51 protein-coding genes and 4 pseudogenes are annotated in these 53,656 nt (G+C 71.2%); 30 read left to right on the top strand and 25 right to left on the bottom strand.

The genetic code is table 11. The annotated features are described in order from the left end of the window. Nucleotides 1-136: 136 nt before the first annotated feature. Nucleotides 137-1,288, bottom strand: coding sequence for an isochorismate synthase (locus tag GEV28_RS14630; protein WP_291412609.1), 1,152 nt, complete (start codon nt 1,286-1,288; stop codon nt 137-139). A 139-nt stretch (nt 1,289-1,427) separates the two neighbouring features. Beyond that, nucleotides 1,428-1,739, bottom strand: coding sequence for an integration host factor, actinobacterial type (gene mihF, locus GEV28_RS14635; protein ID WP_291412610.1), 312 nt, complete (start codon nt 1,737-1,739; stop codon nt 1,428-1,430). Nucleotides 1,740-2,010: 271 nt separating this feature from the next. Here mihF and GEV28_RS14640 point away from each other — a divergent pair, with 271 nt between their 5' ends. The 8 genes from GEV28_RS14640 to GEV28_RS14675 all read left to right on the top strand — a co-directional run bounded on the left by GEV28_RS14640 (nt 2,011) and on the right by GEV28_RS14675 (nt 9,040). Further along, the gene (locus GEV28_RS14640; RefSeq protein ID WP_291412611.1) at nt 2,011-3,645 is read left to right on the top strand and encodes a long-chain fatty acid--CoA ligase; all 1,635 of its coding nucleotides are present in this window, start codon (nt 2,011-2,013) and stop codon (nt 3,643-3,645) included. Between the two features lie 35 nt (nt 3,646-3,680). Then, complete coding sequence (locus GEV28_RS14645; RefSeq protein ID WP_291412656.1) at nt 3,681-4,046, top strand: PaaI family thioesterase; 366 nt, start codon at nt 3,681-3,683, stop codon at nt 4,044-4,046. A gap of 108 nt (nt 4,047-4,154) precedes the next feature. After that, nucleotides 4,155-4,715: a PadR family transcriptional regulator gene (locus GEV28_RS14650; protein WP_291412612.1), complete on the top strand. Its 561-nt coding sequence runs from the start codon at nt 4,155-4,157 to the stop codon at nt 4,713-4,715. Nucleotides 4,716-4,755: 40 nt separating this feature from the next. Beyond that, entirely contained in the window at nt 4,756-6,054 is a 1,299-nt protein-coding gene (locus GEV28_RS14655) for a C39 family peptidase (RefSeq protein WP_291412613.1), read from the top strand. A 10-nt stretch (nt 6,055-6,064) separates the two neighbouring features. Next, the gene (locus GEV28_RS14660; RefSeq protein WP_291412614.1) at nt 6,065-7,153 is read left to right on the top strand and encodes a gamma-glutamylcyclotransferase; all 1,089 of its coding nucleotides are present in this window, start codon (nt 6,065-6,067) and stop codon (nt 7,151-7,153) included. A 31-nt stretch (nt 7,154-7,184) separates the two neighbouring features. Further along, complete coding sequence (locus GEV28_RS14665) at nt 7,185-7,802, top strand: DUF4232 domain-containing protein (protein ID WP_291412615.1); 618 nt, start codon at nt 7,185-7,187, stop codon at nt 7,800-7,802. 13 nt (nt 7,803-7,815) lie between these two features. Beyond that, nucleotides 7,816-8,526 (top strand): dienelactone hydrolase family protein, encoded by a 711-nt coding sequence (locus tag GEV28_RS14670; RefSeq protein ID WP_291412616.1) that lies wholly within the window; start codon nt 7,816-7,818, stop codon nt 8,524-8,526. 58 nt (nt 8,527-8,584) lie between these two features. Beyond that, entirely contained in the window at nt 8,585-9,040 is a 456-nt protein-coding gene (locus tag GEV28_RS14675; protein WP_291412617.1) for a hypothetical protein, read from the top strand. Here the strand turns inward: GEV28_RS14675 and GEV28_RS14680 are convergent. Continuing rightward, nucleotides 9,026-10,492 (bottom strand): FAD-binding oxidoreductase, encoded by a 1,467-nt coding sequence (locus GEV28_RS14680; RefSeq protein ID WP_291412618.1) that lies wholly within the window; start codon nt 10,490-10,492, stop codon nt 9,026-9,028. The genes GEV28_RS14675 and GEV28_RS14680 overlap by 15 nt on opposite strands. Before the next feature lie 217 nt (nt 10,493-10,709). On the opposite strand from GEV28_RS14680, the gene GEV28_RS14685 reads away from it, so the two are divergent. Both GEV28_RS14685 and GEV28_RS14690 read left to right on the top strand, forming a co-directional pair. Beyond that, nucleotides 10,710-11,309 (top strand): TetR/AcrR family transcriptional regulator, encoded by a 600-nt coding sequence (locus tag GEV28_RS14685; RefSeq protein WP_291412619.1) that lies wholly within the window; start codon nt 10,710-10,712, stop codon nt 11,307-11,309. Next, on the top strand, nt 11,306-12,865 hold the full coding sequence (locus tag GEV28_RS14690) for a glycerol-3-phosphate dehydrogenase/oxidase (RefSeq protein WP_291412620.1): 1,560 nt from the start codon (nt 11,306-11,308) through the stop codon (nt 12,863-12,865). The genes GEV28_RS14685 and GEV28_RS14690 overlap by 4 nt, the downstream gene beginning before the upstream one ends. Before the next feature lie 122 nt (nt 12,866-12,987). On the opposite strand, the gene GEV28_RS14695 is transcribed toward GEV28_RS14690, so the two are convergent. The 3 genes from GEV28_RS14695 to GEV28_RS14705 all read right to left on the bottom strand — a co-directional run bounded on the left by GEV28_RS14695 (nt 12,988) and on the right by GEV28_RS14705 (nt 15,441). Then, on the bottom strand, nt 12,988-14,427 hold the full coding sequence (locus GEV28_RS14695; protein WP_291412621.1) for a M15 family metallopeptidase: 1,440 nt from the start codon (nt 14,425-14,427) through the stop codon (nt 12,988-12,990). A 156-nt stretch (nt 14,428-14,583) separates the two neighbouring features. After that, nucleotides 14,584-14,907 carry a type VII secretion target gene (locus GEV28_RS14700; RefSeq protein WP_291412622.1) on the bottom strand — a complete coding sequence of 108 codons (324 nt, stop codon included), beginning with the start codon at nt 14,905-14,907 and terminating at the stop codon, nt 14,584-14,586. A gap of 63 nt (nt 14,908-14,970) precedes the next feature. Beyond that, nucleotides 14,971-15,441 carry a YbaB/EbfC family nucleoid-associated protein gene (locus tag GEV28_RS14705; RefSeq protein ID WP_291412623.1) on the bottom strand — a complete coding sequence of 157 codons (471 nt, stop codon included), beginning with the start codon at nt 15,439-15,441 and terminating at the stop codon, nt 14,971-14,973. A 156-nt stretch (nt 15,442-15,597) separates the two neighbouring features. Here GEV28_RS14705 and GEV28_RS14710 point away from each other — a divergent pair, with 156 nt between their 5' ends. Next, entirely contained in the window at nt 15,598-16,503 is a 906-nt protein-coding gene (locus tag GEV28_RS14710; RefSeq protein WP_291412624.1) for an ABC transporter ATP-binding protein, read from the top strand. Continuing rightward, a complete protein-coding gene (locus GEV28_RS14715; protein ID WP_291412625.1) occupies nt 16,493-17,707 on the top strand; it encodes an ABC transporter permease in 1,215 nt (404 codons plus the stop codon). Before GEV28_RS14710 ends, GEV28_RS14715 begins: the two co-directional genes overlap by 11 nt. A gap of 59 nt (nt 17,708-17,766) precedes the next feature. On the opposite strand, the gene GEV28_RS14720 is transcribed toward GEV28_RS14715, so the two are convergent. Further along, nucleotides 17,767-19,128 carry a citrate synthase gene (locus GEV28_RS14720; RefSeq protein ID WP_291412626.1) on the bottom strand — a complete coding sequence of 454 codons (1,362 nt, stop codon included), beginning with the start codon at nt 19,126-19,128 and terminating at the stop codon, nt 17,767-17,769. A 92-nt stretch (nt 19,129-19,220) separates the two neighbouring features. Next, nucleotides 19,221-20,171 (bottom strand): carbohydrate kinase, encoded by a 951-nt coding sequence (locus GEV28_RS14725; RefSeq protein ID WP_291412627.1) that lies wholly within the window; start codon nt 20,169-20,171, stop codon nt 19,221-19,223. Nucleotides 20,172-20,262: 91 nt separating this feature from the next. Here GEV28_RS14725 and GEV28_RS14730 point away from each other — a divergent pair, with 91 nt between their 5' ends. Beyond that, nucleotides 20,263-21,408, top strand: coding sequence for an acyl-CoA dehydrogenase family protein (locus tag GEV28_RS14730; protein ID WP_291412628.1), 1,146 nt, complete (start codon nt 20,263-20,265; stop codon nt 21,406-21,408). Nucleotides 21,409-21,485: 77 nt separating this feature from the next. On the opposite strand, the gene GEV28_RS14735 is transcribed toward GEV28_RS14730, so the two are convergent. The 6 genes and pseudogenes from GEV28_RS14735 to GEV28_RS14760 form a co-directional block, all read right to left on the bottom strand. After that, entirely contained in the window at nt 21,486-22,697 is a 1,212-nt protein-coding gene (locus GEV28_RS14735; RefSeq protein ID WP_291412629.1) for an amidohydrolase, read from the bottom strand. 11 nt (nt 22,698-22,708) lie between these two features. Continuing rightward, on the bottom strand, nt 22,709-23,623 hold the full coding sequence (locus GEV28_RS14740; protein WP_291412630.1) for an aldose 1-epimerase family protein: 915 nt from the start codon (nt 23,621-23,623) through the stop codon (nt 22,709-22,711). A 28-nt stretch (nt 23,624-23,651) separates the two neighbouring features. Further along, nucleotides 23,652-24,747 (bottom strand): annotated as a pseudogene (locus tag GEV28_RS14745) (APC family permease). 120 nt (nt 24,748-24,867) lie between these two features. Beyond that, the gene (locus GEV28_RS14750; protein WP_291412631.1) at nt 24,868-26,127 is read right to left on the bottom strand and encodes an MFS transporter; all 1,260 of its coding nucleotides are present in this window, start codon (nt 26,125-26,127) and stop codon (nt 24,868-24,870) included. Nucleotides 26,128-26,400: 273 nt separating this feature from the next. Then, nucleotides 26,401-27,075: a pyridoxamine 5'-phosphate oxidase gene (gene pdxH / locus GEV28_RS14755; RefSeq protein WP_291412632.1), complete on the bottom strand. Its 675-nt coding sequence runs from the start codon at nt 27,073-27,075 to the stop codon at nt 26,401-26,403. Between the two features lie 178 nt (nt 27,076-27,253). Then, a complete protein-coding gene (locus tag GEV28_RS14760; protein WP_291412633.1) occupies nt 27,254-27,889 on the bottom strand; it encodes a TetR/AcrR family transcriptional regulator in 636 nt (211 codons plus the stop codon). A 325-nt stretch (nt 27,890-28,214) separates the two neighbouring features. Between GEV28_RS14760 and GEV28_RS14765 the strand changes: the two genes are divergently transcribed. After that, entirely contained in the window at nt 28,215-29,249 is a 1,035-nt protein-coding gene (locus GEV28_RS14765) for a lipase family protein (protein ID WP_291412634.1), read from the top strand. Between the two features lie 14 nt (nt 29,250-29,263). Continuing rightward, on the top strand, nt 29,264-29,830 hold the full coding sequence (locus tag GEV28_RS14770; RefSeq protein WP_291412635.1) for a Uma2 family endonuclease: 567 nt from the start codon (nt 29,264-29,266) through the stop codon (nt 29,828-29,830). Here GEV28_RS14770 and GEV28_RS14775 read toward each other — a convergent pair. From GEV28_RS14775 to GEV28_RS14805, 7 genes and pseudogenes are all read right to left on the bottom strand, one after another. Continuing rightward, nucleotides 29,802-30,527 carry an urease accessory protein UreD gene (locus tag GEV28_RS14775; RefSeq protein ID WP_291412636.1) on the bottom strand — a complete coding sequence of 242 codons (726 nt, stop codon included), beginning with the start codon at nt 30,525-30,527 and terminating at the stop codon, nt 29,802-29,804. The genes GEV28_RS14770 and GEV28_RS14775 overlap by 29 nt on opposite strands. After that, a pseudogene (locus GEV28_RS14780) lies at nt 30,524-30,676 on the bottom strand (urease accessory protein UreG); the annotation flags it as partial. The gene GEV28_RS14775 and the pseudogene GEV28_RS14780, both read right to left, overlap by 4 nt. 162 nt (nt 30,677-30,838) lie before the next feature. Next, nucleotides 30,839-31,399: pseudogene (gene ureG, locus GEV28_RS14785) on the bottom strand (urease accessory protein UreG); the annotation flags it as partial. Beyond that, the gene (locus tag GEV28_RS14790) at nt 31,365-32,060 is read right to left on the bottom strand and encodes an urease accessory protein UreF (RefSeq protein ID WP_291412637.1); all 696 of its coding nucleotides are present in this window, start codon (nt 32,058-32,060) and stop codon (nt 31,365-31,367) included. The pseudogene ureG and the gene GEV28_RS14790, both read right to left, overlap by 35 nt. Then, entirely contained in the window at nt 32,060-33,775 is a 1,716-nt protein-coding gene (locus GEV28_RS14795) for an urease subunit alpha (RefSeq protein ID WP_291412638.1), read from the bottom strand. The genes GEV28_RS14790 and GEV28_RS14795 overlap by 1 nt, the downstream gene beginning before the upstream one ends. Then, nucleotides 33,772-34,077, bottom strand: coding sequence for an urease subunit beta (locus GEV28_RS14800; protein ID WP_291412639.1), 306 nt, complete (start codon nt 34,075-34,077; stop codon nt 33,772-33,774). The genes GEV28_RS14795 and GEV28_RS14800 overlap by 4 nt, the downstream gene beginning before the upstream one ends. Before the next feature lie 9 nt (nt 34,078-34,086). Next, complete coding sequence (locus tag GEV28_RS14805; RefSeq protein ID WP_291412640.1) at nt 34,087-34,389, bottom strand: urease subunit gamma; 303 nt, start codon at nt 34,387-34,389, stop codon at nt 34,087-34,089. A 242-nt stretch (nt 34,390-34,631) separates the two neighbouring features. On the opposite strand from GEV28_RS14805, the gene GEV28_RS14810 reads away from it, so the two are divergent. The 6 genes and pseudogenes from GEV28_RS14810 to GEV28_RS14835 all read left to right on the top strand — a co-directional run bounded on the left by GEV28_RS14810 (nt 34,632) and on the right by GEV28_RS14835 (nt 40,883). Next, nucleotides 34,632-35,786, top strand: coding sequence for a citrate synthase 2 (locus GEV28_RS14810; RefSeq protein WP_291412641.1), 1,155 nt, complete (start codon nt 34,632-34,634; stop codon nt 35,784-35,786). Nucleotides 35,787-35,982: 196 nt separating this feature from the next. Continuing rightward, nucleotides 35,983-36,819: pseudogene (locus tag GEV28_RS14815) on the top strand (ABC transporter ATP-binding protein). Continuing rightward, a complete protein-coding gene (locus GEV28_RS14820) occupies nt 36,816-37,640 on the top strand; it encodes an ABC transporter permease (RefSeq protein ID WP_291412642.1) in 825 nt (274 codons plus the stop codon). The pseudogene GEV28_RS14815 and the gene GEV28_RS14820 overlap by 4 nt, the downstream one beginning before the upstream one ends. Next, on the top strand, nt 37,637-38,827 hold the full coding sequence (locus GEV28_RS14825) for a sensor histidine kinase (protein WP_291412643.1): 1,191 nt from the start codon (nt 37,637-37,639) through the stop codon (nt 38,825-38,827). The genes GEV28_RS14820 and GEV28_RS14825 overlap by 4 nt, the downstream gene beginning before the upstream one ends. After that, complete coding sequence (locus GEV28_RS14830; protein ID WP_291412644.1) at nt 38,824-39,444, top strand: response regulator transcription factor; 621 nt, start codon at nt 38,824-38,826, stop codon at nt 39,442-39,444. The genes GEV28_RS14825 and GEV28_RS14830 overlap by 4 nt, the downstream gene beginning before the upstream one ends. 80 nt (nt 39,445-39,524) lie before the next feature. Beyond that, nucleotides 39,525-40,883: a serine hydrolase gene (locus GEV28_RS14835; protein ID WP_291412645.1), complete on the top strand. Its 1,359-nt coding sequence runs from the start codon at nt 39,525-39,527 to the stop codon at nt 40,881-40,883. 14 nt (nt 40,884-40,897) lie between these two features. Here the strand turns inward: GEV28_RS14835 and GEV28_RS14840 are convergent, their stop codons facing one another. Continuing rightward, nucleotides 40,898-41,488: a hypothetical protein gene (locus GEV28_RS14840; protein ID WP_291412646.1), complete on the bottom strand. Its 591-nt coding sequence runs from the start codon at nt 41,486-41,488 to the stop codon at nt 40,898-40,900. Then, nucleotides 41,485-41,829: a hypothetical protein gene (locus GEV28_RS14845; protein WP_291412658.1), complete on the bottom strand. Its 345-nt coding sequence runs from the start codon at nt 41,827-41,829 to the stop codon at nt 41,485-41,487. Before GEV28_RS14845 ends, GEV28_RS14840 begins: the two co-directional genes overlap by 4 nt. Before the next feature lie 102 nt (nt 41,830-41,931). Between GEV28_RS14845 and GEV28_RS14850 the strand changes: the two genes are divergently transcribed. The 6 genes from GEV28_RS14850 to sepH all read left to right on the top strand — a co-directional run bounded on the left by GEV28_RS14850 (nt 41,932) and on the right by sepH (nt 46,617). Continuing rightward, nucleotides 41,932-42,774, top strand: a complete 843-nt coding sequence (locus tag GEV28_RS14850) for a helix-turn-helix transcriptional regulator (RefSeq protein ID WP_291412657.1) — start codon at nt 41,932-41,934, stop codon at nt 42,772-42,774. Between the two features lies 1 nt (nt 42,775). Beyond that, nucleotides 42,776-42,949, top strand: coding sequence for a DUF397 domain-containing protein (locus GEV28_RS14855; protein ID WP_291412647.1), 174 nt, complete (start codon nt 42,776-42,778; stop codon nt 42,947-42,949). 20 nt (nt 42,950-42,969) lie between these two features. After that, nucleotides 42,970-43,143, top strand: coding sequence for a DUF397 domain-containing protein (locus GEV28_RS14860; protein WP_291412648.1), 174 nt, complete (start codon nt 42,970-42,972; stop codon nt 43,141-43,143). Between the two features lie 104 nt (nt 43,144-43,247). Beyond that, nucleotides 43,248-44,402: a phosphoserine transaminase gene (gene serC, locus GEV28_RS14865; protein WP_291412649.1), complete on the top strand. Its 1,155-nt coding sequence runs from the start codon at nt 43,248-43,250 to the stop codon at nt 44,400-44,402. Beyond that, nucleotides 44,403-45,260, top strand: a complete 858-nt coding sequence (locus GEV28_RS14870) for a phosphoribosylaminoimidazolesuccinocarboxamide synthase (RefSeq protein WP_291412650.1) — start codon at nt 44,403-44,405, stop codon at nt 45,258-45,260. Between the two features lie 130 nt (nt 45,261-45,390). Next, nucleotides 45,391-46,617, top strand: a complete 1,227-nt coding sequence (gene sepH, locus GEV28_RS14875; RefSeq protein ID WP_291412651.1) for a septation protein SepH — start codon at nt 45,391-45,393, stop codon at nt 46,615-46,617. Nucleotides 46,618-46,852: 235 nt separating this feature from the next. Here the strand turns inward: sepH and GEV28_RS14880 are convergent, their stop codons facing one another. Continuing rightward, nucleotides 46,853-47,092, bottom strand: a complete 240-nt coding sequence (locus GEV28_RS14880; RefSeq protein ID WP_291412652.1) for a hypothetical protein — start codon at nt 47,090-47,092, stop codon at nt 46,853-46,855. 122 nt (nt 47,093-47,214) lie between these two features. Here GEV28_RS14880 and GEV28_RS14885 point away from each other — a divergent pair, with 122 nt between their 5' ends. The 3 genes from GEV28_RS14885 (at nt 47,215) to GEV28_RS42300 (ending at nt 51,744) form a co-directional block, all read left to right on the top strand. Beyond that, nucleotides 47,215-49,020: an ABC transporter ATP-binding protein gene (locus GEV28_RS14885; protein ID WP_291412653.1), complete on the top strand. Its 1,806-nt coding sequence runs from the start codon at nt 47,215-47,217 to the stop codon at nt 49,018-49,020. After that, on the top strand, nt 49,017-50,864 hold the full coding sequence (locus GEV28_RS14890; RefSeq protein ID WP_291412654.1) for an ABC transporter ATP-binding protein: 1,848 nt from the start codon (nt 49,017-49,019) through the stop codon (nt 50,862-50,864). The genes GEV28_RS14885 and GEV28_RS14890 overlap by 4 nt, the downstream gene beginning before the upstream one ends. 283 nt (nt 50,865-51,147) lie before the next feature. Continuing rightward, nucleotides 51,148-51,744 (top strand): transposase domain-containing protein, encoded by a 597-nt coding sequence (locus tag GEV28_RS42300; protein ID WP_367115104.1) that lies wholly within the window; start codon nt 51,148-51,150, stop codon nt 51,742-51,744. Nucleotides 51,745-51,971: 227 nt separating this feature from the next. On the opposite strand, the gene GEV28_RS14895 is transcribed toward GEV28_RS42300, so the two are convergent. Beyond that, on the bottom strand, nt 51,972-53,135 hold the full coding sequence (locus GEV28_RS14895; RefSeq protein WP_291412655.1) for an HNH endonuclease signature motif containing protein: 1,164 nt from the start codon (nt 53,133-53,135) through the stop codon (nt 51,972-51,974). Nucleotides 53,136-53,656: the final 521 nt, after the last annotated feature.

Below are 53,656 nucleotides of genomic sequence, written 5' to 3' on the forward strand. Positions count from 1 at the left end.
ACAACCCCGAAAGGACCCCGAAGCAGCCGACACCACAGCAGGTCGGCGGCACACTCACGCCCATCCCCCGAAACACCCAAACCAAGATCGACAAAATCAAGACAAGATCAAATGGCTATTGCATGAAAGGCCGAGGCTAGTCCATGCCCATCGCGCGGAGGAGGGTGCGGAACTTCGCGCTCGTCTCGGCGAGCTCCAGGTGCGGTTGGGACGCGGGCATGATGCCGCCGCCCGCGTAGAGGGTGACCGTCGAGCGGGCGCCGGGGGCGGGCTCGGCGATCTCCGCACACCGGATGCCCACGACCCACTGGCCGTCGCCGTCGGCGTCGCACCAGCCGATCGCACCCGCGTAGAAACCGCGGTCGAACGGCTCGATCTCGGCGATCGTGGCCTTCGCCCGGTCGAACGGCCGCCCGCACACCGCCGGGGTGGGGTGCAGCGCGCACGCGAGCCGCAGCGAGGAGATGCCCGGGTCGATGAGCTCGCCGGTGAGCCGCGTGGACAGGTGCCACACGGCCGACGTGCTGATCAGCGACGGCCCGTCCGGCACGGTCAGCGTCCGGCAGAACGGGCGCAGCGCCTCGACGACCGTCTCGATGACCACCCGGTGCTCATCGATGTCCTTGGCGGACGCGGCGAGCTCCTCGGCGGCCAGGCGGTCCTGCTCGGGGTCGGGGTGGCGCGGGATCGTCCCGGCGAGCGGGTTGGCGACCACGACCGGGCCGGTGCGCGACAGCAGCATCTCCGGGGTGGCGCCGACCAGCGTGCGCCGGCCGCCGGCCGCGGGCAGGTCGACGGCGTAGGTGTAGCCGGTGGCGTTGTCGGCGGCGAGGTTGGCGAGCAGCGGGCCCACGGCGACCGGGCCGGCCAGGTGCAGCCGCAGCGCCCTGGCCAGCACGACCTTGTCCAGCTCGCCGGCCCGCAGCCGCTCGACGGCCTTGGCCACGCCGCGCTCGTGGTCGGCGGGCCCCGGCACCGGAACCGTCTCGACCACGGCGGGCACCGCGGGCCGGTCGATTCCCGTGGGGTGGATGGGGCCGGACCAGCGCACCGTTCGGGGCAGGACGACGTGCGGTGCGGACGCCGAGCCGACGGAGCAGTCGAAGGGCAGCGCGCCGACGGCGACCGGGGCGTCGGAGTCCACCAGGAGCTTCGTCACCTTGGCGGCCAGCTCGTCCGGGTCGGGCTCGGTGACGACGTTCTGCACCCCGGTCGCCAGCAGCGCGCGCGACGGGGACGCCAGGAGGAACGAGCCGGGTCTGTAGTCCGCGATCAGCCCAAGGGTCACGTCCCCATCATGCCCACGCGGATGGCCCGCAAACTCCCCGCGAGCGGGAGATTTTGAACACGTTCAGAGTCGATCGTGGATACAGAAGGGCCCGCCGGCAGCCACCAGGTGGCTGCCGACGGGCCCTGACCTCGAATTTCTAGTTCAGCGCGTCGATCAGCGCGGAACGCTGACGGTCGCCGAGACCGGCGGCACGCCGGTCCGGGTCGATGCCGGCCTGCTCCAGCAGGGCGGCGACCTTCACCGCGCCGAGGCCGGGTACGGCCTTGAGCAACGCTGCGACCTTGGTCTTGCCTACGGTCTTGTTGTCCTTGGCACGCCCGAGCACCGACGCGATGGTCTGCTTACCGGACTTGATCGACGCCAACAGCTCGGACCGCGCCTTGCGCGCCTCCGCAGCCTTGGCCAGCGCGTCAGCGCGCTGCTCTGGAGTCAACGTGGGCAGAGCCACCGTGGTGATCCTTCCTTGCTCGACTGCTTGGCTGGTCCGCGGCGTGGCCAACATCCCAGGTCGACCCTGGAACGTGCCCCGCGGTGCCGCGACCCAGTAAACACATCAACGCGCACGAACATACGCGCGACACGCGCATTCTTCTCGGCGAAACCGCAGGTGACCCACGTTCTGGGGGACTGACACGCTGCGTTACCCATGTCCAGATGTGCCATTTCGGCACTACTGTTCGGCTCGAGACGCCACCAGTCACCAGGGAGCTTGAACAGCGATGTTGGGCACCATGCAGGACGGTCAACTGTCCATCGCCAACCTGTTGCGCCACGGTAGCCGGGTCCACGCGACCGCCGAGGTCGTGACCTGGACCGGAACCGGTTCCCGCCGGGCCACCTACACCGAGGTGGCGCGCGAGGCGGCCAAGCTCGCGCACGCGCTGCGCGGCCTCGGCGTGACCTCCGACCAGCGCATCGGCACGTTCATGTGGAACAACAACGAGCACCTGGTGGCCTACCTCGCGGTGCCCGCGATGGGCGCGGTGCTGCACACGCTCAACATCCGGCTGTTCCCCGAGCAGCTCACCTACGTGGCCAACCACGCCGAGGACCACGTGGTGCTGGTCGACGGCACGCTGGTGCCGCTCCTGGCGAAGGTCCTGCCGACCTTCGACACGGTCAAGCACGTGGTGGTCGTCAACGGTGACGCGAGCACGGTGCAGGCACCCGACGGGGTGACCGTGCACTCGTACGCGGAGCTGCTCGCCGACCAGCCGGACGAGTTCGAGTGGCCGGCCGTGGACGAGAACTCGGCGGCGGCCATGTGCTACACGTCCGGCACCACGGGTGACCCGAAGGGCGTCGTCTACACCCACCGGTCGATCTGGCTGCACTCGATGCAGGTGTGCATGACCGACTCGATGGCGCTGGCCCAGTCCGACCGGGCGCTGGTGATCGTGCCGCAGTTCCACGCCATGTCGTGGGGCCTGCCCTACGCCGCGCTGATGGTCGGCGCGTCGCTGATCATGCCGGACCGGTTCCTGCAGCCCGAGCCGCTGGCCGCGATGATCGCGGCGGAGAGGCCGACGATGGCCGGCGCGGTGCCGACGATCTGGCAGGGCCTGCTCGCGTTGCTGAAGCAGCGGCCGCAGGACCTGGCGCCGCTCACCCGCGCGGTGGTCGGCGGGTCGGCGTGCCCGCCGGCGCTGATGGCGGCCTTCGACGAGCTCGGCGTGACGATCATCCATGCCTGGGGCATGACCGAGACGTCGCCGCTGGGCAGCGTGTCCCGGCCGCCGGCAGGGGTGTCGGGCGACGAGGAGTGGCAGTACCGGATCCTGCAGGGCCGGTTCCCGGGGTCGGTCCGCGCCCGCCTCATGGCCGACGACGGCACCCAGCTGCCGTGGGACAACGAGGCGGTCGGCGAGCTCGAAGTGGCCGGGCCGTGGGTGGCCGCGGCGTACTACCGGGTCGCCGAGGGCGAGGAGGGCTCGGAGAAGTTCCACGACGGCTGGCTGCGCACGGGTGACGTCGGTGCGATCACGCCGGACGGGTTCCTGCGGCTCACCGACCGGTCGAAGGACATCATCAAGTCCGGTGGCGAGTGGATCTCGTCGGTGGACCTGGAGAACCAGGTGATGGCGCACCCGGCGGTGGCGGAGGCCGCGGTGATCGGCGTGCCGGACGAGAAGTGGTCGGAGCGGCCGCTGGTGGCCGTCGTGCTGGCCGAGGGCCAGTCGGCCACACCGGACGAGCTGCGCTCGTTCCTCGCGGCGAAGGTCGCGAAGTGGCAGCTGCCGGAGAACTGGACCTTCATCGACGAGGTGCCGAAGACGAGCGTCGGCAAGTTCGACAAGAAGCGCCTGCGCGCGGCGGCGGCCGGGGGCGAGCTCGACATCGCGCACCTGTCGTGACGTCCTCTTCGGACGCGACCACGTCGCTGCACGAGATGGTCCCGTTCGCCGGGACGCTCGGGATCGAGATGCTCTCGTCGGGGCCGTCGGAGGTCCGCGGCCGGGTGGCGTGGGCGGAGCCGCTGTGCACGGTCGGCGGCGCGCTGAACGGCGGCGTGATCATGGCGCTGGCGGACAACACCGGGGCGCTGTGCGCGTTCCTCAACCTGCCCGACGGCTCCGGCGGGACGACCACGATCGAGTCGAAGACCAACTTCCTGCGTGCGATACGCGACGGCCACGCGACGGCGATCTCGAGACCCCTGCACACGGGACGCCGTTTCGTGGTGGTGGAGACGGACGTGGTCGACGACGAGGAACGCCTGGTGGCAAGGGTGACCCAGACCCAGGCGGTGCTGTAGCGGGGTGCCGCTTTCGCGGGGTAACCCCGGAGGGTGACGCCGTCAAGCCCCGAAGGGACTAGACCAAACGGGCGACAAGTGCCGGCCGGGGTAGGTATGGTCGCGTCCGTGCCGGACCCGAACTCGCGCGGCAGGAGGCGCAAGCTCAACGCCACGTCCTACGTCGTCCTTGGCATGCTCAGCCACTCACCGGCCACGAGCTACGACCTCAAACAGTGGGTGGCCAACACCATCGGCAACTTCTGGGCCTTCGCGCACTCGCAGCTCTACGACGAACCCGCGCGCCTCGTCGCCGACGGGCTGGTCAGCGAGACCGTCGAGGAGGGCGGTCGCCGCAAGCGCACCTACGAGATCCTCCCCGCCGGCCGCGACGCCCTGAGCGAGTGGCTCTCCGGCACGACGACCGAGCAGACCGAGGTCCGCGACCTCGGCCTGCTGAAGCTCTTCTTCGCCAACTTCGGCGACCGCGACGACCTGCTCAGGCTCGCGCGCGACCGGCACGAGTCGCACAGGTCGCGTGCCGACAGCTACACCGAGCAGCGCGCGGAGCTCGTCGACTACGCCGACCGCTGGCAGGTCAAGACGATCGAGCTCGGCATCCGTTACGAGCGCTGCGTCGAGCAGTTCTGGGCGGACTTCGTCGCCGAGCTGGAGGAAGAGCAGCCGTAAGCTGTTTACATACCGGCGCTCTCGGGTGAAAATTCTCACCATGCAGCTCAAGGCCCTCACCCTGCTGGCCGCGATCGCCCTGACGCTGTCCGCCATGCCGGCGGCCGCGGCCGAGCCCACAGACCACAACGCACCCGACAGCACCACCGACCCGGCACCGGTCGACTTCCACCAGTGGCGCTCCGCCCGCGACTTCCACAGCGGCCGCGCCGACGGCCTGCGCCCGGCACCCGGCGGCGGCCTGCGGATCGGCCGCCCGGCCGGCACGGTCGAGCACACCGAGCCCGACCTCGGCACCACCCGCACCTACGAGTACGGCAGCTGGACCTCGCCGTCCTACCGGCAAGGCTTCGGCGCGACGCAGCTCGTCGCGTCGTGGAACGCGCGGACACCAGACGACACCTGGCTACAGGTCGAGATGCGGGGCCGCACGGCCACCGGCGCCACGACCACCTGGTACGTCATGGGCCGCTGGGCGCTCGGCGACGAGGACGTCATCCGCACGACCGTCCCCGACCAGGAGGACGCGAGCGGCTTCGTCGACGTCGACACGTTCGTCGCCAACTCCGGCGTCACCCTGCGCTCCTACCAGTTGCGCGTCACGCTCTACCGCGAGGCCGGCACGAGCGTCTCCCCCCGGCTCGGCATGGTCGGCGCGATGACCTCGGCCATCCCGGACCGGTTCACCGTCCCGACCAGCCCGTCGGCCGGCGCGTGGGGCCGCGAGCTGCCCGTGCCGCGCTTCTCGCAGAACATCCACAGCGGCGAGTACCCGCAGTACGGCGGGGGCGGTGAGGCCTGGTGCAGCCCGACCTCCACCGCGATGGTCGTGAAGTACTGGGGCCGCGGACCCAGCGCGGAGGACATGTCCTGGGTCGATCCGTCCTATCAGGACCCACAGGTCGACCACGCGGCCCGGTTCATCTACGACAAGGACTACGACGGCACCGGCAACTGGCCGTTCAACACCGCCTACGCCGCGAGCTTCGGCCTGGCCGGGCACATCACCCGGCTCGGCTCGCTCGCCGACGTGGAGCGCTACATCCGGGCCGGCATCCCGGTGATCACCTCGCAGTCGTTCCTGGCGTCCGAGCTCGACGGCGCCGGCTACGGCACGGCCGGGCACATCATGGTGATCGTCGGCTTCACCGAGGACGGCGACGTCATCGCCAACGACCCGGCGTCGAGCAGCGACGACGCGGTGCGCAACGTCTACAAGCGCGAGCAGTTCGAGACGATCTGGCTGCGCACGAAGCGCGTCAACGCGAGCGGCGGCATCTCCAGCGGCTCGGGCGGCATCGCCTACATCATCGCGCCGCCCGGGAAACACCTGCCCTAGCCTCGACCGGGTGACGTTCACCGACCAGGACTACCCGGCCGTGCCCTATCCAGGGGCACGGCCGGGTTGTTCCTTCGTGCACGACGACGCCACCGGCCACCCGCTGCGGCCCGACCACGGCACGCCGTCCGGCTGGCGGCTCGAGGACGGCCGCGACCTCGACCAGTGGCTCGCCGAGCGGGGCGCGAAGCCGCTGACCGAGCGGGTTCCGCTGCTCTGCTACGGCTCGAACGCGTGCCCGTCGAAGCTCACCTGGCTGCGCGGCACGCTCGGTCTGCCCGGCCCCGCGGTGCTGCTCCGCGCCCGGTGCACGGGCCTCGCCGCGGTGTGGGCCGCGGGGTTGCGCGTCGTCGACGACCAGCGGCCGGCAACGCTCGCCGCCATGCCGGGTGTGGCCGAGGTGCACGCGGTCTGGCTCGCCACCCCCGAGCAGGTCCGGGTGCTCGACCGGTGCGAGGGCCGGAACAGCCGCTACCGGCTCGGCCACGTCACCACCGGCGAGGTGCGGCTCGACGACGGCGCGCTGCTGGACCGCCCGCTCGCCTACGTCGCCGCGCCGGGCGGCACCGGGCGGACCGTCCGCCACCCGCTGCTGGTCGGCGGCCGGCCGGTGCGTTGCGCGGAGGTCCCGCAGGCGGCCGCGGCGGCGCTGGCCGGCGAGCCGGCGCCGAGCGACGGCCTGTCGCTGCTCGTCGTCGACGGCGCGCCGGTGCCCGAGGACCATCCACCCCGGCTGTTCGTCTACGGCACGCTGCGGCCCGGCGCGTCGCACTGGCCGATGCTCGAGCCGCACGCCGCCGGCGAACCGCGCCGGGCGAGCCTGCGGGGCACGCTGTTCGACACCGGGCGCGGCTACCCCGCGCTGCGCCTGGGCGACGGACCGGGCGTCTCCGGCTGGGTGGTGGAGCTCGCCCGGCCGGCCGCCGCTTTGTCCACTGTGGACGAGTACGAGGGCGAGGAGTACCACCGGGTCCGGGTGACGCTCGCCGGCGGCGCGGTCGCCTGGACGTATGTCTGGATCGACCCGATCGACGGAATGCCCGCGCTCAGCACGCCGTGGGGCGCAACCCGACCGGCGCCCGGACGTCTCTTCTGGTAGGACCGGTAAGCGAAACCGGGAGGTGATCGCCGTGGTCCGGCGTATCCGGGTGGCCACCGTCGTGGTCGTGGGTCTGGTCGCGCTGCTGAGCGCGTGCGGCAACCAACCGGAGTCCACAGGAGACAGTCGGACGACGGCTCCGGTGCCCACCACCACACCGTCCCTGCCGTCGGCCACCACCGCGCCCGCGCCGGGCGCCAGCGGCACCGAGAGCGCGCCGCCCGGCCGGGGCACCAGGTGCACCGCGCAGGACCTGCGGGGCGTCGTACAGCCCGAGGACGCGGCGGCCGGCAACCGGTACGCCCGGCTCGTGGTCACCAACAAGAGCGACGCGGAGTGCACCCTCTACGGCTACGGCGGCCTGCAGTTCGTCGACGGCAACGGAAAGCCGACGCCGACCGACCTCACCCGCCGGCCCGACCCCGGCCCGAGCCTCGTCACGCTGAAGCCCGGTGCGACCGCGGCCAAGAAGCTGCACTGGGGCGTGGTGCCGAGCGGGAACGAGCCGGTGAGCGGCCCGTGCCAGCCGCCGTCGGCCGGCATCCGGATCATCCCGCCCGACGACACCGAGTCGTTTACGGTGAAGTTCGACTTCGGCTCCGTCTGTGCCGCCGGCCATATCGAGGGCAGCGCGTACTTCGAGAACTAGCTAACCTCGAACCGTGCGTACCACGATCGCGACCCAGGACGGAACGATCGACGGCTACCTCGCCGTCCCGCAGGTCGAGGTGTCCGGCCAGGGCCCGTGGCCCGGGGTGGTCGTGGTGCACGACATCACCGGCGTGTCCGACGACATCCGCGCGATCACCGACCGGTTCGCCACCGCCGGATACCTCGCGGTGGCGCCGAACCTCTTCGCCCGCGGCGGCTTCGTCCGCTGCGTGCGCGGGGTGTTCCGCGAGCTCGTGGCCGGCTCCGGCCGGACGCACGACGACCTGGACGCCGCGCGGCGGCACATCGCCGACCGGTCCGACTGCACCGGCAGGGTCGGCGTCGTCGGGTTCTGCATGGGCGGCGGGTTCGCCCTGCTCGCCGCCACCCGGGCGTTCGACGCCAGTGCGCCCTACTACGGGGAGCTGCCGGCCGATCTGTCCGTTCTGGACGGCGCGTGCCCGGTCGTGGCGAGCTTCGGCCGGCGCGACCCGGCGCCGGCGATGAAGGGCGCGGCCGGCCGGCTCACCCACGCGCTGCGCGAGTACGCCGTGCCGCACGACGTCAAGGAGTACCCCGAGGCGGGCCACTCGTTCGCCAACCGGTTCGCGCCCGGGCCGCTGAACGCGCTGCTCAGGGTGCCCGGTATCGCCTACCACCACGAGTCCAGCGAGGACGCTTGGCGGCGGGTGCTGGCGTTCTTCGCCACCCATCTCCGCTGACCGACGAATTTGCCCGATCCCCTGGTTTCCGGCGAGATCACCGTGCAGGCTGTGGCGCATGACTCCGGAGCACGAGATCGCGACGCAGCCGACGGTGCGCACGGCCACCGTGGGCCAGCCGATGACCCCGGTGCCCGGCGGCGCCCCCGTCGAGGAGCCGGAACCGGCCGACCCGCTGGCCAAGGTCACCCTGCGGCCGCGCACCTACGGCGCGGTGCTCGCCGCGGTCGGGCTGGTGCTGGGCCTCCTCCTCGCGATCCTGCCGGTGCACGTCGCGGGGCTCGACGCCTCTCAGCAGACCAGCGTGAGCTGCGGGAACACCATCGGCGGCGTGGAGACCCCGCTGGTCGGCGCGGACCTCGGCGATGTCGACCCGACCGTCCTCGCGACCTACGTCGGCACCTGCCAGGACGCGATCAGCACCCGGCTGATGTTCTCCTGGCCGATGTTCTTCGCCGGCATGCTCGCCATCCTCTGGCTCGGCGTCGTGCGCCGCCCGCTATCGGTCGAGTAGCTTCCCCGGGTTCAGCACGCCTTCTGGATCCAGCTCCCGCTTGACCGCGGCCAGCACGTCCACGCCGAGTGCGCCGATCTCCGCCGGCAGGTACGGCGCGTGGTCGACACCGACCGCGTGGTGGTGCGAGATCGTCCCGAGTGGACCGTTCGCGGAGATCGCCGCACAGGCCGCAGCCTTGGCCCGGGTCCACTGCCCGAACGGGTCGTCGGCGTCGCGCGGCACGATCGTGGTGAAGTACAGCGACGCGCCGGTCTCGTAGGCGTGCGAGATGTGGCAGGCCACGATCGGCGTGCGGCCGTGCTCGGTGAGCGAGTCGACGAGCGCCGCACGCACCGCCGACCGCAGTGTGTCCACAGTGGACCAATAGGTCGCCGTCTCGAGCGTCTCGACGCAGACCCCGGTGTCCATCAGCGCGTCCCGCTGCCGCGGCCCGGCGAACCGGCCGTGCCGCCACTTCTCCCCCACCGCGGTGCCGACCGGCACCGGCCGCGCGCGGTGCAGCACGCGCAGCGTGGCCTTGCGGCGCGCGGCGATCTCGGCGTCGGACCCGCCCTCCCAGCCCAGGATCAGCAGGCACGGGTCGAGCACCCCGCGCAGTCGCAGGTACCGGCGCAGCAGCGCGGTCTTCCAGCCGCCGGACAGCGCGAACGCCATGTCCGTCTCATGTGGGTCCGACAGGCGGGTGACGTCGGCGAGCACCCGGCTCTGGGCGAGCTCGCGCACCGCCTCGGCGCCACGGGTCCAGCCGTCGAGCACGAAGCCCTCGTAGCGGCGCGCGGTCGGCAGCCGGCGGACCCGCACGGTCACCTCGGTGATCACGCCGAACGTGCCCTCGCTGCCCACGACGAGCTGGCGCAGGTCCGGGCCGGCCGCCGACGCGGGCGAAACGCCGAGGCGCCACTCACCGCGCGGGGTGGCCATCCGCACGCCCTCGACCATGTCCTCGAACCGCCCGTAGCCGGCCGAGGCCTGGCCGGCGGAGCGGGTGGCGGCGAACCCGCCGATCGTCGCCCGCTCGAACGACTGCGGCACGTGGCCGAGGGTGAACCCGTGCGCGGCGAGCAGCCGCTCGGCCTCGGGCGCGACGACGCCGGCCCGCAGCACGGCGAGGCGCGAGACCGGGTCGACCGACACCAGCTCGTCCAGCCGGCACAGGTCGAGCACCACGACCGACTCCTTGTCGCCGCGCAGCGCCTGCACGCCGCCGACCACCGACGTGCCGCCGCCGAACGGGACCAGGCCGACGCCGTGCTCGGCACAGGCCTCGACGACCCGCTGCACCTCGTCGGGGTCCGCCGGCACGACCACCGCGTCCGGGACGGCCAGCTCACCGGTTCCCCTGTGTCGCAACAGGTCCACATAGGACAGTCCGCCGGTGCGACCGAGCCGGTCGTCCCGGCCGATGAGCACATGGTCGGATCCGACCACCGACTCGAGCGCCTTTCGCATGGTGTCAGGGAGCGACGGCTCGCCGACCGCGAGCGCCGAGTCCGGCGCGGCGGGCGTGCTCTGCTCGGTCAGCCCTGTCTTCGAGGCTAGCCAGCGGGCAGCATGAGGAGGCAGGATGGCATCAGACCCACCGGCCGGCGTCCAACTGCGACGGACGAGATGATCGAGGTGTTCACCGGTGTGGTCCCTGAGTTCGGTCACCGGTATAGTGTGACATATGGCGTCGATCCGTCACACTCCGTCACCCAATCGCGTCGCTGACGACGTGTTGCTCGACGCGGCCATGGAGTGCGTGCTGGCGGTCGGCGTGCGCCGCACCACGCTGAGCGACGTGGCGAGAACCGCCGGGGTCAGCCGGATGACGCTGTACCGGCGGTTTCCGGACGTACGCGGCATGCTGTCCGCGCTGATCACCCGGGAGTTCGGCAAGGTCCTGGCCGAGGCCGACCGCAGCGCGCGCGACGAGCCGACCGCGCGCGGTCAGCTGGTCGTGGCGTCGGTGCACACGATCCGCGCACTCGCCGCCAACCCGTTGATGCACGCGGTGATCGAGCGTGACGCGGAGATGCTGCTGCCCTACATCATGGAGCGGATCGGCACGAGCCAGCGGATGACCGAGGAGTTCCTGCGCGCGCAGATGGCGGCAGGGCAGCGGGACGGGTCCATCCGGGTGGCCGACCCGGCCGTGCAGGCGCGAACGGTCTTCCTGCTGCTGCAGCCGTACGTGTTCGCGATCCGCCCGTCGACCTCGGACCTGCCGCTGGACGACCTGCTGGCGGAGCTCGCGCACCTGCTCGACGCGGCGCTGCGCCCGTGACCACCTCGCCCGGGCACGCATCGTCGCTGAACGCGTCGCGCCGCGCCGCCGAGCTGGACGCCTTGGCCGCGGGCGAGGTCGTCGACCTGCTGGTGATCGGCGGCGGGGTGACCGGCGCCGGCATCGCGCTGGACGCGGCGGCCCGGGGCCTGTCGGTGGCGCTGGTGGAGGCGCGGGACCTCGCGTTCGGCACGTCGCGCTGGTCGAGCAAGCTCGTGCACGGCGGGCTGCGGTACCTGGCGAAGGGCGAGGTGCGGCTGGCGCACGAGAGCGCGGTGGAGCGCGGCATCCTGATGACCAGGACGGCGCCGCACCTCTCCCGCGCGTTGCCGCAGCTGTTCCCACTGCACGAGCAGATCTCTCGGGGTGGCGCCGGTTTCGTCATGACGGGCCTGCGGGCGGGCGACGCGCTGCGCCGGGCGGCACGGACGCCGTCCGCGCTGCTGCCGGGCCCGCGCCGGGTGTCCGGCCAGGAGGCGCTCGCGCTGGCCCCCGGCCTGCGCGCGCGTGGCCTGCGTGGCGGGCTGCTGTCGTTCGACGGCCAGCTGACCGACGACGCCCGGCTCGTGGTGGCACTGGCCAGGACCGCCGCCGGTCTGGGCGCCCGGATCCTCACCCGGCTGTCGGTCACCACGGCGACCGGCGACGGCGTCGAGGCCCACGACGGCGTGTCGGGGCGGACGGTGTCGCTGCGGGCGCGCAGCGTGGTGAACGCGGCCGGGGTGTGGGCGGGCTCGCTGGTCGACTCGGTGCGGCTGCGGCCGTCGCTCGGCTCGCACGTCGTGGTCTCCGGGCAGCGGCTCGGCGTCGCCGGGACGGCACTGACCGTGCCGGTGCCCGGCGAGCGGTCCCGGTTCGTGATCGTGCTGCCGCAACGGAACGGTCTTGTCTACATAGGACTAACCGACGAGCCGTTCGATGGTCCCGTCCCGGACGAGCCGGTCGCCCCGGAGTCCGATGTGGACTTCTTGCTGGAGGTCGCGTCGTCCGTTCTCGAGCGGCCACTCGGCCCGGCGGACGTACTCGGCAGCTATGCCGGGCTGCGGCCACTGCTCGAAGGAACCGGGCGGAGCGCGGACCTGTCCCGCCAGCACGCCGTGCTCCGCGCGCCGAACGGCGTGCTGACGATCGTGGGCGGAAAGCTGACGACGTACCGGAAGATGGCCGAGGACGCCGTCGACGCGGCCGTCGCCGCCTCGCTGCCGGCCGGCCCGTCCCGCACCAGGAACCTGCCCCTGGTCGGTGCCGCACCGCGGGCCGAGCTGTCCACTCTGGACGCCTCGGCGCGGCTCGTGGCGAGCTACGGCACGGAGGCGCCACGGGTGGCCGCACTGGCGGCGCTGGACACCGACCTGGCCGCCCCGGTGGCACCCGACAGCGAGATCACGGCGGCCGAGGTCGTGTGGGCGGTGCGCCACGAGGGTGCCCTGGACGCCGACGACGTGCTGCACCGCCGTACCCGCATCGGTCTGGTCCGGCCGCACGTCGACGCGGCCAGGGACCGGGTGACCGACCTGGTCGACCGCGCCCTGTCCGGCCTGGCCCCCACCCCCTGACCCGATGCCCTGAACGACGCGCTCGGGGCACTGAACGTCCCGAGCGCGTCGTTCAGGGCATGCGCCGGGTACGAGACCGGGCCGGCCACCACGTGGGTGACCGGCCCGGAAACGTCGCTCGGCTACTGGCCGCCGTTGGCCTGGCGCAGCCGCTCGGCCACCGCGTTCACCTGCTCGACGGTGCCGTTGATCTCGAAGTGCATCTCGTCGCGGCGGCCCGTGTAGTCGCCGCCCCAGCGGACCACGTTGTCGACCTCGCCCAGGATCCGGTGGATCTCCTGGGTCTGGGCCGGCGTGAACGTGTTCTGCGCGCCCAGCACGTGCCGGGTCGCGTTCATGTCGACCGCGGTGGCGCTGGCGTGGTTGGAGATGTCGTTGCTGCCGCGGACGTTGCGCTCCGCCCAGCCCCAGTCGTCGTGCTCGCCCGCGTCGGAGTTCATGTCGATGTTCTCCACCCGCGAGTTCACCTGGCCGAGCACGTGCATGAGCACGTCACCGGCCGAGCCGTCGGCGACGTTCACCCGGGTGTTCGTGCCGGGGACGGTCCGCATGCCGCGCGGCGGGTTGACCGACCAGCCGTTCTGCGAGAGCGGGCCGGTCTGGGTGGTGGCCTGGGCCAGCTGGACGTTGTTCTGCCCGGCGATCTCCGGCTGCTGCCACTGGTACCCGGGCGCGATCTGCTGCGCCTGCGCCTGCGTGACGCCGCCACCGTTGGGGTCGGTGTCGGTGGCCATGGCCCCGTTGCTGGTCACCTGCGTCGTCGACAGCTGGGTCGGCTGCTGGCCGCTCGCCTTGCCGCCGATCATCTCGACCAGCTGCTTGACCTGCTGAACCACCTGCACGACCTGCTGGACGATCTGGATGATCTTCTGCAGTCCCTGGACGAGCTTCTGGATCTCCTGCATCAGCTTGGTGCCGGTCTGCACGGCCTTCTGCACCGACTGCGCGATACCCATCGCGATGCTCGCGCCGAAGGACAGCCAGGACTTCGACAGCGCCTCGATGCAGATCTGGATGATCTTCTGCACGGCCTCGCTGATGAGGTCCATGACCGTCTTGCGGGCCGACGCCAGCGCCTGCCCGGCCTGGGTCATCGCCGACGACACGGCCTTGCTGGCCTCGGACAGCGCCGACAGCCCGTTCGCGTGGTTGGTGCTCGCCGCGCGGTAGCCGTCAGCCGCGGTGCCCGTCCACGCCCGGGTCTGGGTGGTCGCGGCCTGGCGGTACTGGCCCGCGGTGGCCGACAGGCTGCTCGAGCTGCCGCCCCACGACGACGCCGACGAGGTGATGGCCCCCGGGTCGCCCTGCAGCACGTCGAACGGCTCGCGCAGGAACGACACGGCCCCGAGCACCCAGCTCACACCCGCGGAGCCGATCGCGCCGAGCGGGTCGCCGCTGATGCCGATGACGTCCATCGCGACCTTGGTCACGCCGAGGCCCGCGGAGAGCCAGTCACCGCTGTCGATGGCGTTCGCGGTGGTCCGGATGTCGTTGAACAGTGCCTCGCCGCTGTTCTGCGTCGTGCCGCTCGTCGGGGCGACGAGAGTGTCACCGGTGGTCATGCTGTGACACCTGCCTCGCTCCGCTCGGCGTGGACAGCATTCGCACGAAGCAACGTGGTTACGCTGGTCAGTCGGCTCATGCTGTAACACCTGCCTCGCTCCGCTCGGCGTGAACGGCATTCGCGCGAAGCAACGTGGTTGCGTCATACAGTCGGCTCATGCCTGGGGCCCCCCGGTCGGCACGGCCTTGTCGAACAGCGACGCGTGCCGGTCGTCGATGGCCTGGTAGGCGTCCGCGACCTGGGTCAGCCCGGACTCGACCTGGTCGACCGTCTGGCTCGCGCGGTCGATGCCCTGCCGCAGGTCGTTGCAGGCCTGGGTGATCGCGGACGCGAAGAACTGTCCGATCTGGCCGAACGCGCCGCCGCCGACCGAGTCCTGCGCGCTGCTGGAGGCCGAGCGCACCTGCGCCGCCACGGTGGTCACCGTGGTGGCGTGGGCTCGCACCTCCCCGATGCTGACGTTGAAACCTGTGCCCATGGGGATCCGCCGATCATTCGTCGAAACTCGATGCCCCCGGTCCGACCCGACCAGGGGCCGACATCACTTGAACACTTCTGGTGGGTTGTCGAAGTACTCGTCGTCGGGTCGCTTGTCCCGGTGCGCCTCGATGTTGAAGACGTCGCCCTTGCCATCACCGGCATAGCCCTCGGGCAGGTGCTCCTTGACCGCCTCCAGCGCGGCACCCTCACCCACGAACTTCGTCATCACGTCGACGACCTGCGCGCCCATCTCCCGCTGCGCCTGCCGCGTGGTCTCGAGGATCACCCGGGCGAGGTGCTCGGGCTCGAAGTCCCGTACCCCGGGCCGAAGGACGAGGTCGGCCATCGCGCCGCTGGCGTTCACCCTGACGGTCACCTCGCCGTCCTGCGAAGTGGCCGAGCCACCAGCCGTCTTGAGCGCCTTCTCGGCCTTCTCGGCCTTCTGCGCCGCGTCCTGCAACTTCTCGTCGTACTGCGCGAACCACTTATCCGGGTCCATGCCCTCGCCACTCCGCTGGTCTTGCTGGATCATGACTGCATCCTGGCGGGAACATACGCCGAAGGAGACCGCCGAAGGTCGTAGTTTGGCGAACAATTTTCAAAGGTAATCCGTCGCGGACGCCCGGTAATCATGCGTGGTCGGCGGGCCTGGATACTGTTGCAGCTAGGTCATTCGAGGAGGGCAGGCGTGCCACCAGCGGTACTGGAGGTGGACCGGGTCGCCAAGCGCTACGGCACCGTCGTGGCCTGCGCGGACGTCAGCTTCACCGTCGCCCCCGGCGAGCTGTTCGGGTTCGTCGGCAGCAACGGCGCCGGCAAGACCACGATCCTGCGCATCGTGCTGGGGGTGCTCGCGCCGGACGCGGGCCAGGTACGCCTCGGCGGTGCGCCCATCACGCTGGCCGCCCGCCGCCGGATCGGCTACCTGCCGGAGGAGCGCGGGCTCTACCCGCGGATGCGGGTCCACGAACACCTCGTCTACCTGGGCGAACTGCACGGCATCGAGGTCAACGAGGCCCACCGGGCGGCCGACTACTGGATCGCCAGGCTGGGCCTGCGCGACCGGCGCGACGACCAGATCCAGCGGCTCAGCCTCGGCAACCAGCAGCGCGTGCAGCTCGCCGCGGCACTGGTGCATGATCCGGATGTGCTGGTACTCGACGAGCCGTTCTCCGGGCTGGACCCGGTCGCGATGGACACGCTGAGCGAGGTGCTGCGCGAACGGGCCGCGGCCGGTGCGCCGGTGCTGTTCTCCAGCCACCAGCTCGACCTCGTGGAGCGGCTCTGCGACCGGATCGGCATCATCCAGAATGGACGGATGATCGCCGTCGGCACGGTCGACGAGCTGAGCGCGGACGGGCGCTACGAGCTGCTCGTGGACGCGCCGCACGCACCACCGGGGTGGGCGGACTCCCTGCCAGGTGTGGAAGTTCTCGAAGTCCACAATGGACGAACGAGACTGCACCTGCGGAACGGCACCGACGACCAGGCCGTGCTCACCGCGGCACTCGCCACCGGTCCGGTGCGCGAGTTCACCCGGGTGCGGCCCACTCTCGCCGAGCTGTACCGGGACGTGGTGCGCAGTGAGCGGTAGCGAGCCATGGACACGCAAGGAGCCGCGCCCCTCGCGGACCATCTATCTCGTCGCTCGGCGCGAGCTGAACTCCCGGCTGCGCACCCGGTCCTTCGTGGTCTCCACAATCGTCTCCCTGGTCGTGCTCATAGGTTTCGTGCTCACCCAGAGCACACTGTTCGACGAGGAGCGCGTCACCCGGGTCGGGCTCAACGGGCAGTCGAACGCGATCGCCGGGCCGCTCGAGGACGCCGCGGCGCAGCTGGACCACCACGTGGAGACCCGCGAGGTCACCGATCTCGCCGCCGGCCGCGAGATGGTCGCCGACAGCGAGCTGGACGCGCTCGTCAGCGGCGCGCCGGCCGACCTGTCCGTGCTGGTGCGCGGCGACCTCGACCCCGACCTGCGCAACGTCCTCAATGGACTCGTGCAGCAGCAGGTGCTGAGCGGGCTGCTCGCCTCGGTCGAGGACCTGGACTCGGGCGAGGTGCTCGCCACGGTGGCGAAGGCGGGCGTGCGGGTGGAGTCGCTCGAGCCCGCCGACCCGCAGCACGACCAGCGGCTCGCGCTGGCGCTGATCATCGTGGCGCTGCTTTACCTGTCGCTGCTGCTGTACGGGTCGATGGTCGCCCAGGGCGTGGTCGAGGAGAAGTCCAGCCGGGTGGTGGAGCTGCTGCTCGCGACCGTGCGACCGTGGCAGCTGCTGTCCGGCAAGGTGCTCGGACTCGGCCTGGTGGGGCTGATCCAGCTGTTCACGATCGGCATTGTTGGCCTGCTGCTCGCGATCATCACCGGGGTACTGACGATCTCCGGCACGGCAGCCGGGACGCTCGCCTGGGGCCTGCTGTGGTACCTGCTCGGTTACCTGTTGTATGCCACGGTCTTCGCGGCGGTCGGCTCGCTGGTGTCGCGGCAGGAGGACGTGCAGTCGGTGCTGATGCCGATCACGATGGCACTCGTGGTCGGGTTCGTTCTCGGCTTCGCGGTGATCTCCCGCAGCCCCGCCGGCACGACGGCAACCGTGCTGTCGCTGCTGCCGCCACTGTCGCCGATCCTGATGCCGGGCCGCATCGCCCTCGCCGCGGCGCCCCTGTGGCAGGTGGGCCTGGCGATCGTGCTCACCCTGGCCACCGTCGTGCTGCTGGCCCGGATTGGCGGTGCGGTCTACCGGAACTCGGTCCTCCACATGGGACCGCGCCTACGCCTGCGCGACGTCCTGCGCTGATCCCGAGACACCAACGACGCCCGCCGGACGTTCGGGCGGGCGTCGTTCACATGTGTGGGTCAGCGGCCGGTGATCGGGACGTAGGCGCGCTCCGTCTTGCCGATGTAGACCTGGCGCGGGCGGCCGATCTTGGTGGCCGGGTCGTTCATCATCTCGCGCCAGTGCGCGATCCAGCCCGGCAGCCGGCCCAGCGCGAACAGCACGGTGAAGAACTTGGTCGGGAAGCCCATCGCGCGGTAGATCAACCCCGTGTAGAAGTCCACGTTCGGGTAGAGCTTGCGTTCGACGAAGTACTCGTCGCCGAGCGCGTGCGCCTCGAGCTGCTTGGCGATCTCCAGCAGGCTGTCGTCGCCGCCGAGGCGGGCCAGGATGTCGTCGGCGGTCTTCTTGATGATCGCGGCGCGCGGGTCGTAGTTCTTGTAGACCCGGTGGCCGAAGCCCATCAGCTTGACGCCCTGCTCCTTGTTCTTCACCCGCTTCACGAAGTCGTCCACGTTGCCGCCGCCGTCGCGGATGCCCTCGAGCATCTCGAGAACCGCGCTGTTGGCGCCGCCGTGCAGCGGGCCGAACAACGCGTTGATGCCGGCGGAGATGCTGGCGAACAGGTTGGCCTCGGACGAGCCGACGAGCCGCACTGTGGACGTCGAGCAGTTCTGCTCGTGGTCGGCGTGCAGCACGAACAGGAGGTCCAGCGCCCGAACCAGGTCCGGGTCGACCTCGTAGGGCTCGGCCGGGAAGCCGAACGTCATCCGCAGGAAGTTCTCCACCAGGCCGAGCGAGTTGTCCGGGTAGAGGAACGGCTGGCCGACCGACTTCTTGTACGCGTAGGCCGCGATCGTCGGCAGCTTGGCCAGCAGCCGGATGGTCGAGATCTCCACCTGCTCCTGCGAGAACGGCCGCAGGCTGTCCTGGTAGAAGGTGGACAGTGCGGACACCGCGGAGGACAGCACCGGCATGGGGTGCGCGTCGCGCGGGAAGCCGTCGAAGAACCGCTTGAGATCCTCGTGCAGCAAGGTGTGCCGGCTGATCTTCGAGGTGAACTCGTCGAGCTGCGCCTGGTTGGGCAGCTCGCCGTAGATGAGCAGGTAGCTGACCTCGATGAAGGTCGCCCGCTGGGCGAGCTGCTCGATGGGGTAACCGCGGTAGCGCAGGATGCCGGCGTCGCCGTCGATGAAGCAGATCTCCGACGAGCACGCCGCCGTGTTCACGAACCCGGGGTCGAGCGTCACGAGCTCGGTGGTCGACAGCAGCTTGCTGACGTTGATTCCGTGCGAGCCCTCGGTGGCGTGCGTGACCGACATCTCGTGCTCGCCGCCCGGGTAGCGCAGCGCGACGGATTCCGGCGCGCCGTTGTCGGCCCCCGCCTCGGGTACGGCACTGTTGTTGCCGGCCCCGGCAGGAACGGTCCTCGCGTCAGGCATGCGTGTCCCTCTCAACAAACTTGTCTTTTGTTCTTAACGCTAGTGCGATCCGCGCCGCCCGGACAGTCCACATGGTGTGGGCCCCCGCACTTTTATGGATGAACTCGCAGTTCAGCCGCGTAGGGCGGCTCGGCGCCGGCCCGGGACACCGTCACCGATGCCGCGTGCGCGGCGAATTCCAGCGCCTCGCGCCAGCCGACGAGATCAATGTCACGTACCGCGGCCGCGGTGGTGATTCCGGCCCGGTGCAGCCATGCCAGCAACGCTCCGTGCACGGTGTCGCCCGCTCCGATGGTGTCGACGACCGCGGCCGGCACGGTGGGCACCTCGACCTCGATGCCGTCCGAGGTGAGCGCGACGAGCCCGTCCGCACCGCGGGTGACAACCGCCGCGACCGGGCCTTTGGTGAGCCATTCCCGCACCGCTGCCATCGGGTCGTGGTTGCCGCGCCCACCCGTCAGCCACGCGGCGTCCTCAACGGACAGTTTGAGCACGCCGATGTCCGGCAGCCAGCCGGCGAACCTCGCCCGGTACGCGGCGGGGTCGTCGATCATCCGCGCGCGGATGTTGGGGTCGACCACGGTGAGCCCGCCGCGCGCGGAATGGCGGCGCAGCAACGTTTCGTAGGTCGTGGCGCCGGGTTCGAGGACGAGCGAGAGGGTGCCGAGGGAGAGCGTCGTGACGTCGTCGGGCAGCTCGCCGGGATCGGCCACGAGCCGGTCGGCCGTTCCCTCCACATGGAACGAGTAGCGCGCCGAGCCGTCGGGTCCGATGCCGGCCACCGCGAGCGTGGTCGGCTCGTCACCGCGCCGCACGAGCGAAGTGTCCACACCGGACAGCTGGAGCCTGTCCAGCAGTGCGTCGCCGAACGGGTCGGTGGACAGCCGGGACAGGAACCGGACGGGCACGCCGAGCCGGCCCAGCGCGATGGCGACGTTGTACGGACCACCGCCGGGCAGCGGCAGCAGCGGGCCGAGCTCACCCGGCCCGGTGGCCGGTGCCGGCACCAGATCGACGAGGGCCTCGCCGCCGACACAGAGCATGCGCCACCTCACGACTCGGATTGGATGGTTACCCGATAGTAGGGAGTCATACTAATCGGGCGTCCGACAACTGACCCGCGGAGGAATGGCCATGCCCGCCGAGCGTCTGTTGCCCAACCGGGAGGCAGCGGACCTCATCAAGCTGACCAGGGAGATCGCCAGGGACGAGCTGGCGCCGCTGGCCGCTCGCTACGAGGAGGAGGAGCGGTTCCCGCGCGAGCAGTTCCGGCTGCTCGGGCGGTCCGGGCTGCTCGGGCTGCCATACCCGGAGCAGTGGGGCGGCGGCGGGCTGCCGTACGAGGTGTACCTGCAGGTCCTCGAGGAGGTCGCGACCGCCTGGATGTCGATGGGCGTCGGCCTGTCGGTGCACGTCATGTCGTGCTTCGCGCTGGCCGAGTACGGCAGCGACGAGCAGCGGGCGCGGTGGCTCGGGGACATGCTGGGCGGCGAGCTGCTGGGCGCGTACGCGCTGTCGGAGACGCAGGCCGGCTCCGACGCGGCGGCCTTGTCGACCCGCGCGGTGCTGACCGGCTCCTCCTACGTCGTGAACGGCACGAAGGCGTGGATCACCCACGGCGACGAGGCCGACTTCTACACGACGATGGTCCGCACGTCGCCCGACCGCGGGCGTGGCATCAGCTGCCTGCTGGTCGACGCCGCGACGCCCGGGCTCTCCGCGGCCCCGCCGGAGCACAAGATGGGCCTGACGGGCTCACCGACGACCCAGATGATCTTCGCCGCCGCCGCCGTGCCCGCGGACCGGCTCCTGGGCGCCGAGGGTGAGGGTCTCAAGATCGCCCTCACCGCCCTCTCGTCCGGCCGGCTGGGCATCGCGGCGTGCTCGGTGGGCCTGGCGCAGGCCGCGCTGGACGAGGCACTGGCCTACGCCAGGGGCCGGTCCCAGTTCGGCCGCCCGATCATCGAGTTCCAGGGGATGGAGTTCCTGCTGGCCGACATGGCCGCGGCCGTCGAGTCCGCCAGGGCGACGTACCTGGAGGCCGCCCGCCGCCGCGACCGGGGCCTGACCTTCACCCGGCAGGCCTCGATAGCGAAGCTGGTCGCCACCGACGCGGCGATGAAGGTGACCACCGACGCGGTCCAGGTTCTGGGCGGGGCCGGCTACACGCGCGACTTCCCCGTGGAGCGCTACATGCGGGAGGCGAAGGTGGCCCAGATCTTCGAGGGCACGAACCAGATCCAGCGCATGCTCATCGCGAGGGACCTCCGCAAGACCTGACGACCCGCGAGTCCCCGACCCGCGAGTCCCCCGTTCCGAGCCGGGGACTCGTGGGGTCCGGGTGGGGGACTCGCGGGTTACTCCTGGTAGAACGGGTTGACGGTGACGCCCAGACCGGTGGCCTCGTCGAAGTGGTACACCTCGCGCCCGCCGACGAACACCCGCACCGCGCGGCTCATCACGTCCAGCGGGTCGCCCGACCACAGCACCAGGTCCGCGTCCAGCCCCGCCTTCAGCGCACCCACCCGGTCGTCGAGGCCCAACATCCGCGCCGGGTTCACCGTGATCGACCGCAGCGCCGTCTCCGAGTCCAGGCCCTCCTTCACGGCGAAGGTCGCCTGGTGCACCAGATAGTCGATCGGGACGACCGGGTGATCCGTCGTCAGCGCGATCTGCACGCCGGCCCGCGCCAGGATGCCCGGGTTGCGCATCGACCGGCGCCGAACCTCCACCTTGGACCGACCGACGATGAGCGGGCCGATGATCACCGGGATCTCCTTGGCCGCCAACGTGTCTGCCAGCAGGTGCCCCTCGGTGCCGTGGTTGACGATCAGCTTGTAACCGAACTCCTCGGCCAGCCTGATCGCCGTCGCGATGTCGTCCGCGCGGTGGCTGTGCTGGCACCACGGCACCTCGCCGTCGAGCACCCGCACCAGGATCTCCATCGTGTTGTCCCGGTCGAACGGCTTGCCCTCGCGGATCGCCCACTCCCGCGCCTCGCGGTAGTCCTGCGCCTTCGTGAACGCGTCCCGGATCACCGCCGCCACGCCGAGCCGGGTCGACGGCAGCTTCTTCTGCTCGCCGTACACCCGCTTCGGGTTCTCCCCGAGCGCGCTCTTCACGCTCACCGGCTCGCGCAGCAGCATGTCGTCGGCCGTGCGGCCCCACGACTTCACCGCCACGGTCCGCCCGCCGATCGGGTTGCCCGACCCCGGCTTGACGACCACCGTCGTCACCCCGCCGGCCAGCGCGTCGCGGAAGCCCTCGTCGTCCGGGTTGATCGCGTCCAGCGCCCGCAGCCGGGCGCCGTTCGGGTCGGTCGTCTCGTTGACGTCGACGCCGGCCCAGCCGTCGCCCTCCTCGAACACGCCCGCGTGACCGTGTGCCTCGACGAACCCGGGCAGCACCCAGGTCCCGGACGCGTCGACGATCTCGGCGTCGTCCGGAATGTCCACATCGGCCTCGGCGCCGACCGCGACGATCAACCCGTTGTCCACCAGCACGGTGCCACCCTCGATGGGCTCACCGTCGACCGGAACGACATATCCACCCGTGACTGCGGTACTCACAGCCGTGCAACCTACCCGTGCAGCGGCCGGATCCCCCACCGCCCGGTCCACGTGTCGCCCGGCGCGACGGTGATCAGGTCGGTCCCGGAGTTCAGTGCGTCCGGCGGGCAGGTCATCGGCTCGATGGCCACCGCGCGGGCGCCCTTGCCGGGGAACTCGGCCGGCGTGAACACCTGCACCCAGCCGAAAACCGGTTCCGCCCACACCTCGACGCCGCCGCCCGGGTGGGTGACCGAGTGCCGCACCAGGCCGTCCTCGCCGGGCACACAGCCGCCGAACGCCGTGTCCAGCTCGACCCCGCGCAGCGCGCGACCGCCCCGAAAGTCCAGGTCGGTGCCCTCCAGCGACTGCGGCTTGCCGCTGGGCACCATCGTCTCCTGGTCGACCGGCAGCACCGTGCCCGCGGCGAGCGTCAGCACGCAGTCGTCGACGTCCACGGTGCCCGGCCGCGGGTACGGGTGCGTGCCGACGCCCAACGGCATCTCCTCGCCGCCGGTGTTGCGCACCGTGTGGGTGACGGTCAGGCCGCCGTTGTCGAGTGCGTAGCCGATCGTCGTCCGGAACGGGAACGGCCAGCCCTGCGCCTCGGCGATCTCGACGGCCAGCGTGACGGCGGAGTCGCCGCGCTCGGCCACCGTCCACGGCTCGTGCCGCACGAGGCCGTGGATCGCGTTGCTCCGGACCGGTTCGGTGACCTCGAGCTGCTGGCGCACGCCCGCGTGTGACCAGGTAGCGCCACCGACCCGGTTGGGCCACGGCACCAGCACCGCGCCCGCGCCCATCGGTGGTTGGTCCTCCGCGCCGTAGGTCTCCACGTACGGCACGCCGGCCACCTCGAACGCCCGCAGCGACGCGCCGACCATCGTGACGACGGCCCGCGCGTCGCCGTCCCTGATCTCCAGCTGTTCTCCCGTAGGTCCGCTCATACGAACAGACCTTATTGCGGTGTCCTGGTCAGTCCTTCAACGCCTGCGGGTCGAAGTCCTCGACCACCTCGCCGCGGGACCTCAGCCAGGCCCGGTTGACGAAGTACAGGACGATGCCGGCGGCGATCAGGATGCCGGCGATGTAGTACTGGGCGGCGTCCCGACCGGACAGTCCGGGAATCGTGAGGTACAGGCAGAGAACCGCGCCCGCCACCGGCGCCCAGGTCGGCGCGCGGAAGGGCCGGTGCTCGGTCTTTTCCCTGCGCAGCACCAGAACCGCGATGTTGACCACGGTGAACACCAGCAGCAGCAACAGACCCGTCGTGCTGCCGAGCTTTGCCACCGCCGAGCTGCCGACGAACAGCACGAGCAGCGTCGCGATGCCGGTGGTGACGCCGATCGACACCCACGGCGTGCGGCGGAACGGGTGCACGGTCGCGAACCCGCGCGGCAGCACGCCTTCGGTGGCCATGCCGTACAGGAGCCGGCTCGCCATCAGCATGTTGATGAGGGCCGAGTTGATGACCGCGAGGAGTCCGATGATGGCGAACACGCGCAGCGGGAACCCGGGCGCGCCGACCTCGATGACCTTCAGCGGCGAGCTGGTGCCGGCGGCCTCGAGGTCCTCGGAGGACAGGAGCAGCGAGGAGGTGACCGCGACGAGGATATAGATCAGCGCGGCCGTGGCGGGGCCGGTGAGCAGCACCTCGGGAAGATCCGCTCGGGATCGCGGGTCTCCTCGGCCATGTTGACCGAGTCCTCGAAGCCGACCATCGCGAAGAACGCGAGCGACGTGGCCGCGGTGACCGCCGCCCAGGCGTTCTGGTGCGCAGCGGTCGACGCCGAGGTGACGCCGGAGCACATCACCGTGCAGGCGACCAGGAACGTGAGGAACTGAATGTTGAAGGCGCGGTTGGTATAGAGCGCGGCGCCCGCCGCCCGCGGGTACTTGCCGACGAGCTCCAAATAGCTGAACGCGGTGAGGAACGCGACCACGAACGCCGCCAGGAACGGGAGCCAGAGCGCGCCGCCAACTTTGCCGGCGACGTTTCCGGTCAGCGTGTAGATCCCGGTACCCAGGATGTCGCCGATCACGAAGAAGAACAGCAGCTTGGAACCCCCATGACGCGGTTCAGCGCCGGCTGTTTTCCTTCCGCGAACGCTGTGTTCTCGGTCACCATGGCCCTTGGGCATGCCCGATCTTGCGCCCGATGACCAGATCCGGATTGTTACTTACCCACCAACTACCTGGTTGGTGCGACGTAGCGCCAGAACGCCGGCAGACACCCGACGGCGACGACAGCCAGGACGATCACCAGCACTCCCCCGCCGGTGGCGGCCGAGGCGGTGCCGACACCGGCGGCGGTCCACCCGTGCACGAGGTCGGCGACCCGCGGCCCGCCGGCGACGACGACCGTGAACACGCCCTGCATGCGGCCGCGCATCTCGTCGGTGGCGTCGGTCTGCAGGATCGCGCTGCGGTACACCATGCTGACCATGTCCGCGGCGCCGGCGATCACCAGGAACATGACCGCGAGCCACAGCGAGTTCGCGAGGCCGAAGCCGATCACGGCGGCACCCCACGCGCAGATCGCGACGGTGACACCGACGCCGTGCCGCCGGATGTTGCCGATCCAGCCGGAGGCGAGGCCGCACAGGAGCGCGCCGATCGGGATGGCGGCGTAGAGCCAGCCGAGGGCGAGGCCGCCGCCGGGCGGGTCGCCGAAGGTGCGTTCGGCCATCTCCGGGAACAGCGCGCGGGGCATGCCGGCGACCATCGCGATGATGTCGAGCAGGAACGAGGCGAGCAGGACGTTCTTGGCGGCGAGGTAGCGGAACCCGGCGACGATGTCCTTCAGTCCCGCGCCTCGCTTGACGTCGCCCAGGGGTTTGATCGAGGGAAACTTGATCATCATCAGGGTCGCGACGACGAGGGCGACCGAGTCGACGAGGTAGAGGACCGGCAGACCGACGAGCGGCATGACGGCGCCGGCGAGCAGCGGGCCGAAGACCATGCCGAACGAGGAGACGGTGGCGGTCAGCGCGGTGGCCGACGGGAGGAGCCCGAGCGGCACGATGCGGGCGACCGCGGCGGTGCGCGTCGGGATGTTGATCGCGACGAACGCCTGCTGGACCGCGAGGAGGCTGAGGATGAGCCAGACGTTGTCGATGCCGGCGACGGCCTGGAGCCAGAAGAGGACCGAGGTGGCCGCGACGGCGACGTTGCTGACGAGGATCACGGTCCGCCGGTCGACCGCGTCGGCGATGGCACCGCCCCACAGGCCGAAGATCAGCAGCGGGACGAGCCCGAACGCCCCGGTGAGGCCGACGAACCCGGACGACCCGGTGATGTCGAAGACCTGCTTGGGCACGGCGACGGTGGTGAGCTGGCTGCCGACGGCCGTGATGGCGGTGGTGACCCAGAGCCGCCGAAAGGCGGGAACGGCGAGCGGCCGCGTGTCGATGGCGATCCGCCGAACCCGGCGACCTGCGGTTACCCCCACGCAGAGAGCTTAGGTCAGCTAACGACCGGGTTGCCCGTGACAGCCCTCACCGCCACCGCCCAGAACCCGCCCCCGACAACGTCAACGAATCCCGCGAGTCCAACGCTCAGGACCCGCGAGTCCAACGTTCGGATGCGGCGCTCGGGTCGCGGGTGTTGGACTCTCGGGTCGCGGGTGGTGGACTCTCGGGTCGCGGGTGGTGGACTCGCGGGTCGCGGGTGGTGGACTCGCGACTTCTCGGCGCCCGGGGCCGCGGAAGCTCCGTGTGGTCGGCTACGGGCCGAGGCGCTCGACCTTCCAGCCGTCGCGCTTCAGGTTGAACTGCAGGCGGTCGTGCATGCGGTCGCGGCGGCCCTGCCAGAACTCGACCACCTCCGGGCGGATGCGCCAGCCGCCCCAGTGCGGGGGTACCGGCACCTCGTCGGCGTCGGCGAAGCGGCGTTGCACGTTCGCGAGCGCGTTCTCCAGCGCGGTCCGCCCACTGACCACAATGGACTGTGGCGAGGCCCAGGCGCCGAGCTGGGAGCCGCGTGGGCGGCTGGCCCAGTACGTGGCGGTCTCGGCGAAGCTCACCTTCTCGACCGTGCCGCGGACCGTCGCCTGGCGGTGCAGCGTGTACCAGGGGAACGTGGCCGACGCGTACCGCGTGGCCATCAGGTCGTGGCTCTTGGCGGAGGTGTAGTTCGTGAAGAACACGACGCCGCGCTCGTCCAGGCCCTTCGCGAGCACGGTGCGGGACGCGGGCAGGCCGTCGGCGTTGGCGGTGGCCAGGACCATCGCGTTGGGCTCGGGCGCGGATGCCCGGATGGCGTCGTCGAGCCAGGCTTGCAGCTGCTCGTGCCAGGTCTCGGCGAGCTCGCCCTCACTCAGCGTGCCCTCCTCGTAGGAGACCCGCATCTTCGGCAGCTGCACGGCGATGCTGCTGGTCGCGATCTCGGCGTCCGCCATACCTGAGCTCCTAGCCGTGAAGGGGTTGCCTCACACTCCGCATATCGAGGGAGGGCCTGCCGCCGATCGCCGGAAAGCCCTCATCCGTCGAAGGTACGGGTAATTCGCCCGCACGGAAACCGCACGGCGGGTGATGGCCCCCACCCGAATCGATCCCGGACCGTGATACGGCCGGCGGCTAGGCCGGACGGGTGATGGAGGCGAGGAACACGGCCCGGATCTCGGTGGCGACGGCCTCCACCGGCAGCGGCGGCTGGTGCGCCTGCCACTCGCGGAGAATCCCGGTCATCGCACCGACCAGGGCGATGGCCGTCAGGTGGTAGTCGCGCTTGGGGGCGAGCCCGGCCTCGGCGACGCGGTTGCACTCCGCCTCGATGAAGTCGGTGTACCGGGTGAACCAGTCCCGGTGCTGGAGCTCCATCGCCTGGCTGATGCCCGGCGCCTCGACGTAGTTCAGCCGCGGGTAGCGCGGGTCCGATGTGACAGCGGCGACGAAGGCGTCCAGCAGCGTGGTGATCCGGGTGAGCGGCTCGGCGTCGGCGAGCGAGTCGAGCACCGGCAGCATGCGCTTCATCGCCTCGGTGTTGATGTGCGCGTGCAGCTCGAGGAGCAGCGCCTCCTTGCTGGCGAACTTCTCGTAGAAGTTCCGGGTCGACACCCCGGCCCTGGCACACAGGTCCGCGATCTTGGTCTTGTGATAGCCACGCGAGGTGAACTCGTCCAGTGCGGCCTCGAGCAGCCGCTCCCGCCGCTCGGCGCGCCGCTGCTCGGTGTCGACGCCCCGGTACATGCGGCTGTGCGAGCCCTGCCCCATCGGACCTACCTACTCCCTCAGCTGTAATGATGCCGGGAATTTCCCAACTGGACAGCACCGGCCAGTTGGTCTAGCTTCTGAAAATACCGATTACCACTGTGATGGCAACCACGCGAGGTCGTCGATGACGCGAATCTTCCCACGGTCACTCGGTCAGGTGCTCTGGAGTTTGCTGGCGGTGCTCACTGTGTTGTTCGCCGTGCCAGGTCAGGCAACCGCCGTCCCGGTGGGAGTTCCCGCACCTTCAGGCGATCCGTTTTACACCCCGCCGCAACCACTTCCGGCAGGGGTCCCCGGGGATGTCATTCGGCAGCGCACGGTAAACGTGTACGCGGAACCACTCGGTGTGTTCCCGATGCCGGTGAACGCCTGGCAGATTCTTTACCGCTCAACTTCCGCGACGGGTACCGCCGATGCGGTATCCGGAACGTTGCTGGTGCCGAAGGCGCCGTGGCAGCGCGGCGGTGCGCGGCCGCTCGTGAGCTACGCGGTCGGCACGCACGGCCTCGGCGACTCGTGCGCGCCTTCCTACAAGCTGCGCACCGGCACCGAGAACGAGATCCTCCTGATCAGCCAGGCGCTGCTGCGGGGCTGGGCGGTCGTGCTCACCGACTACGAGGGCCTCGGCACGCCCAGCCGGCACACGTACGCGGTCGGCCGGTCCGAGGGCCACGCGGTGCTGGACGCGGCCCGCGCGGCGGCCCGAGTGCCGGGCTCTGGACTGTCCGCGTCGGGCCCGGTCGGCGTGTTCGGCTACTCGCAGGGCGGTCAGGCGACGACGTTCGCCGGTGAGCTGGCGCCGACGTACGCACCGGAGCTGAACCTGGTCGGCATCGCGACCGGCGGCGTGCCGGCGGATCTCGCGGCGGTGGCCCGGTTCAACGACGGCAACGTCGGCTTCTCCCTCGTGCTGGGCGCGGCCGTGGGCTATGCGGCGGCCTACCCGGACGTGCCGTTCGAGCAGATCCTCAACGACACCGGCCGGGCGACCGTGCCGCGCGTGGCGCAGGCATGCACCGTGGAGCTGGCGACGATCGCGCCTTTCCGCCACCTCAACGACTTCGTCACGGTGCCCGACCCGCTGGCCGACCCGCGCTGGCAGGCTCGGCTGACCGAGAACCGCGCCGGCACCCGCGCCCCGGCGGCGCCGGTGTACCTCTACCACGGCACGGCGGACGAGCTGATTCCGCTGGCCGTCGGCCGCCGGCTGCGCACGCAGTGGTGCGACCTTGGCGCGTCGGTGCGGTGGCAGGAGATCCCGCTGGCGGAGCACATCCTCGGCGTGAGCGTGGGCGGCCCCGCGGCGATGACCTGGTTGGGTGACCGCTTCGCCGGCAGGCCCGTGACCAGCAACTGCTGAGCTAGGCTGATCGCATGACCGTCGCGTCGTGGCCCGATCACCTCCTCACGCTGGAGGAGTGGGACGCGTTACCAGAGGACACCTCTCGGCATGTCGAACTGGTCGAAGGAGTTCTGGTCGTGTCCCCCCGGGCCGCCCCGCACCACAACACCGCGATGGGCAATCTGATGGTCGCCATCAACCGACAGCTGCCCAGCACCCTCGTTGCCACCCAGGACAGCGAGGTAGTGGTCAATCCTGGCTTCCCGGCGACCGTCCGAGCTCCTGATGTGCTGGTGACGAGCGCCAGTCGGTATCGGCAGAACCCGCCTCGGTTCGACGCCGGCGACGTGCTGCTCGCCATCGAGATCATCTCCCCGGGCAGCGTCACGACCGATCGAGTGACCAAGCTCGTGCAGTACGCCCAAGCCGGCATACCGCATTACTGGATCGTCGATCTGAAGGAGCCGGCGACGCTGGTTGCGCACACTCTGGTCGATGGCTGCTACGAGGTCGCGGCCAAGGCCACCAGCAAGGTGACGCTTGCCGAGCCGGCGACCGTCACGGTCGATGTCAGCCGGTTGACCGAGCCGCGGTACTGAGGTCCAGGTGGCGTAGCGCCGTCACCGCGTCGTCGGCGAGGGCGGTGCTCAGCGTGCCGCCCGCGGCCAGCGGGGTTCTCGACCACCATTCGCCGCTGGCGGGGTCGGGGCGGGTGCCGTCGAGGCGTAGTTCGGTCGCCAGGACGCGTTTCCCGGCCAGGTAGGCCACGCTCGCCTGGAGGTCCGGGTCGCCGATCGTCAGGTGCTGGCGCAGGACCGGGCGGCCCGCGCGGGTGACGGTCGTCGACGTGGTGAGGATGCCCGGGCGTTCGCCGGTGCGACCGAGGACCAGGACCTCCCGGGTGTGCAGGCGGGCATCCGCGGCCAGGGTCGCGGTCAGCGACGCGATGTGGTTCGCCCGGGCCGTGACCACGGTCGGCTCGGGGCGGTAGTGGAGGCTTGCGCCCTCGGCCACGTGCAGGTGGACCACCGCACGGCTGGGCGCGCCGTGCGGTCCCGGCAGGGCCAGGGTCGCGGCGACCCCGGTCAGAACCAACGACGCTGACCGTCCTACGTGGACGGTCAGGGTCAGCTCGTCGCCGCCCAGCGGGGCCGCGGCGGAGTTGAGCAGGTGGACCACCGCCGAGCCACCGGCACCGCGGACCGGGATCAGGGTCAGCGGGGACGCCGAGCGGAGCACCCGGACCACGTTGCGCCCGGCGCGGCACTCGACCTCCAGGCGGGCCGAAGCCTTCACACCAGGACCAGCTGCTCGCGCACCCAGCTCGCTACGGCCGGTGCGTCCGGGGTGTCCACAAGGGACTGCAGCACCACCGGCAGGCCGCCGCGGATGCGCTCGGCGTCGCCGGACATCACGGTCAGGTCGGCGCCCACCAGCGGCGCTAGTGTCGTGAGTCCGAGGAACGTTTGCGTTTGCCGGGGCCCAGATCGCCCCTGGCCGCGTTGTCGGGGAAACCCGAATACGACCCGGTATGAGGGATTCCCTCCGCCTCGCCAGGAACGATCTGGATCCCCGGCAAACATCAAACAACCTCGAACTCACGACACTAGGTCGGTCTTGTTGATCACCAGCAGGTCGGCGGTCGTCACGCCCGGGCCGCCCTTGCGCGGAACCTTGTCACCACCCGCCACGTCGACCACGAAGATCTGGCGGTCGACCAGGCCGCGGGAGAACACCGCGGTCAGGTTGTCGCCGCCGCTCTCGATGATCACCAGGCGCAGCCCCGGAAACCGGTCCGTCAGCACATCCACCGCGTCCAGGTTCGCGGTGATGTCGTCCCGGATCGCCGTGTGCGGGCAGCATCCGGTCTGTACCGCCTCGATCCGCGACGGGTCCAGCACGCCCGCCCGGCGCAGGAAGTCCGCGTCCTCGGTCGTGTAGATGTCGTTGGTCACCACCGCGACCTCGACGTCGGTCAGCGCCCGGCAGAGCGCCGCCACCAGCGCGGTCTTGCCGCTGCCGACCGGACCGCCGACGCCGATCCGCAGCGGGCGACCGCCGGAGGGCGGCGCCCGGTGCGGGTCCGGCTCGGCGACCGTCGGGTCGAAGCTCACGGGGTGGGTGTGCTCGTGATCAGCTCGCAAAGAGACGCACCTCTTCTCGGTGATGCCGGTCGTGTTCCTCGGCCAGCAGGTCCAACCCCGGCGCGCCGGGCGCGGGCAGCAGCGCCGGATCGAGCCCCGCCGACGCCGCGGCCGACGCCGCGACCGAGCGCAGCACGGGGGCCAGCTCGGCGACGATCCCGTTGACCCGCAACGGATCCAGCCCCAGCAGCCGCACGGCCGCGCTCGCCGGCCCGCTCACCGACAGGTATGCCGCGGCCAGCGAGGCGTCCGCGGGCGCGCCGCCACCCGCCCCGACCACCGCGCCCAGCACGATCGCGTGGTGCGGCCGCGGCGTCGCGGCCAGCAGGGAGCGCAAGGGTGATCCACACCCACTGTCCACAGTGGGGATAACACTCGCGGCCCGCGCGGTCGCCCGGCCCTGCGCCCGCGACGCGGAGCGCTGCGCCGCGGACGGTGTCCGCGCGTCCAGCTCGACGTCCAAAGTGGACCATAGGTTGGCGCCGCGCAGCGCGCAGTGCGCGGCGGCCGCGGCGAACGCCGCGGCCAGCGAGCCCGCCGTGCGCAGCCGGCCGAGCAGGAACGGCGGCAGGTCGTCCTCGGCACGCACCAGCCCGCGCGCGGCCGCCTCCTCCAGCCCGCCGGAGTGCACGTGCCCGCCCCCGGGGAACCGGGAGTCGGCCAGCAGCAACGCCAGGACGTCCATCAGAACAGGAAGTAGCGCTGCGCCATCGGCAGCTCCGCCACCGGCGCCGGCTCGATCAGCTCGCCGTCGACGTGCACGGCGAAGCTGTCCGGGTCGACCGTCACGTCGGGCAGCGCGTCGTTGCCGATCATGTCCGCCTTCGTGACCCGCCGGGTGTCGGTGACCGCCACCATCGGTGTCGCCGTGCCGAGCCGGTCGGCCAGCCCGAGCGCGGCGGGCGCGACGAAGTGCAGGCTCGACGCGGACGCCACCCGCGGCGCGGCGCCGTACATCGGCCGGGCCAGCACGGGCTGCGGCGTCGGGATCGAGGCGTTCGCGTCACCCATCGCCGCCCACGCGATGAACCCGCCCTTGAGCACCAGCGACGGCTTCACCCCGAAGAACTTCGGCTCCCACAGCACCAGGTCCGCGAGCTTGCCGACCTCGACCGACCCGATCTCGTGCGCGAGCCCGTGCGCGATCGCCGGGTTGATCGTGTACTTCGCCACGTACCGCCGGGCCCGCAGGTTGTCCGCCGCGCCGTCACCCGCCAGCGTGCCGCGGCGGCGCTTCATCACGTGCGCGGTCTGCCAGGTCCTGATGACCACCTCGCCGATCCGGCCCATCGCCTGCGAGTCCGACCCGATCATCGAGATCGCGCCCAGGTCGTGCAGCACGTCCTCGGCCGCGATGGTGGTCGGCCGGATGCGGCTCTCCGCGAACGCCAGGTCCTCCGGCACCGACGGGTTCAGGTGGTGGCACACCATCAACATGTCCAGGTGCTCGTCGATGGTGTTCACCGTGTGCGGCCGGGTCGGGTTGGTCGAGGAGGGCAGCACGTTCGGCAGGCCCACCACGCGGATGATGTCCGGCGCGTGCCCGCCGCCCGCACCTTCGGTGTGGTAGGCGTTGATCGACCGGCCGCCGATCGCATCCACAGTGGACTCGACGAAGCCGGCCTCGTTCAGCGTGTCGGTGTGGATCGCCACCTGCACACCCGACTCGTCGGCCACCCGCAGGCACGCGTCGATCGCGGCCGGCGTGGTGCCCCAGTCCTCGTGCAGCTTGAACCCGCCCGCGCCGGCCGCGAGCTGCTCGCGCAGCCCTTCGGCCGAGACCGTGTTCCCCTTGCCCAGCAACAGGACGTTCACCGGCTGGCCGTCCATCGCCTGCAACATCCTGGCGAGGTTGAACGCGCCCGGCGTGACCGTGGTGGCCTTGCTCCCCTCGGCGGGCCCGGTGCCGCCGCCGACCAGCGTGGTCAGCCCGGACGCGAGCGCCGTCTCCGTCAACTGTGGACAGATGAAGTGGACATGGCAGTCGATCCCGCCCGCGGTGAGGATCTCCCCGTTGCCGCCGATCACCTCGGTCGACGGCCCGATCACCAGCGCGGGGTCGACGCCGTCCATCGTGTCGGGGTTGCCGGCCTTGCCGACGGCGACGATCCGCCCGTCCCGCACCCCGACGTCCGCCTTCACCACGCCCCAGTGGTCGAGCACGACGACGCCGGTGATCACGAGGTCCGGCGCGCCGTCCGTGCGGGTGGCGGTCGACTGGCCCATCGACTCGCGGATCACCTTGCCACCGCCGAAGATGACCTCGTCGCCCGAGCCGCCGGGACCGCGCGACCGGTCCTCGGTGACCTCGACCAGCAGATCCGTGTCCGCCAACCGGATCCGGTCGCCGGTGGTCGGCCCCAGCAACGACACGTACCGGGACCTGTCGACGGTACTCACAGCTCCCCCGCGAGCTCGGCCCGCAGCCCGGGCACGATCCGACGGCCGGCGAGCGGCACCAGCGTGACCTCCCGCTCCACCCCCGGCTCGAACCGCACCGACGTCCCCGCCGGGATGTCCAGCCGGTGCCCCCACGCCTGGTCCCGGTCGAACTCGAGCCCGGGGTTGGCTGCGGCGAAGTGGTAGTGCGAGCCGACCTGCACCGGCCGGTCCGCGGTGTTGCGGACGACGAGCCGCACCCGCGGCCTGCCGGGGTTCAGCTCGACCGGCTCGGCGGCCGGGACGACCTCTCCAGGAATCACCGCGCCTCCTCAGGCGATCGGGCTGTGGACGGTCACGAGCTTGGTGCCGTCCGGAAAGGTCGCCTCGACCTGGACCGAGTCGATCATCTCCGGAATGCCGTCCAGGACCTGCTCGCGAGACAGCACTGAACGGCCGCTCGACATCAGCTCACCGACCGAACGCCCGTCCCGCGCGCCCTCGACGACGTGGTCGGTGATCAGCGCGACGGCCTCCGGGTAGTTCAGCCGGACACCGCGGGAAAGTCGCCGCCGCGAGACCTCGGCAGCCATGGCTACCAGCAGCTTGTCCCGTTCCTGGGGAGTCAGGTGCATGGGAAGAGGTCTACCACCGGACCGCACCCGTTTCGATTCAGGAAACGCAGGCGTAACACCGGCTTTCTGAATCGTTCTCCTGAATCGTGACCGAAACCACCGGCCGTGACAATTGCCACAACGCCTCGAACAGGAGGAAAGTTGCAGAAACCGCGCGGTGAAGCCCGGTGCCGGGGGTTCCGGGAGCACCGAAAGTCGATCACCGCGCGCGTCTGTTCGGGGGCGGCGGAGAGGCTGAAACGATGCACAGCGCGGTGCGGCAGGTCGAGACGACTCCAGCGGCTGCGGAGCCGGACGACGGTTACCGCCCTGGCCTGGAAGGCGTGGTCGCGTTCCGCACCGAGATCGCCGAACCGGACCGCGACGGCGGCGCGCTGCGTTACCGCGGGGTGAACATCGAGGACCTCGTCGGCAAGGTCACCTTCGGCGACGTGTGGGCCCTGCTCGTCGACGGCCGCTTCGGCAAGGGACTGCCGCCCGCCGAGCCGTTCCCGATCCCGGTGCACACCGGCGACGTCCGGGTCGACGTGCAGGCCGCGCTCGCGATGCTCGCCCCGATCTGGGACTACAAGCCGCTCCTGGACGTCAGCGACGCCGAGGCCCGCGAGCATCTCGCCCGCGCGTCGGTGATGGCGCTGTCCTATGTGGCCCAGTCCGCGCGGGGCATCGGCCGGCCCGCGGTGCCGCAGGCGCGCATCGACGAGTGCGACACGATCACCGAGCGGTTCATGACCCGCTGGCGTGGCGAGCCCGACCCGGCGCAGGTGCGTGCCGTGGACGCGTACTGGGTGTCCGCGGCCGAGCACGGGCTGAACGCGTCGACGTTCACCGCCCGGGTGATCGCCTCCACCGGCGCGGACGTGGCGGCGGCGATGTCCGGCGCGATCGGCGCGATGTCCGGCCCGCTGCACGGCGGCGCGCCGGCGCGGGTGCTGCCGATGATCGAGGAGGTCGAGAACGTCGGCGACGCGCGCAAGGTCGTCGCGTCCATCCTGGACCGCGGTGACCGGCTGATGGGCTTCGGCCACCGGGTGTACCGGGCCGAGGACCCGCGCGCCCGAGTACTCCGGCGCACCTGCCAGGAGCTCGGCGCGGTCCGTTACGAGGCGGCCGCCGAGCTGGAGCAGGCCGCGCTCACCGAGCTGCGCGAGCGCAGGCCGGACCGCGCGATCGAGACGAACGTCGAGTTCTGGGCGGCGGTCATCCTCGACTTCGCGAAGGTGCCGCCGCACATGATGCCGGCGATGTTCACCTGTGCCCGGACGGCCGGCTGGTGCGCGCACATCATGGAGCAGAAGCGAACCGGCCGCCTGGTGCGCCCGTCCGCCCACTACGTCGGTCCTGGTCCGCGCGGTGTGGACGAGATCGAGGGCTGGGAGACCGTCAACCACGCCTGAGCGTTGGACTCGCGGGTCCCGAGCGTTGGACTCGCCGGTCCCGAACGTTGGACTCGCGGGTTCTGGGCGTTGGACTCGCGGGTTCTGGGGGGTTGGGGGTCAGCCGCGGGGGACGGGGTGTCCGTCGAACGGTTGACACCGGGGTTCAGTCGCATGGGCGTCCCTGGGCAGGGGCTCCGCGCGACACGATCTCCCCATGACCGCCATACAGGTTCGAGGACTTCGCAAGTCCTACGGCAACTTCCTCGCGGTGGACGGGGTCGACATGGACATCCCTCCCGGGCAGGTTTTCGCGCTGCTCGGTCCGAACGGGGCCGGCAAGACCACCACCGTCGAGATTCTCGAGGGACACCGCAGCCGCACCGCGGGTGAGGTGTCCGTCCTGGGGACCGACCCGGCCACCGCGGGCCGCGCCTGGCGCGCCCGCATCGGGATCGTGCTGCAGACCGCCAACGACGCCGCCGAGCTGACCGTCGCAGAGAGCGTGCGGCACTACGCCGGCTACTACCCCGACCCGGCCGAGCCGGAGGCCGTGATCGAGCAGGTCGGCCTCACCGAGAAGGCGGGCTCGCGGGTCAAGGCACTCTCCGGCGGCCAGCGCCGGCGCCTCGACGTCGCGCTCGGCATCATCGGCCGGCCCGAGCTGGTGTTCCTCGACGAGCCGACCACCGGCTTCGACCCTGAGGCGCGCCGCTAGTTCTGGGACCTCATCCGGATCCTCGCCGCCGACGGCACCACGATCCTGCTGACCACCCACTACCTCGACGAGGCCGAGGCGCTCGCCGACGAGGTCGCGGTGATCGCCGGCGGCAAGATCGTCGCCAGGGGCACGCCCGCCACGCTCGGCGGCCGGTCCACCGCGAAGGCCACGGTGAGCTGGGTCGACCACCACGGCCCGCGCTCGATGCTCACCGACACCCCGACCGCGCTGGTCAACGAGCTCTCCGCGGGAGGGCGCGAGCTCACCGAGCTGACCGTCACCCGGCCGAGCCTGGAGGACACCTACCTCGAGCTGATCGGAGGCACCCGATGACCGCCACCCTGGAGCGGACCGCCCTGCCGAGCGTGCTGCGCGTGAGCCTCGCCCGCGGTGGCCTCGAACTCAAGCAGTTCTTCCGGCAGAAGGAGCAGGTGGTCTTCACCTTCACCTTCCCCGCGCTGATCCTGATCCTGCTCGGCTCGATCTTCGACGACAACTACCAGGGCTCCGGGGTCACCGCCGGCCAGGTGTTCGCCGCCAGCATGGCCGGCGCCGGCATCGTCGCGACGTCGTTCCTCAACCTGGGCATCGGCGTCGCGGACGACCGGGAGAACGGCACGCTCAAACGCCTGCGCGGCGCGCCGATCCCGCCGACGGCCTACTTCTTCGGCAAGGTCATCCTGGTCGCGGTGGCGAGCATCGCCGAGGTGATCGTGCTGGTCGCGGTCGGCATGCTGCTGTTCGATGTGGAGCTGCCCTCGGACGCGGGCCGCTGGTTCACCTTCGCCTGGGTGTTCGTGCTCGGCACGATCTCCTGCTCGCTGCTGGGCATCACGATCAGCTCGCTCGCGAAGAACGCGCAGAGCGCGGCGGCGATCACCAACCTGCCCTACGTGGCGCTGCAGTTCCTGTCCGGCGTGTACATCCCGATCAGCAGCGTGCCGGACTGGATGATCAACGTCAGCTCGTTCTTCCCGATCAAGTGGGTCGCCCAGGGCTTCCGCTCGGTGTTCCTACCGGACAGCATGATGGCCAGGGAGGCGGCAGGATCATGGGAGCACGGGACGACCGCGCTGGTCCTCGGCGCCTGGTGCGTGATCGGAGTAGTGCTGTGCCTGCTGACGTTCCGGTGGACCAACCGCCGCGAGGGGTGAGCCGCCCGAGCCCGGCGTCGGCCTTCGACGCCGGGCTGCGGTGGTTCCGGTTGTGGGACGGCTACTTCGCCCTCGGCTACGTCGCGCTGGTCGCCCTGCTGCTCAACTCCGACGAGCCGGCGCCGGCCGCGAAGGCGGTCACCGTGGCGTGCCTCTCGCTGATCGCGGTCTGGTACGTCACCTTCGGCCGCCGGGCCATCCTGCTCGACCGGGCGATCGGGCCGGCCCGCGGGCGGATCTTCGCCGCCGGTCTGGCCGTGCTGCTGACGGTGGCCGTGCTGGTCGAGTCCTCCGCGGCGTTCGCGCTGTTCGCGGTGTGCCCGATGGTCTTCATGAGCCTGCGGCTCGGGGAGGCCATCGCGGTGATCATCCCGATCAACCTGCTGCCGGCGCTCACCGTGGTGATCGACGACGGCATCGGCGAGGTGGTCCCCAAGGTCGGCCCCACGACGCTGCTGACCATCGCGTTCGCGGTGTTCTTCGGCACCTGGATCAACCGCGTCATAGCGCAGAGCGAGGAACGCGCGGAGCTGATCAAGGAGCTCGAGCAGAGCCGGGAGGAGGTCGAGCGGCTCTCCCGCGAGGCCGGGGTGTCGGCCGAGCGCGCGCGGCTCGCCGCGGAGATCCACGACACGCTCGCCCAGGGGTTCACCAGCCTGGTGACGCTCGTGCAGGCCGCGGAGTCCGAACTGGACGGTGACCCGGCGAAGGCGCGGCGGCACCTGGAGCTCGCCGCCCGCACCGCGCGGGAGAACCTCGGCGAGGCCCGGGCGCTGGTGGCCGGGCTGATGCCCTCGGCGATGGGCACCGGGTCGCTGGACGACGCGATCCGGCGCCAGGTCGAGCGGCTGGCCGAGGAGACGCCGGTGAAGGCGACCTACCGGGTGGAGGGCGAGAGTGTCGCGCTGCCCACGGCGACCGAGGTGGTGCTGCTGCGCACGGTGCAGGAGTCGCTGACCAACGTGCGCAAGCACGCGGGCGCCTCGATGGTGACGATCTGCTTGCGGGTCAACGGAACCGCGGCCAACCTGCGGGTGACCGACGACGGTTCCGGGTTCGACCCGTCGCGCGCGTTCGAGGGGTACGGCTTGCGCGGCATGCGGTCCAGGGCCGGCCAGATCGGCGGCTCCCTGTCCGTCCACAGTGGAGTGTCAGGTACGACGGTGGAGCTGGAGGTGCCGCGTTGATCCGGATCATGTTGGTGGACGACCATCCGGTGGTCCGGGAAGGGCTGCGCGGGATGCTGGAGGCCGAGCCGGACCTGACCGTGGTCGGCGAGGCGGGTTCCGGGGAGGAGGCCGTCGCGCAGGCCAGGGTGGTCGAGGCGGACGTGATCCTGATGGACCTGCGGATGCGTGGGCTCGACGGGGTGGGCGCGACCGAACGGATCCTGGCGGAGTCGTCGCGGGCGCGGGTGGTGGTGCTCACGACGTACGAGACGGACGCTGACATCCTGCGCGCGGTTGAGGCCGGCGCGTCGGGGTACCTGTTGAAGGACGCGTCCCGGGCCGACCTCGCCGGAGCGATCCGGGCGGCGGCGCGGGGTGAGACCGTGCTCGCGCCGTCGGTGGCCGGCAAGCTCGTCAACCAGGTCCGCCGGCCGGCGCAGCAGACGCTGTCCGCGCGGGAGGTGGAGGTACTGGCACTCGTGGCGAAGGGTCTGACCAACGCGGAGATCGGGCGGTCGCTGCACATCACCGAGGCGACGGTGAAGACGCACCTGCTGCGGTCGTTCGGCAAGCTGGGCGTGTCGGACCGGACGGCGGCGGTGACCACCGCGATGGCGCAGGGCCTGCTGCCCTGACCAGCGGATCGTTAGCAGCGGTAATTGGTAATGACCGACGACCAATCCGGAGTGGGCGACCCATCAGACAGAATGCGGCCATGCTGCCTACCACCGAGCTCGCGTTACTCCGCCGCGTCGCCGTCGAGCAGGCGGAACGCCGCGCGCCGTCGCTGGTCGCGGCCGTCGTCCGCGGCCAGGAGCCGCTGTGGACCGGCGCGCGCGGCTCGGTCGACGGTTCCGCGCCGACGCCGGACACCCAGTACCGGATCGGGTCGATCACCAAGTCGTTCGTGGCCGTGCTGGTGATGCGGCTGCGCGACGAGGGTCTGCTGGACCTCAACGACCCGCTGGACAAGCACGTCAGCGGGACGTCGTTCGGGCACCTGACGGTGGCGCAGCTGCTCTCGCACACCGCGGGCCTGACGTCGGAGTCGCCGGGGGCGTGGTGGGAGCGCGCGGTCGGCGCCGACTGGCCGGCGCTGGTGGAGAGCATGTCCCGCGAGCCCGCGCGGCACCGGGCCGGCGAACGGTTCCACTACTCGAACGTGGGCTACGGCGTGCTGGGGCAGCTGGTGGCGGAGCTGCGCGGCGCCCCGTGGACGTCCGTGCTCGCCGACGAGGTACTGGCACCGCTGGAGATGACCCGCACCTCGCCCGCACCGGTCGCGCCGCACGCCCTGGGTTGGGCGGTGCACCCGTACGCGGACGTGTTGATGCCCGAGCCGACGCCCGACGCCGGGGCGATGGCGCCGGCCGGCCAGCTGTGGTCGACGGTGACCGACCTGGCGAGGTGGGTGCGCTTCCTCGCCGGGGACACCGGTGGCGTGCTGCACCCGGACACGGTGGCGGAGATGCGCGCGCCGGCGGCCGTCGAGGACGGGGCCGCGTGGACCTCCGGCTACGGCCTCGGCCTGCAGACGTTCCGCGACGGCGGCCGCCAGTACGCGGGCCACGGCGGCTCGATGCCCGGCTTCCTGGCGAGCGTGGTGGTCGACCCGGCCACGACCACCGGTGCGCTGACGCTGGCCAACAGCACGGCCGGGGTCGGGGTGTCGGCGCTGAGCTTCGACATGATCAAGCTGGTGGACGAGTACGAGCCGGCGCTGCCCGCCGAGTGGGCACCGCTGCCGGCCGTCTCCCCCGACCTGCTGGCGCTGACCGGCGAGTGGTTCTGGGGCCCGATGCCGTTCGTCCTGCGGTTGCTGCCCGGCGAGTGGCTGGACCTGCGGCCGGCGGCCGGCTCCGGCCGCGGCTCCCGCTTCCGGCCGGTCGCCGAGGGCGCGTGGGTGGGCCTGGACGGCTACTACGCCGGCGAGACGCTGCGCCTGCACCGCCACGCGGACGGGTCCTCGAGCCACCTCGACCTGGCGACGTTCGTGTTCACCCGCACCCCGTACGACCCGGAGGCCCCGATCCCGGGCGGCCTGGACCGAGGCCACTGGCCGACCACCGGCTGACGCACCCGGCCGGCTCAGCCCAGGTCCGGCGCGATGTCGACGACGGTGCAGCCGTGCAGTTCGCGTACCAGCTGCGCGGCGCGGACCCAGCGGACAGCGGGGTCGTCGAAGGTCAGGGTCGCGTCCTCGACCGGTGCCAGTGCACCCGGCAGGTAGCGGACGCCGTAGACCCCGCTGACGGTGGAGTGGCGCACCCGAACCGTGACGTAGCCCTTCCGCAGGGCCGGGCACGCCCGGATCGAGGTGCCGGCGCAGGGCAGGCAGACCGGCGGCTCGATGGCGGCCATGCGTTCCGGCCAACCGGGCCAGTCCTCGCGAAAGTCCCGGAGCATCCACAGGACCCCGCGGCCGGTGCGGTCGGCCGGGCCCGCGCAGACCTGGCACAGGAGCCGGCGCATGGCTCGGCGCTGCCGCAGCGGGTGGACCTTGCCGAACTCCGGCCGCCCGTGGCCGGGGCGGGAGGGCATCCGCGGCCACAGGACGCCGTTGCCATCCCGGTCGCCCATGGTCTCGTCGGCGTAGGCGATGCCGAACCGCGGGTGTTCGACCACCTGGGCGGGCAGTGGCCGTTCCGTGCTCCACGTCGTGATGTACGGCACCGTCATGACTGCCGCGCCAGGAGCGTGCGGCATGCCGAGCATGACGCGGCGGCCATGTCCGGTGACAGGTCCTCGACCAGCAACGCGCCGCAGACCGCCGTACCGTCGCTCGCGCGAACATGCCGGCGGTGCGGCTCGCGGTCGGCGTGTCCCCAGGTGACGGAGCGCAGCCGCGCGTGCCGCCGCACGGCATTGCCGAGCTCGACCAGGTCGTGCCCGAGCGCGGCGCCGTCGTCGGGTGGGTGCGGCCGCGCGGCGTCGCGGTCGAGAGTGCCCAGGATGTACCGCGCGATGCGGGTGTTGGCACTGGCCAGGCTGGCCATGAGCACCGACTCGTCGTGGTCCATCCGGCTGTCACGCTGCCCTTCTTCTTCACTCGTGCGACGCTGTGTCCGCGGTTCTTCACGGAACGTAAGGCGTTGACCGCAGTGACAGAAAGGCGGACAGGAATGGGCGGCAGGCACCGACCGGGCTCACCACGGGACCGGTCGCTGGGCGCGGAGCTGCGTGCGATCCGCGAGGCGTGCGGCAAGAGCCTCCACGAGGTCGCCGCGGCGATCCAGTGGAACGTCTCCACGCTGTCCCGCCTCGAGCGCGGCCAACGGCACATCTCCCCGGAGGCCGTCATGGGCCTCGCGGTGGTCTACGAGCTGCCGGCCACCCGCCGCGACGAGCTGGTCGCCTGGGCCAGCAAGCCGGTCGCGCTCGGCTGGTGGGACCGCCCGCCGGCCGGCGTCGGGCCCGACCTGGGCGCCCTGGCCTCCTACGAACACGAAGCCGCCAGGCTGACGAACTGGGCCCCCGGCATCATTCCTGGTCTGCTGCAAATTCCGGACTACTCCGCCATCGCCATGAGAGGTACCGGCGTCTCCGAGAAGGATGTGAACTCCCGCATCGGCGCCAGACTCCAGCGGCAAGAGCTGCTGGACCGGCGCGGCCTGGACTTCCTCGCTCTCATCGGATCACATGCGGTGACCAACCCAATCGGCGGACCGACCGTGTTCGCCAAGCAGCTTCGGCATCTGGTCACGATGTCGAGGCGCGACGGTCTCACGGTGCGCCTGGTCGACACACCGACGCCACACACCTTCGCCAGCTGGCACCTGATGGACTACGAGAAGGCCGGATCGGTCGTCGTTCTGGAGCACTTGGGCTCCACCACGTTCCTGTTCGACGAGGAGACCGAGCCCTATTCCGCCGCTCGCAAGGAACTGCGGGATCAGGCTCTGTCAGAGCGGGCAACGCGGGATAGGCTCGAGGAGCTGATCGAACAGACCATCCTCGGGAGCTGACATGCATCAGGAACCATTGCGGTTCAAGAAGTCCGGCCGGTCCGCCGGCCAGTCCGAGTGCGTCGAGATCGGGCACACGCTGCGTCACCTTCGCGACAGCAAGAACCCCACCGGCCCCCTGCTCGACGGCGTGGACGTCGCCGCGCTGATCCGGGCCGCCCGGACCTCGGCGTAGCCCGCGCGAGGGAGCTGACCGTGCACCAGGAACCGTTGCGATTCAGGAAGTCCACCCGTTCCGGTGGGCAGTCCGAGTGCGTCGAGATCGGGCACACGCTGCGTCACCTTCGCGACAGCAAGAACCCCACCGGCCCCCTGCTCGACGGCGTGGACGTCGCCGCGCTGATCCGGGCCGCCCGGACCTCGGCGTAGCCGCGCGAGGGGGGCTGACCAGCGGCGCAGGCGGATGCGAGAGACTGGGGTCCCGGCAACGGCGCCGGCCTACCGCAACCCGTACTGCCGAGAGGCGCCGCCACATGACGCAGTCACCGACGGAAACGACCATACCGACCGATCCGACCACCCTGGTGCTGCCCGCCGACCTCAAGCCGTCCGACGGACGGTTCGGGTCCGGTCCTTCCAAGGTCCGCCCTGAGCAGCTCGCCCGGCTGGTCTCCGAGGGATCCGCGCTGATGGGCACCTCGCACCGGCAGAAGCCGGTGAGGTCCCTGGTCGGCCGCGTCCGCTCCGGGCTGCGCGACCTGTTCGGCCTCCCGGACGGCTACGAGGTGCTCCTGGGCAACGGCGGCACCACCGCCTTCTGGGACGCCGCCGCCTTCGGGCTGGTCCGCGAGCGCGCGCAGCACTTCACCTACGGCGAGTTCTCCTCGAAGTTCGCCAAGGTCACCAAGGACGCGCCGTTCCTCGCCGACCCGGTGGTCGTCACGGCCGAGCCGGGCACGGCCCCGGAGATCACCTACGCCGAGGGCACGGACCTCGTCGGCTGGGCGCACAACGAGACCTCCACCGGTGTGGCCGTCCCGGTCCGGCGGCCGCAGGGCTCCGACCCGGCCCTCATCGCCATCGACGCCACCTCCGGTGCGGCCGGCCTGCCGGTCGATGCCGAGGACTTCGACGTCTACTACTTCGCCCCGCAGAAGTCGTTCGCGTCCGACGGCGGCCTGTGGCTGGCCCTCATGAGCCCCGTCGCGCTGGAGCGGGTCGCCGAGATCGGCGCCAGCGGCCGGTGGGTGCCCGAGTTCCTGTCGCTCACCACCGCGCTCGACAACTCGCTCAAGGACCAGACGTACAACACGCCCGCCGTGGCGACGCTGTTCCTGCTGGCCGAGCAGATCGACTGGATGCTCGGCAACGGCGGCCTCGCCTGGACCACCGCGCGCACCAAGGACTCCTCGAGCCGGCTGTACGAGTGGGCCGAGCGCAGCGAGTTCGCCACGCCGTTCGTCCAGGACCCGGCCAGCCGCAGCCAGGTCGTCGGCACGATCGACATCGCCGACGGCACGGACGCCGCCGCAATCGCGAAGGCGTTGCGCGCCAACGGGATCGTCGACGTCGAGCCCTACCGCAAGCTCGGCCGCAACCAGCTGCGGGTGGCGATGTTCCCGGCCGTCGAGCCGGACGACGTCACCGCGCTCACCCGGTGCGTCGACTGGCTGGCGGAGCGCGTCTAGATGCAGCACGTCTACAGCGGCAAGGTCCGCGAGATCTACGAGGACGGCGCGGACCTGCTGCTGGTGGCCTCGGACCGGGTGTCGGTGTACGACGTCGTGCTGCCGACCCCGATCCCGGACAAGGGCGCGCTGCTCACGCAGCTGTCCGTGTGGTGGTTCGGCCGGCTCGCCGACATCGTGCCCAACCACCTGGTCTCGGCCACCGACGTGCCCGCCGAGTTCGCCGGCCGGGGCATCCGGTGCCGGCGCCTGGAGATGGTCCCGTTCGAGTGCATCGCGCGCGGCTACCTCGCGGGCTCCGGCCTGCGTGAGTACCAGGAGACCGGCGCGATCTCGGGGGTCGAGCTGCCGCCGGGGCTGGTCGAGGGCAGCCGGCTGCCGGCGCCGATCTTCACCCCCACCACCAAGGTGTCCGACGGCGGCCACGACGCGCCGGCCACCTTCGCGCAGGTGGCCGCGGCGGTCGGGGTCGAGACGGCCGAGCGGCTCCGGGCGCTCACGCTGGCGGTCTACGGGCGCGGCGCCGAGCGGGCCGCGCGCAACGGGATCATCGTGGCGGACACGAAGCTGGAGTTCGGGTTCGCGGGCGCCGGGACAGGGGCACGGGCAGCGGACACGCTCACCCTGGCCGACGAGGTGCTGACCCCCGACTCGTCCCGGTTCTGGCCGGCCGACGACTGGGCGCCGGGACGGCCGCAGCACGCGTACGACAAGCAGTTCGTGCGGGACTGGGCGGCCGGCACCGGCTGGGACAAGAAGCCGCCGGCACCGGAGCTGCCGGCGGAGGTCGTCGCCGCGACCCAGGCGCGGTATGTCGACGCTTACGAGAAGATCACCGGCACGGTCTGGCGCCGGTGACCGCCAGCGGGCATGATCCAAATGGATCGGCGGCACGGTACTCGGCGCGCCTCGCACGTCAAGGCGACCCGCCGATCTACCGTGAGCAGCTGGCGAGGTGAGGTCTGTTTCAGGTCCAGAGGAGGCCGCGATGCGTGCGCTGCGGGTCGTCGGACTCGGGGAGGACGGCAAGATCGTCATCTGCGAGTCGGACCGCGGCGAGCGTTTCCAGATTCCCGCGGACGAGCGGTTGCGTGCAGCGGCCAGAGGCGACATCACCCGACTCGGCCAGATCGCAATCGAGCTGGAGAGCCAGATGCGTCCTCGTGAGATCCAGTCCCGCATTCGTGCGGGAGAGTCCGTAGAGCAGGTCGCGGCCGCGGCCGGCGTACCAGCGAACCGCGTGGAGCGGTTCGCCTACCCCGTGCTGCTGGAGCGATCCCGCACAGCGGAGCTCGCCCAGCGCGCGCACCCCGTCCGAGAGGACGGGCCGGACCTGCAGGAGCTGGGCGAGGTCGTCGCGCAGGCGTTCACCGCGCGCGGCCAGGACTACTCGGCGGCCACCTGGGACTCGTGGAAGGGCGAGGACGGCAAGTGGGTCGTCCAGCTCACCTGGACCGCCGGGCGCTCGCACAACCGCGCGCACTGGTCGTTCCACCCCGGCGCGCACGGTGGCACCGTCACCCCGCTCGACGACCACTCCATCGACCTGCTCGACCCCAACCGCAACCGTCAGCTGCGCACCGTGCGGCCGGTCACCGAGCTGGCCGCGCAGGCCTTGCAGGTCGAGCGGCCCACCCCCGCCGTCGAGCGGGTCGTGCAGCCCGTCGCGCCGCCTGCCGACGAGCCGATGGAGGAGCCGGTCGAGCAGCACCAGCCCGTCGAGCGCCGCCAGGCGGTCGGCGAGGCGCCCCGCCGGCCGGCCGCGGAGGCCGAGCAGCGCACCGAGCAGGAGTTCGTGCAGGACTTCGAGCTCACCGACGAGCCGGAGACCCCGGTCGGCCTCGCCTCGCCAGCAGAGCCGCCGCCCGCCCCGGTCCCCTCACCAGAGCCCACGCGTTCGGCGGCCCCGCCTCGCCGGCCCGCCGCTGCCACTCCTCGTACCGACCCGCCTGCCGACCCCCGTCCGCCCGCCGCGGCACCGCCTCGCCAGCCCGCCACGGCCCGACCCGCCCCGGAACCGACCTCGACCCCCAAGCCCGAGCCGGCACCCGCCCCTACCCCGGAACCGGAGCCCAAGCCGGCGCCGGCCGCCGCGGCGAAGGAGGAGCCGCCCGCCAAGCCGGCCCCGGCCGCGCGGCGTGGCAAGGGCAAGAAGGCCCGCCCGACGGTCCCCTCCTGGGAAGACGTGCTGCTCGGCACCCGCTCCAACCGCTGACCCCCGCCCCGTGTCGTCCCCTGGCATGGGTGAACCGACCCCCCACGTCGCCAAGCCGACCCGCGACGTAGGAGACCCGACCCCCCACGATCGCGTGCCCGCGGGCGCGGCGAGCAGCCAGGCCAGGCCCGACCCAACCTGCCGGGTCGGGTCACCTACGCAGCAGGTCGACACACCTGCGCAGCAGGACGACACACCTACGCAGCAGGACGACACACCTACGCAGGGGGTCGGGTCACTTGCGCCCGGGGACCTTGTCCAGTAGGCGCAGGTCCCAGCCCTCGCGTTCGCACCAGTCCTCGGCCTCCTCCCGGGACAGCCAGGTCGTGCCCGGTGGGCGGGTGGAGCGCAGCCTCGTCCAGCCGTCCGGGGCGAGGACGTGCAGCATGCCTTCGCGCAGGGCGAGCAGGCGGCCGTCCGGGTAGGCCATCGTCGACTCGGTGCGGAGGAACCGCACGGCTTCCGGTCGCGTCATGCCCGAATGATCCCCCCTTCTTGACCTCCACCGCACTGGAGGTCGCACCATCGAGGCCGGAAAACCAGATGCCGCCGACGGCCCGCATCGCATACCGTCGGATGGCACCTCGTGGGGAGATCATGACCAACACCAAGGATGCACATCAGCCTGCCCGCAGCACGACCATCCGCGCGCTGCGGCGGCTTTCCCCTTACCTGAAACCGGTTCGCGGCCGGATGATCGGCTCGGGCGCCGCGGTGCTCGGCTCGATGGTCGCGGGCCTCACCATCCCACTGATGATCCAGCGAATCCTGGACGGCCCGGTGGCGACCGGCGACACGACCGACCTCGGCTGGCTGATCGGCGTGGTCGGCCTGCTCGGCGCGGCCGAGGCGATGCTGTTCTTCACCCGGCGCCGGCTCATCGCCGGACCGAGCACGCAGGTCGAGGCCCAGCTCCGGGACGACCTCTACCACCACCTGCAACGCCTGCCGATCGCGTTCCACGACCGCTGGCAGTCCGGCCAGCTGCTCTCCCGCGCCGTGAGCGACCTGTCGACGCTGCGCCGGTTCATCGCGTTCGCGTTCATCTTCCTGGTCGTCAACAGCCTGACGCTGGTGCTCGGCCTGGTCGTGCTGTTCGTGCTCAACCCGATGCTCGGGCTCATCTCCACCGCATGCGCGGCGCCGCTGATCCTGATCTCGACGCTGTACGAGTCCAAGTACGCGGTCCTCGCCCGGCGCGCGCAGGACCAGAACGGCGACCTCGCCACCACGGTCGAGGAGTCCGTCCTGGGCATCCGCGTGCTCAAGGCGTTCGGCCGCGGACCGCACCTCGCGGCGAGCTTCGCCAGGCAGGCCAAGGAGCTGCGCCGGCTGGAGCTGCGCAAGGTGCACGTCGTCGGCCTGCTGTGGGCGGCGATCATCATGCTGCCGGAGATCTCGATCGGCGGGCACCTGCTCTACGGCTCGATCGGCATCGCCAACGGCACGATGACCATCGGCACGCTGGTCGGCGCGGTCGCGGTGGCCACGTACCTGCGCTGGCCGACCGACTCGATCGGCTGGCTGCTCGCCGAGATGAACCAGGCCGCCACCGCCGCCACCCGCTACTGGGAGGTGCGCGACGCCGAGGTGACGATCACCGACCCGCCGATGCCGCGCAACCTGCCGGAGCGGGCACGCGGGCACGTCCGGTTCGAGAACGTGCGCTTTGCCCACCCCGGCTCGGCCGAGGAGGTCCTGCGCGGCGTCACGCTGGACGTCCGGCCCGGCGAGACCGTCGCGCTGGTCGGCGCCACCGGCTCCGGCAAGACCACGCTCACCGCGCTGGTCGGCCGGCTCGCCGACGTCACCGGCGGGCGGGTCACCGTGGACGGCGTCGACGTGCGCGACCTCGCGCTCGACGAGCTGCGCACGGTCGTCGCGACCGCGTTCGAGGAGCCGGTGCTGTTCTCGGCGAGCGTGCGGGAGAACGTCGCGCTCGGCGCCCCGCACCTCACCGAGGCCGACAGCGACGAACGAGTGCGGCAGGCCCTGCAGGTCGCCGCCGCCGAGGAGTTCGTCGACAAGCTGCCGTGGGGGCTCGACACCCGCATCGGCGAGCAGGGCCTGGCACTGTCCGGCGGGCAGCGCCAGCGGCTCGCGCTCGCCCGCGCGGTCGTCGGCCGGCCGTCGGTGCTGGTGCTGGACGACCCGCTGTCCGCGCTGGACGTGCACACCGAGGCGGAGGTCGAGCACGCGCTGCGCAGCGTGCTGCGCGACGTGACCTCGCTGGTGGTGGCCCACCGGCCGAGCACCGTGCAGCTCGCCGACCGGGTGGCGCTGCTCGTCGACGGGCGGATCGCCGCCGTCGGCACGCATTCCGACCTGCTGGCCGGCAACGCGGAGTACCGCCGCCTGCTGTCCACGATGGACGACGAGGTCAGGGACGAGGTGGTCGCGTGACAGCCTCCGTGTCACCGACCGAGGAGGAGTGGCGGGGCGTAGCCGCCGAGGACGTCGAGGAGGTCGACCAGTACGTCGGCACCCGGCTGCAGGCCCGCTCGCGGCAGCTGCTCGGCTCGCTGGTCCGGCCCCGGCTGGGCACCGCGCTGTTCGCGCTCGCGCTGGTCATCGGCGAGAACCTGCTGACCCTCGCCGGCCCGGTGCTCATCGCGGTCGCGATCGACACGGGCATCCCGAACGCGATCGGCGGCAGCACCGGGGTGCTGGCGTGGTGCGTCGGCGGATACATCGCCTCCGGGCTCGGCTCGGCGGGGCTGCGCTTCGCGTTCCTCAAGGTGTCCGGCCGGTTCGGCCAGGACGTGCTGCTGGACCTGCGGCGGCGGATCTTCGAGCACGCGCAGAAGCTGTCGCTGTCGTTCCACGAGTCGTACACGTCCGGCAAGGTGATCTCCCGGCTCACCAGCGACGTCGACTCGCTGCACGACCTGCTCGAGGACGGCCTCGACGGCCTGCTCACCGCGCTGTTCTCGGTGGTCGGCATCGCGGTCATGCTGCTGATCCTCGACCCGCCGCTGGCGCTGCTGGTGCTCGCCGGGCTCATCCCGCTGCTCGTGGTGACCCGGTGGTTCTACCTGCGCTCGCGGCACGCCTACCGCAACACCCGCGGCGCGATCGCCAAGATCATCGTGCAGTTCGTCGAGTCGATGAACGGGATGCGCGCGGTGCAGGCGTTCCGCCGCGAGTCGCGCAACGAGAAGATCATGGCCGAGCTCAACGACCGGTTCCGCACGGCGAACAAGGACGCACTGAACGTCATGGCGGCGTTCACCATGACCGTGCGGCTCGTCGGCAACCTGTCGCTCGCGCTCGTCCTCGCGATCGGCGCGGTGCGGGTGGTCGGCGGTGGGCTGGAGCTCGGTGTGCTCACCGCGTTCACGCTGTACCTTCGCCGGTTCTACGACCCGCTCGACGACCTGGCGATGTTCGCGAACTCCTACACCGCGGCGATCGCCGCGCTGGAGAAGATCTCCGGGGTGCTGGAGGAGCGGCCGGTCGTGGTCGACCCCGACGAGCCGGTGCCGCTGCCCGACGCCGCGAGCGGCCGGGCGGTCACGTTCGACGGCGTCGAGTTCCGCTACTCCGACGCCGGCCCGATCGTGCTGCCCGCGTTCGACCTGGCCATCCCGGCCGGGCAGACCGTGGCGCTGGTCGGCGCGACCGGGGCGGGCAAGTCGACGATCGCCAAGCTGGTGGCCCGGTTCTACGACCCGGCCGCCGGCACGGTCGCGCTGGACGGCGTGAGCCTGCGCCACGTCGCCGACACCGACCTGCGGCGCAACGTGGTGATGGTGACGCAGGAGAACTTCCTGTTCGCCGGGTCGGTCGCGGACAACATCGGCCTCGGCCGGCCGGCCGCGAGCCGCGCGGAGATCGAGGCCGCCGCGTCGGCGGTCGGCACGCAGGAGTTCATCTCCGCCCTGCCCGACGGCTACGACACCGACGTGCGCAAGCGCGGCGGGCGCCTGTCGGCCGGGCAGCGGCAGATGGTGGCGTTCGCGCGGGCCTTCCTGGCGGACCCGGCGGTGCTGGTGCTCGACGAGGCGACGTCCAGCCTGGACGTGCCGACCGAGCGGGCGGTGCAGCGGGCGCTGGTGTCCGTGCTCGCCGACCGGACCGCACTGATCATCGCGCACCGGCTGTCGACCGTGCTGATCGCCGACCGGGTGCTCGTGGTCGAGGGCGGCCGCATCGTCGAGGACGGCTCCCCCGCGGAGCTGATCGACGAGCCCGCGGGCGGCCGGTTCGCCACGCTGCACCGCACCTGGCTGGAGTCCCTCGCTTGACCCGCCTGGATGGTCGAGTCCGTGAAGATCATGTGACGTGGGGTCGGTGTCCGGACCCGAGGACGCGACCAGCAACGGCCGGGTGTTCGTGAGGCCGGCTCCGGTTCACGGCCCGTGTTGTGGTCCGGGGTGGCGAGGTTCCAGCAGCAGCCGGCCGGCGATCGGGGCGCGGCAGGAGGGGCTGCGTGCCGACGCCCTGGCCCGGTCCTGGGGCAATGCCACCTAGTCTAATTTGATCTTGTGGGTGTGTTGATGGGGGCTTCTGGCCTGGGTGTCGATTGGGGTGTTGGCCTCGTCGGTTCCTCGGGATGTGGTCGATGAGGTGGTTGCTGTCACGGGCAGGCAGGCGAAGCGGTCGGACGGTCGGCTTCCGCCGCATGTGATGGTGTATTTCACGATGGCGATGGCGTTGTTCGTCGAGGAGGACTACGAGGAGGTTGCGGTCCGGCTGACCGAGACACTGTCGGGGTGGGGGCGTTGGGATGATCGGTGGGCGGCGCCGACCTCGGGTGGGATCACGCAGGCTCGGCAGCGGCTGGGATACGAGCCGGTCAAGGAGTTGTTCGCTCAGGTGGTGGTGCCGGGTGGCGGAGGAGTTGACCCGAGGGGCGATGCTGGGGTCATGGCGGTTGATGGCGATCGACGGGTTCGAGTGGGATGCCCCGGCCAGCAAGGAGAACGCCGCGGAGTTCGGCTTTGCTGGGTCCAATGTGGACATCTGCGTTCCCAAGGTGCGGGTCGTCACCGTCAGCGAGTGCGCCTCGCAGAACCGACCTGCGCGGACCAGGACGGGTGCTCCGGTCCACGAGCCCGGACATTCAAAACGCACCGTCCGCCTCGTACGCCGCCGCCTCGCCGACCCGGCGCCCTTTCCCCCTGACAAGCAGAAACGATCATGCGCGGCGGTAATGGCTGACATCACCACGGCCCAGCCACGATCAAGCTCGCCACCCCCTCTGCCGCACCGCAAGCAGCATGATCAACTTACGCTAAGTGGCATTGCGCCTTGACCCCACGAACCAGTCCCGTCTGTCCACTACGGACGGACGAAGGCCGACGCAGGGACCCGTTCGACAGCGTCAAGTCCCCTTGACAATCCGTTCCACATCAGAATGGTGGTGGTGCTGGTTCGGGGTGGGTGATGGGTTCGGGGTGGTGGAACCCGCAGGGTGAGACCCATTCCAGGATCTCGCCGCGTTTGATCACCCGCCAGCCGCCGAAGGACTTGGCGCGGTGATGCGGACGACACGCCGGGTGCACGTTGTGCTCGTCGGTCGGCCCCACCGGAAACGGCTCCCGATGATCCAGATCGCACCGCACAGCGGGCCGGACACAACCCGGCCCCGTGCAAGTAGGCATGGAAGCCTGGATGTGGTCACGCAACGCCGCCGGCGGGCTATAGCGGCGGCGCCCCACATCCAACACCCGGCCGGTCGCAGGCTCGGTCAGGATCCGCCGCCACGTCGCATCCGCCTGGTAAGCAAGATCCACGGCCTGCTGGGCGGCGATGTCGCCGTAGCCGACCAGATGCCCCGGGGTGTTGTCCACCCCCAACGCGGCCCGGGCCGGCAGCGTGACCTGAACGATGATCTTCGCATGCTGGAAGTCCTTGCCCGCCAACAGGTCCAGCGCCACGTCCGAGCGGAGTTGATCCATCGTCCGGCCGTCCGCACCGCCGGCGTCCCGGAGCTGATGGGCGACCGCGTCGACCCGTTTCGCCGCGACCTGGATCCGGGCTGCCGAGCCGTGGACGGTCAGCGCGGCGCAGCCGTCCTCGGTCGGATACATGTCCACCCGCCGCCGCGCCACCCGCTGCTCATGCAGCGCCTGCAGCGCATCGGCGTTCACCCGCGCCACGATCCGCCGCAACACACGACAGAGCTTCACAGCCGGCATCTCCTCCACCCGGTCCAGGACCTGGCCTTCGACCGTGGCGGCGTCCTCCAGAGACAACGGAAGGGTGGCGTCGGCGATCTTCGACGCCCGATACGGATCAAGCCGACCCGCCTTGATCGCCGCCAACGTCCGCGGCAACCGAGTCGCCAACGTGACCGCGAGATCCAGACGCTCCTGCGCGGCGCGGGGTGAGAGCACCAGCAACGCCGCGACCTCCACCGCGTCGAACTCACTGCCACTGGCGGCGGCGTAGCAGGCGAGTTGTTCCAGTTCGTGTCCGTGGGCCCGCCACGCCGCGCGGGCGAACCCACGGGCCATCGCCGCCGGCACCGCTTCCGGCGGCGCGTCTTCGGGTAGGTCGAGTGGTTCGTACATGTGGTCGATTCTACCGAACCCGCAGCACGGTTTCCGGTGCGCGGCAAGGGTTTCACCCCATCGAGGCAGATGCACACCCACGGTGAACACGCGGACCAACCTCTAATCCGAAAATCAAGTCGGGGACGGGTAGCTGGGACCACCGTGGCAGCGGCGAGGAGACACGGAGCCGGGACGGACTAGGCCGCGTCAGGCGGCGGGTTCGAGGGTGACCTTGTAGCCGAGTGCTTCGAGTTGGCGGAGGTAGGTGTGTTGGCGGCGTTCGGGGCCGAGGCGGTTGCCGTAGAAGTCGGATCCGAGGTCGTGGGTGGCGGGTGTCGCGGTCAGACAGCAGGTGCCAGACGATGACCAGGATGGAGCGGCCGACCGCGACGATGGCCTTCTTCGTGCCCCGGCGCCGCGCGATCCGTCGGTAGCGCTCGCCCAGGAAGGTGTCGGTCCGGCTGGCGCCGACGGCGGCCTCGCCCAGAACACGGGCCAGGTAGGGGTTGCCGTGCCCGGTAGAGCCGCTGCCCTTGTTC

The sequence above is a fragment of the Actinophytocola sp. genome, from assembly GCF_009379765.1.
In the GTDB taxonomy this organism is placed as follows: Bacteria; Actinomycetota; Actinomycetes; order Mycobacteriales; family Pseudonocardiaceae; genus Actinophytocola.

Excerpts from the sequence above, each read along its gene's own strand:
- GEV28_RS14640 (WP_291412611.1), top strand. The coding sequence starts at position 2,011 with ATGTTGGGCACCATGCAGGACGGTCAACTGTCCATCGCCAACCTGTTG.
- GEV28_RS14645 (WP_291412656.1), top strand. The coding sequence starts at position 3,681 with ATGGTCCCGTTCGCCGGGACGCTCGGGATCGAGATGCTCTCGTCGGGG.
- GEV28_RS14655 (WP_291412613.1), top strand. The coding sequence starts at position 4,756 with ATGCAGCTCAAGGCCCTCACCCTGCTGGCCGCGATCGCCCTGACGCTG.
- GEV28_RS14675 (WP_291412617.1), top strand. The coding sequence starts at position 8,585 with ATGACTCCGGAGCACGAGATCGCGACGCAGCCGACGGTGCGCACGGCC.
- GEV28_RS14680 (WP_291412618.1), bottom strand. The coding sequence starts at position 10,492 with ATGCGAAAGGCGCTCGAGTCGGTGGTCGGATCCGACCATGTGCTCATC.
- GEV28_RS14685 (WP_291412619.1), top strand. The coding sequence starts at position 10,710 with ATGGCGTCGATCCGTCACACTCCGTCACCCAATCGCGTCGCTGACGAC.
- GEV28_RS14695 (WP_291412621.1), bottom strand. The coding sequence starts at position 14,427 with ATGACCACCGGTGACACTCTCGTCGCCCCGACGAGCGGCACGACGCAG.
- GEV28_RS14700 (WP_291412622.1), bottom strand. The coding sequence starts at position 14,907 with ATGGGCACAGGTTTCAACGTCAGCATCGGGGAGGTGCGAGCCCACGCC.
- GEV28_RS14705 (WP_291412623.1), bottom strand. The coding sequence starts at position 15,441 with ATGATCCAGCAAGACCAGCGGAGTGGCGAGGGCATGGACCCGGATAAG.
- GEV28_RS14720 (WP_291412626.1), bottom strand. The coding sequence starts at position 19,128 with ATGCCTGACGCGAGGACCGTTCCTGCCGGGGCCGGCAACAACAGTGCC.
- GEV28_RS14725 (WP_291412627.1), bottom strand. The coding sequence starts at position 20,171 with ATGCTCTGTGTCGGCGGCGAGGCCCTCGTCGATCTGGTGCCGGCACCG.
- GEV28_RS14730 (WP_291412628.1), top strand. The coding sequence starts at position 20,263 with ATGCCCGCCGAGCGTCTGTTGCCCAACCGGGAGGCAGCGGACCTCATC.
- GEV28_RS14740 (WP_291412630.1), bottom strand. The coding sequence starts at position 23,623 with ATGAGCGGACCTACGGGAGAACAGCTGGAGATCAGGGACGGCGACGCG.
- pdxH (WP_291412632.1), bottom strand. The coding sequence starts at position 27,075 with ATGGCGGACGCCGAGATCGCGACCAGCAGCATCGCCGTGCAGCTGCCG.
- GEV28_RS14760 (WP_291412633.1), bottom strand. The coding sequence starts at position 27,889 with ATGGGGCAGGGCTCGCACAGCCGCATGTACCGGGGCGTCGACACCGAG.
- GEV28_RS14770 (WP_291412635.1), top strand. The coding sequence starts at position 29,264 with ATGACCGTCGCGTCGTGGCCCGATCACCTCCTCACGCTGGAGGAGTGG.
- GEV28_RS14790 (WP_291412637.1), bottom strand. The coding sequence starts at position 32,060 with ATGGACGTCCTGGCGTTGCTGCTGGCCGACTCCCGGTTCCCCGGGGGC.
- GEV28_RS14805 (WP_291412640.1), bottom strand. The coding sequence starts at position 34,389 with ATGCACCTGACTCCCCAGGAACGGGACAAGCTGCTGGTAGCCATGGCT.
- GEV28_RS14810 (WP_291412641.1), top strand. The coding sequence starts at position 34,632 with ATGCACAGCGCGGTGCGGCAGGTCGAGACGACTCCAGCGGCTGCGGAG.
- GEV28_RS14820 (WP_291412642.1), top strand. The coding sequence starts at position 36,816 with ATGACCGCCACCCTGGAGCGGACCGCCCTGCCGAGCGTGCTGCGCGTG.
- GEV28_RS14835 (WP_291412645.1), top strand. The coding sequence starts at position 39,525 with ATGCTGCCTACCACCGAGCTCGCGTTACTCCGCCGCGTCGCCGTCGAG.
- GEV28_RS14840 (WP_291412646.1), bottom strand. The coding sequence starts at position 41,488 with ATGACGGTGCCGTACATCACGACGTGGAGCACGGAACGGCCACTGCCC.
- GEV28_RS14845 (WP_291412658.1), bottom strand. The coding sequence starts at position 41,829 with ATGGACCACGACGAGTCGGTGCTCATGGCCAGCCTGGCCAGTGCCAAC.
- GEV28_RS14850 (WP_291412657.1), top strand. The coding sequence starts at position 41,932 with ATGGGCGGCAGGCACCGACCGGGCTCACCACGGGACCGGTCGCTGGGC.
- GEV28_RS14855 (WP_291412647.1), top strand. The coding sequence starts at position 42,776 with ATGCATCAGGAACCATTGCGGTTCAAGAAGTCCGGCCGGTCCGCCGGC.
- serC (WP_291412649.1), top strand. The coding sequence starts at position 43,248 with ATGACGCAGTCACCGACGGAAACGACCATACCGACCGATCCGACCACC.
- GEV28_RS14870 (WP_291412650.1), top strand. The coding sequence starts at position 44,403 with ATGCAGCACGTCTACAGCGGCAAGGTCCGCGAGATCTACGAGGACGGC.
- sepH (WP_291412651.1), top strand. The coding sequence starts at position 45,391 with ATGCGTGCGCTGCGGGTCGTCGGACTCGGGGAGGACGGCAAGATCGTC.
- GEV28_RS14880 (WP_291412652.1), bottom strand. The coding sequence starts at position 47,092 with ATGACGCGACCGGAAGCCGTGCGGTTCCTCCGCACCGAGTCGACGATG.
- GEV28_RS14885 (WP_291412653.1), top strand. The coding sequence starts at position 47,215 with ATGACCAACACCAAGGATGCACATCAGCCTGCCCGCAGCACGACCATC.
- GEV28_RS14895 (WP_291412655.1), bottom strand. The coding sequence starts at position 53,135 with ATGTACGAACCACTCGACCTACCCGAAGACGCGCCGCCGGAAGCGGTG.